This is a genomic window from Reyranella sp. (assembly GCF_004297265.1).
In the GTDB taxonomy this organism is placed as follows: Bacteria; Pseudomonadota; Alphaproteobacteria; order Reyranellales; family Reyranellaceae; genus Reyranella.
In genome coordinates, this window is sequence record NZ_SCUT01000060.1 from 1 (window position 1) to 51,307 (window position 51,307).

General features: G+C 66.5%; 55 protein-coding genes and 1 pseudogene. 28 read left to right on the forward strand and 28 right to left on the reverse strand.

Annotated features, from left to right (window positions below):
• Positions 1-114: 114 nt before the first annotated feature.
• Together EPO41_RS27255 and EPO41_RS27260 are read right to left on the reverse strand one after the other, a co-directional pair.
• Positions 115-990, reverse strand: coding sequence for a DMT family transporter (locus EPO41_RS27255; protein ID WP_296332226.1), 876 nt, complete (start codon positions 988-990; stop codon positions 115-117).
• Complete coding sequence (locus EPO41_RS27260; protein ID WP_296332229.1) at positions 971-1,375, reverse strand: RidA family protein; 405 nt, start codon at positions 1,373-1,375, stop codon at positions 971-973. Before EPO41_RS27260 ends, EPO41_RS27255 begins: the two co-directional genes overlap by 20 nt.
• A 92-nt stretch (positions 1,376-1,467) precedes the next feature.
• Here EPO41_RS27260 and EPO41_RS27265 point away from each other — a divergent pair, with 92 nt between their 5' ends.
• Complete coding sequence (locus EPO41_RS27265) at positions 1,468-2,163, forward strand: YafY family protein (RefSeq protein ID WP_296332231.1); 696 nt, start codon at positions 1,468-1,470, stop codon at positions 2,161-2,163.
• Here the strand turns inward: EPO41_RS27265 and EPO41_RS27270 are convergent.
• Complete coding sequence (locus EPO41_RS27270; RefSeq protein ID WP_296332233.1) at positions 2,160-2,690, reverse strand: chromate transporter; 531 nt, start codon at positions 2,688-2,690, stop codon at positions 2,160-2,162. The genes EPO41_RS27265 and EPO41_RS27270 overlap by 4 nt on opposite strands.
• Entirely contained in the window at positions 2,687-3,250 is a 564-nt protein-coding gene (locus tag EPO41_RS27275) for a chromate transporter (protein ID WP_296332234.1), read from the reverse strand. The genes EPO41_RS27270 and EPO41_RS27275 overlap by 4 nt, the downstream gene beginning before the upstream one ends.
• A 73-nt stretch (positions 3,251-3,323) precedes the next feature.
• On the opposite strand from EPO41_RS27275, the gene EPO41_RS27280 reads away from it, so the two are divergent.
• Both EPO41_RS27280 and EPO41_RS27285 read left to right on the forward strand, forming a co-directional pair.
• A complete protein-coding gene (locus tag EPO41_RS27280; RefSeq protein WP_296332236.1) occupies positions 3,324-4,214 on the forward strand; it encodes a TauD/TfdA family dioxygenase in 891 nt (296 codons plus the stop codon).
• A 3-nt stretch (positions 4,215-4,217) separates the two neighbouring features.
• Positions 4,218-4,955 carry an MBL fold metallo-hydrolase gene (locus tag EPO41_RS27285; protein ID WP_296332238.1) on the forward strand — a complete coding sequence of 246 codons (738 nt, stop codon included), beginning with the start codon at positions 4,218-4,220 and terminating at the stop codon, positions 4,953-4,955.
• Here the strand turns inward: EPO41_RS27285 and EPO41_RS27290 are convergent.
• Positions 4,952-5,518 carry a dihydrofolate reductase gene (locus EPO41_RS27290; RefSeq protein ID WP_296332239.1) on the reverse strand — a complete coding sequence of 189 codons (567 nt, stop codon included), beginning with the start codon at positions 5,516-5,518 and terminating at the stop codon, positions 4,952-4,954. The two genes, EPO41_RS27285 and EPO41_RS27290, sit on opposite strands and share 4 nt — an antisense overlap.
• A 126-nt stretch (positions 5,519-5,644) precedes the next feature.
• Positions 5,645-6,220 (reverse strand): fasciclin domain-containing protein, encoded by a 576-nt coding sequence (locus EPO41_RS27295; RefSeq protein ID WP_296332241.1) that lies wholly within the window; start codon positions 6,218-6,220, stop codon positions 5,645-5,647.
• A 200-nt stretch (positions 6,221-6,420) separates the two neighbouring features.
• Between EPO41_RS27295 and EPO41_RS27300 the strand changes: the two genes are divergently transcribed.
• The gene (locus EPO41_RS27300) at positions 6,421-7,509 is read left to right on the forward strand and encodes a mandelate racemase/muconate lactonizing enzyme family protein (protein ID WP_296332243.1); all 1,089 of its coding nucleotides are present in this window, start codon (positions 6,421-6,423) and stop codon (positions 7,507-7,509) included.
• Between the two features lie 27 nt (positions 7,510-7,536).
• Here the strand turns inward: EPO41_RS27300 and EPO41_RS27305 are convergent, their stop codons facing one another.
• Complete coding sequence (locus EPO41_RS27305) at positions 7,537-8,424, reverse strand: alpha/beta fold hydrolase (protein WP_296332245.1); 888 nt, start codon at positions 8,422-8,424, stop codon at positions 7,537-7,539.
• Between the two features lie 74 nt (positions 8,425-8,498).
• Here EPO41_RS27305 and EPO41_RS27310 point away from each other — a divergent pair, with 74 nt between their 5' ends.
• Both EPO41_RS27310 and EPO41_RS27315 read left to right on the forward strand, forming a co-directional pair.
• A complete protein-coding gene (locus tag EPO41_RS27310) occupies positions 8,499-9,119 on the forward strand; it encodes a TetR/AcrR family transcriptional regulator C-terminal domain-containing protein (protein ID WP_296332247.1) in 621 nt (206 codons plus the stop codon).
• A 42-nt stretch (positions 9,120-9,161) separates the two neighbouring features.
• Positions 9,162-10,547, forward strand: a complete 1,386-nt coding sequence (locus tag EPO41_RS27315) for an amidase (RefSeq protein ID WP_296332248.1) — start codon at positions 9,162-9,164, stop codon at positions 10,545-10,547.
• A gap of 3 nt (positions 10,548-10,550) precedes the next feature.
• On the opposite strand, the gene EPO41_RS27320 is transcribed toward EPO41_RS27315, so the two are convergent.
• Positions 10,551-11,555, reverse strand: a complete 1,005-nt coding sequence (locus EPO41_RS27320) for a tripartite tricarboxylate transporter substrate binding protein (protein WP_296332250.1) — start codon at positions 11,553-11,555, stop codon at positions 10,551-10,553.
• Between the two features lie 182 nt (positions 11,556-11,737).
• Here EPO41_RS27320 and EPO41_RS27325 point away from each other — a divergent pair, with 182 nt between their 5' ends.
• The 3 genes from EPO41_RS27325 to EPO41_RS27335 all read left to right on the forward strand — a co-directional run bounded on the left by EPO41_RS27325 (position 11,738) and on the right by EPO41_RS27335 (position 15,692).
• On the forward strand, positions 11,738-13,831 hold the full coding sequence (locus tag EPO41_RS27325) for a 3-hydroxyacyl-CoA dehydrogenase NAD-binding domain-containing protein (RefSeq protein WP_296332251.1): 2,094 nt from the start codon (positions 11,738-11,740) through the stop codon (positions 13,829-13,831).
• A gap of 108 nt (positions 13,832-13,939) precedes the next feature.
• Positions 13,940-15,130, forward strand: coding sequence for an acetyl-CoA C-acyltransferase (locus EPO41_RS27330; protein ID WP_296332252.1), 1,191 nt, complete (start codon positions 13,940-13,942; stop codon positions 15,128-15,130).
• 88 nt (positions 15,131-15,218) lie between these two features.
• On the forward strand, positions 15,219-15,692 hold the full coding sequence (locus EPO41_RS27335; protein ID WP_296332253.1) for a hypothetical protein: 474 nt from the start codon (positions 15,219-15,221) through the stop codon (positions 15,690-15,692).
• A 108-nt stretch (positions 15,693-15,800) separates the two neighbouring features.
• On the opposite strand, the gene EPO41_RS27340 is transcribed toward EPO41_RS27335, so the two are convergent.
• Genes EPO41_RS27340 through EPO41_RS27360 form a run of 5 tightly spaced genes read right to left on the reverse strand, consistent with a single transcriptional unit; the run spans position 15,801 to position 19,884 of the window.
• A complete protein-coding gene (locus EPO41_RS27340) occupies positions 15,801-16,919 on the reverse strand; it encodes an alanine racemase (RefSeq protein WP_296332254.1) in 1,119 nt (372 codons plus the stop codon).
• Between the two features lie 21 nt (positions 16,920-16,940).
• Positions 16,941-17,747 carry an amino acid ABC transporter ATP-binding protein gene (locus EPO41_RS27345; protein ID WP_296332255.1) on the reverse strand — a complete coding sequence of 269 codons (807 nt, stop codon included), beginning with the start codon at positions 17,745-17,747 and terminating at the stop codon, positions 16,941-16,943.
• Positions 17,740-18,372 carry an amino acid ABC transporter permease gene (locus EPO41_RS27350; RefSeq protein WP_296332256.1) on the reverse strand — a complete coding sequence of 211 codons (633 nt, stop codon included), beginning with the start codon at positions 18,370-18,372 and terminating at the stop codon, positions 17,740-17,742. The genes EPO41_RS27345 and EPO41_RS27350 overlap by 8 nt, the downstream gene beginning before the upstream one ends.
• 10 nt (positions 18,373-18,382) lie before the next feature.
• Positions 18,383-19,033 carry an amino acid ABC transporter permease gene (locus tag EPO41_RS27355; protein ID WP_296332258.1) on the reverse strand — a complete coding sequence of 217 codons (651 nt, stop codon included), beginning with the start codon at positions 19,031-19,033 and terminating at the stop codon, positions 18,383-18,385.
• Between the two features lie 38 nt (positions 19,034-19,071).
• On the reverse strand, positions 19,072-19,884 hold the full coding sequence (locus tag EPO41_RS27360) for a transporter substrate-binding domain-containing protein (protein ID WP_296332260.1): 813 nt from the start codon (positions 19,882-19,884) through the stop codon (positions 19,072-19,074).
• 190 nt (positions 19,885-20,074) lie between these two features.
• Here EPO41_RS27360 and EPO41_RS27365 point away from each other — a divergent pair, with 190 nt between their 5' ends.
• Positions 20,075-20,965, forward strand: a complete 891-nt coding sequence (locus EPO41_RS27365) for a LysR family transcriptional regulator (protein WP_296332262.1) — start codon at positions 20,075-20,077, stop codon at positions 20,963-20,965.
• A 25-nt stretch (positions 20,966-20,990) separates the two neighbouring features.
• Here EPO41_RS27365 and EPO41_RS27370 read toward each other — a convergent pair whose 3' ends face one another.
• Together EPO41_RS27370 and EPO41_RS27375 are read right to left on the reverse strand one after the other, a co-directional pair.
• Entirely contained in the window at positions 20,991-21,785 is a 795-nt protein-coding gene (locus EPO41_RS27370; RefSeq protein ID WP_296332264.1) for a ZIP family metal transporter, read from the reverse strand.
• Between the two features lie 89 nt (positions 21,786-21,874).
• The gene (locus EPO41_RS27375) at positions 21,875-23,044 is read right to left on the reverse strand and encodes an alpha-hydroxy acid oxidase (protein ID WP_296332266.1); all 1,170 of its coding nucleotides are present in this window, start codon (positions 23,042-23,044) and stop codon (positions 21,875-21,877) included.
• 159 nt (positions 23,045-23,203) lie between these two features.
• Here EPO41_RS27375 and EPO41_RS27380 point away from each other — a divergent pair, with 159 nt between their 5' ends.
• From EPO41_RS27380 to EPO41_RS27395, 4 genes are all read left to right on the forward strand, one after another.
• Positions 23,204-24,208: a 2-oxoglutarate and iron-dependent oxygenase domain-containing protein gene (locus EPO41_RS27380; RefSeq protein WP_296332269.1), complete on the forward strand. Its 1,005-nt coding sequence runs from the start codon at positions 23,204-23,206 to the stop codon at positions 24,206-24,208.
• A gap of 80 nt (positions 24,209-24,288) precedes the next feature.
• Positions 24,289-25,086 carry a phytanoyl-CoA dioxygenase family protein gene (locus EPO41_RS27385; RefSeq protein ID WP_296332271.1) on the forward strand — a complete coding sequence of 266 codons (798 nt, stop codon included), beginning with the start codon at positions 24,289-24,291 and terminating at the stop codon, positions 25,084-25,086.
• A 44-nt stretch (positions 25,087-25,130) separates the two neighbouring features.
• Positions 25,131-27,017 (forward strand): acyltransferase family protein, encoded by a 1,887-nt coding sequence (locus tag EPO41_RS27390; RefSeq protein WP_296332273.1) that lies wholly within the window; start codon positions 25,131-25,133, stop codon positions 27,015-27,017.
• Entirely contained in the window at positions 26,998-27,945 is a 948-nt protein-coding gene (locus EPO41_RS27395) for a glutathione S-transferase family protein (protein WP_296332275.1), read from the forward strand. Before EPO41_RS27390 ends, EPO41_RS27395 begins: the two co-directional genes overlap by 20 nt.
• Here the strand turns inward: EPO41_RS27395 and EPO41_RS27400 are convergent.
• The 9 genes from EPO41_RS27400 to EPO41_RS27440 are packed head-to-tail and all read right to left on the reverse strand — an operon-like array spanning position 27,942 to position 36,136.
• Positions 27,942-29,063 carry an FAD-dependent oxidoreductase gene (locus EPO41_RS27400; protein ID WP_296332277.1) on the reverse strand — a complete coding sequence of 374 codons (1,122 nt, stop codon included), beginning with the start codon at positions 29,061-29,063 and terminating at the stop codon, positions 27,942-27,944. The two genes, EPO41_RS27395 and EPO41_RS27400, sit on opposite strands and share 4 nt — an antisense overlap.
• Position 29,064: 1 nt before the next feature.
• Positions 29,065-30,474 (reverse strand): FAD-dependent oxidoreductase, encoded by a 1,410-nt coding sequence (locus EPO41_RS27405; protein ID WP_296332279.1) that lies wholly within the window; start codon positions 30,472-30,474, stop codon positions 29,065-29,067.
• A complete protein-coding gene (locus tag EPO41_RS27410; protein WP_296332281.1) occupies positions 30,471-30,764 on the reverse strand; it encodes a (2Fe-2S)-binding protein in 294 nt (97 codons plus the stop codon). Before EPO41_RS27410 ends, EPO41_RS27405 begins: the two co-directional genes overlap by 4 nt.
• Complete coding sequence (locus tag EPO41_RS27415) at positions 30,745-31,884, reverse strand: FAD-dependent oxidoreductase (RefSeq protein ID WP_296332283.1); 1,140 nt, start codon at positions 31,882-31,884, stop codon at positions 30,745-30,747. Before EPO41_RS27415 ends, EPO41_RS27410 begins: the two co-directional genes overlap by 20 nt.
• A complete protein-coding gene (locus tag EPO41_RS27420) occupies positions 31,874-32,683 on the reverse strand; it encodes an ABC transporter permease (protein ID WP_296332285.1) in 810 nt (269 codons plus the stop codon). The genes EPO41_RS27415 and EPO41_RS27420 overlap by 11 nt, the downstream gene beginning before the upstream one ends.
• Positions 32,680-33,531 (reverse strand): ABC transporter permease, encoded by an 852-nt coding sequence (locus EPO41_RS27425; RefSeq protein ID WP_296332287.1) that lies wholly within the window; start codon positions 33,529-33,531, stop codon positions 32,680-32,682. Before EPO41_RS27425 ends, EPO41_RS27420 begins: the two co-directional genes overlap by 4 nt.
• Positions 33,528-34,454, reverse strand: a complete 927-nt coding sequence (locus tag EPO41_RS27430; protein ID WP_296332289.1) for an ABC transporter ATP-binding protein — start codon at positions 34,452-34,454, stop codon at positions 33,528-33,530. Before EPO41_RS27430 ends, EPO41_RS27425 begins: the two co-directional genes overlap by 4 nt.
• On the reverse strand, positions 34,455-35,081 hold the full coding sequence (locus EPO41_RS27435) for a histidine phosphatase family protein (RefSeq protein ID WP_296332292.1): 627 nt from the start codon (positions 35,079-35,081) through the stop codon (positions 34,455-34,457).
• A gap of 17 nt (positions 35,082-35,098) precedes the next feature.
• Positions 35,099-36,136: an ABC transporter substrate-binding protein gene (locus EPO41_RS27440; protein WP_296332295.1), complete on the reverse strand. Its 1,038-nt coding sequence runs from the start codon at positions 36,134-36,136 to the stop codon at positions 35,099-35,101.
• Between the two features lie 106 nt (positions 36,137-36,242).
• On the opposite strand from EPO41_RS27440, the gene EPO41_RS27445 reads away from it, so the two are divergent.
• Entirely contained in the window at positions 36,243-37,157 is a 915-nt protein-coding gene (locus EPO41_RS27445; protein WP_296332297.1) for a LysR substrate-binding domain-containing protein, read from the forward strand.
• Here the strand turns inward: EPO41_RS27445 and EPO41_RS27450 are convergent.
• The gene (locus tag EPO41_RS27450) at positions 37,154-37,567 is read right to left on the reverse strand and encodes a cupin domain-containing protein (RefSeq protein WP_296332298.1); all 414 of its coding nucleotides are present in this window, start codon (positions 37,565-37,567) and stop codon (positions 37,154-37,156) included. The two genes, EPO41_RS27445 and EPO41_RS27450, sit on opposite strands and share 4 nt — an antisense overlap.
• A gap of 101 nt (positions 37,568-37,668) precedes the next feature.
• Here EPO41_RS27450 and EPO41_RS27455 point away from each other — a divergent pair, with 101 nt between their 5' ends.
• Complete coding sequence (locus tag EPO41_RS27455; protein WP_296332301.1) at positions 37,669-38,556, forward strand: LysR family transcriptional regulator; 888 nt, start codon at positions 37,669-37,671, stop codon at positions 38,554-38,556.
• On the opposite strand, the gene EPO41_RS27460 is transcribed toward EPO41_RS27455, so the two are convergent.
• Positions 38,545-39,462, reverse strand: a complete 918-nt coding sequence (locus tag EPO41_RS27460; protein WP_296332304.1) for an SAM-dependent methyltransferase — start codon at positions 39,460-39,462, stop codon at positions 38,545-38,547. The two genes, EPO41_RS27455 and EPO41_RS27460, sit on opposite strands and share 12 nt — an antisense overlap.
• A 113-nt stretch (positions 39,463-39,575) precedes the next feature.
• Here EPO41_RS27460 and EPO41_RS27465 point away from each other — a divergent pair, with 113 nt between their 5' ends.
• A complete protein-coding gene (locus tag EPO41_RS27465; protein ID WP_296332306.1) occupies positions 39,576-40,157 on the forward strand; it encodes a hypothetical protein in 582 nt (193 codons plus the stop codon).
• 35 nt (positions 40,158-40,192) lie between these two features.
• On the opposite strand, the gene EPO41_RS27470 is transcribed toward EPO41_RS27465, so the two are convergent.
• Complete coding sequence (locus EPO41_RS27470; protein ID WP_296332308.1) at positions 40,193-42,019, reverse strand: serine/threonine-protein kinase; 1,827 nt, start codon at positions 42,017-42,019, stop codon at positions 40,193-40,195.
• A gap of 86 nt (positions 42,020-42,105) precedes the next feature.
• Here EPO41_RS27470 and EPO41_RS27475 point away from each other — a divergent pair, with 86 nt between their 5' ends.
• From EPO41_RS27475 to EPO41_RS27485, 3 genes are read left to right on the forward strand one after another with little or no spacing between them, the layout of a single operon-like run.
• On the forward strand, positions 42,106-42,252 hold the full coding sequence (locus EPO41_RS27475; RefSeq protein ID WP_296332310.1) for a hypothetical protein: 147 nt from the start codon (positions 42,106-42,108) through the stop codon (positions 42,250-42,252).
• A 48-nt stretch (positions 42,253-42,300) separates the two neighbouring features.
• Positions 42,301-44,643 carry a xanthine dehydrogenase family protein molybdopterin-binding subunit gene (locus EPO41_RS27480; protein WP_296332312.1) on the forward strand — a complete coding sequence of 781 codons (2,343 nt, stop codon included), beginning with the start codon at positions 42,301-42,303 and terminating at the stop codon, positions 44,641-44,643.
• A gap of 5 nt (positions 44,644-44,648) precedes the next feature.
• On the forward strand, positions 44,649-44,912 hold the full coding sequence (locus tag EPO41_RS27485; protein ID WP_296332314.1) for a hypothetical protein: 264 nt from the start codon (positions 44,649-44,651) through the stop codon (positions 44,910-44,912).
• A 6-nt stretch (positions 44,913-44,918) separates the two neighbouring features.
• Here the strand turns inward: EPO41_RS27485 and EPO41_RS27490 are convergent, their stop codons facing one another.
• On the reverse strand, positions 44,919-45,266 hold the full coding sequence (locus EPO41_RS27490; RefSeq protein ID WP_296332316.1) for a hypothetical protein: 348 nt from the start codon (positions 45,264-45,266) through the stop codon (positions 44,919-44,921).
• Positions 45,267-45,500: 234 nt separating this feature from the next.
• Here EPO41_RS27490 and EPO41_RS27495 point away from each other — a divergent pair, with 234 nt between their 5' ends.
• The 8 genes and pseudogenes from EPO41_RS27495 to EPO41_RS27530 all read left to right on the forward strand — a co-directional run.
• Positions 45,501-46,361: a hypothetical protein gene (locus tag EPO41_RS27495; protein ID WP_296332318.1), complete on the forward strand. Its 861-nt coding sequence runs from the start codon at positions 45,501-45,503 to the stop codon at positions 46,359-46,361.
• Positions 46,362-46,371: 10 nt separating this feature from the next.
• Positions 46,372-47,481: a hypothetical protein gene (locus tag EPO41_RS27500; RefSeq protein WP_296332320.1), complete on the forward strand. Its 1,110-nt coding sequence runs from the start codon at positions 46,372-46,374 to the stop codon at positions 47,479-47,481.
• Between the two features lie 78 nt (positions 47,482-47,559).
• Positions 47,560-48,042 (forward strand): SRPBCC family protein, encoded by a 483-nt coding sequence (locus EPO41_RS27505; protein WP_296332322.1) that lies wholly within the window; start codon positions 47,560-47,562, stop codon positions 48,040-48,042.
• Between the two features lie 60 nt (positions 48,043-48,102).
• The gene (locus EPO41_RS27510; RefSeq protein WP_296332324.1) at positions 48,103-48,381 is read left to right on the forward strand and encodes a hypothetical protein; all 279 of its coding nucleotides are present in this window, start codon (positions 48,103-48,105) and stop codon (positions 48,379-48,381) included.
• Positions 48,382-48,718: 337 nt separating this feature from the next.
• Positions 48,719-49,225 carry a hypothetical protein gene (locus EPO41_RS27515; protein WP_296332326.1) on the forward strand — a complete coding sequence of 169 codons (507 nt, stop codon included), beginning with the start codon at positions 48,719-48,721 and terminating at the stop codon, positions 49,223-49,225.
• A 275-nt stretch (positions 49,226-49,500) separates the two neighbouring features.
• The gene (grrA, locus tag EPO41_RS27520) at positions 49,501-49,863 is read left to right on the forward strand and encodes a GrrA/OscA1 family cyclophane-containing rSAM-modified RiPP (RefSeq protein ID WP_296332328.1); all 363 of its coding nucleotides are present in this window, start codon (positions 49,501-49,503) and stop codon (positions 49,861-49,863) included.
• 2 nt (positions 49,864-49,865) lie between these two features.
• Positions 49,866-51,059 (forward strand): cyclophane-forming radical SAM/SPASM peptide maturase GrrM/OscB, encoded by a 1,194-nt coding sequence (gene grrM / locus EPO41_RS27525; protein WP_296332330.1) that lies wholly within the window; start codon positions 49,866-49,868, stop codon positions 51,057-51,059.
• 23 nt (positions 51,060-51,082) lie between these two features.
• A pseudogene (locus tag EPO41_RS27530) lies at positions 51,083-51,307 on the forward strand (hypothetical protein); the annotation flags it as partial.

Genomic DNA, 51,307 nt, shown 5'->3' on the forward strand with positions numbered 1-51,307 from the left:
GTCGGCCAGCGCCACCGCATGGTCGTCGGACAGGAGGGTTCTCTTTGCTTTGGACATTTGAATAACTGTTCAAATGTAAGCACGCCGACAACACCCGTCAACCCATACGAATCGTTATGTTATTTCCTCCCGTGGACGTCGAATTGCGATGTCGCAAATCACCGCCGCAACGACGATCGCGCCTCCCGCGAGGGTCGTCCAGCCCGGCGTCTCGCCGAAGGCCAGCCAGACCCAGAGCGTGCCGAGCGGGGTCTGCAGCACCCCGATCAGGGCGCCGCGCGTCGCGGACACCAGCGGCGTGCCCAGCGCCAGCAACAGCAGGCCGAGCCCGAACTGGCTCGCACCGAACATCGCGAGCAGGAGGAATTCCTCCGGGCTCACTGAGAACGGCCGCGCGAACGGCAGCACGATCAGTGCACACAGGAAGGCCGAGAGCCCGACCGCAGGCAGCATGCTGATCCCGGGATGGCGCCGGATCAGCACCAGCACGACCGACATCAGCACGACCATGCCGAAGGCCAGAAGGTTGCCCGGCAGCCGTCCATCCGACGCCGCAGCTCCCGTCATCACCGCCACACCGAGCAGGGCCGCCACCGTGGCGACCAGCGTCACCCGGTCCTCGCGCTCGCCGATCACCAGCCAAGCGATGCCCGCCGTCACGAAGGGGATCGTGGCGTCGATCACCAGCACGTCGGCCACCGTCGACAGGCGCAGCGCGTTCAGGAAGCACACGGTCGCCAACGCCGAGCACAGCGCGATCAGGAGACCGTCGCGGCCGATGGCACGCACCGCCGGCACGATCCGCCCCTGCTCCCGCCACTTCAGCATGGCAACGAGGAACAGCCCGCCGAAGACGCCGCGCCAGAACAACATCGTCCAGGCGTCGAGGTCAATCAGCCGCGTGTAGAAGCCGGCGCTCGAATAGGCGACGGCCGAGGCCGCGAGCAGCGCCGTGCCGACGATCGCTTGCCTAGTTCGCGAGGGCGACACAGTCGATCTCGAGATCGAAAGGACCGAACCAGCCCGCCGTGCAGACGAAGACGCGCGCGGGCTTGTGGTCTCCGAAATACTCGGCATAGACCGCATTGATGGTCGCGAAGTAGGCCGGGTTCGAGCAGTAGACGTTGCACTTCACGATTCGGTCGAGGGCCGAGCCCGCGGCCTCCAGGCACGATTTCAGGTGATCGAGCACGCGCCTTGCCTGCGCATCGATCGGCAGGATGTCGTAGGCACCCGTCTCGGGGTTCACCGGCGGAAGGCCGGAGACGTAGACCCAGTCGCCGGCCCGCACGACCGGCGAGGTCGGCACGGTGTTGCGTTGGGCGAACCTGGCCAGCGCCGGCACGTGCGGCATGGTCATCTCGATTCGGGACATCGATATCTCCTCGGAAGTTGGAGTCCCGACCCTAGCGACCACCTACTGACAACGTTGTGTCAGCAGTGAAATCGGCCCATAAAATGGGCTTCATGCGCCGCTCCGACCGCCTGTTCGACATCATCCAGCATCTGCGCACGGCGACCGGGCCGGTCACCGCGGCCGCCCTGGCGGCGGAGCTCGAAGTGACGCCGCGCACCGTCTATCGCGACATCGCTACCCTCCAGGCGCGGCGTGTGCCGATCGATGGCGCGGCCGGGATCGGCTATGTGCTGCGCAAGAGCTTCGACCTGCCGCCGCTGATGTTCACCGCCGATGAGGTCGAGGCCATCGCCATCGGCGCGCGCCTCGTCCGGCGTCTGCGCGACGCCAAGCTTCAGGAGGCGGCGGACAGTGTCTTTTCCAAAGTTACGGTCGTGCTCCCTGAAGCCCTGCGCCGCCAGCTCGGTTCGACGCCGTTCTTTGTCTCGCCCGGAGAGACGGCCGAGCCGCGAGGCGTCGATCTCGCCGACGTGCGTGCCGCCATCCGCGACAGCCGCAAGCTGCACATCGCCTACGCCGACGAGAAGGGCCGGCGCACCAACCGCACCGTCTGGCCGATCGCCATGGCCTACTATGTCGACGTCACCTTGGTCGGCGCCTGGTGCGAGCTGCGGGGCGGCTACCGCAACTTCCGAGTCGAACGCATCCAGTCGTCGAAAGTGCTCGACGAGCATTTCGACCAGGACAATGGCCGCCTGTTCCGCGAATGGTCGGAGCTGCCGAAGGTACGGCCGACGCTTACCTAGAAGACGTGCAGCGCCGCGACGTTGACGATGGCGCCACTGGCCAGCGCCCAGAGCGGATTGCGCCGGGTCGTATAGACGAAGGCCGTCGTGCCGAGGCTGATCAGGACGGTGACGACATCGCGATCCACGGTGCGCATCATTGAGATGCCGGACGCCAGCATCATGCCGAGCGCGACCGGGATCAGCCCATCGCGCAGCACCGCGACGGCTGGATGATGCGACCAGCGCGTGAGGGCGCGGCCGGCAAAATAGGCCAGCGCGCTCGAGGGAATCAGCAGAGCGAGCGTCGCCACCAGCAGGCCCGATAGGCCCGCGACCTGCCAGCCGATCAGGCTGACGAAGATCACATTGGGACCGGGCGAGGCATTAGCAATGGCGAAGGCGCTCGCGAACGCCTGGTCGGTCATCCAGCCGTGGATCTCGACGACCTGGCGGTGGATCTCGGGCAGCAACGCGTTCACGCCGCCGATCGAGACCAGCGACAGGAGGGCGAAGGTTCGCGCCAGCTCGGCCAGCACGCCGGTCATTTGCGGCGCTCCCACCAGATCGCCGTGATGGCGGTGGGCACGAGAACGAGGACCACGGGAACCAGCGGCCAGCGCAACAGGCCGATCGCGACAAAGCCCGCGGCGCCGATGGCGTAGGAGAAGGGAGTCGGGCGGATGTTGCGGATCATCTTGAGCGCGGTGCCCAGGACGAGGCCGGCCGAGGCCGCCGCGGCGCCGATCAGGGCGGCCCGCACCTCAGGGACCATGGCGACGCGATCGTAGACCACGGCGAGCGCGGTCACGATCACCAGCGGCATCGCCATCTGCCCCAGCAGGCAGAGAAGAACGCCGATCAGGCCCTGGTTGCGGTCGCCGAGGATGACGGCGGCGTTGATGGTATTGGGTCCGGGCAGCACCTGTCCGACGCCGAGAAGCTCGGCGAACTCCCGGTCGGTGAGCCAGCGCTTTTCCTCGACGATGATATGGCGGGCCCACGGCGCCACGCCACCAAAGCCCAGCAGGCCAATCTTGAGGAAGCCGAGGAACAGTTCCGCCTTGCCGATGTTGCGGCGCGGCATAGCCGAGAGGTCATGCTGCATTGCGAGCCAGGATAGCAAATTTCGGTCGACGCGCCTCGCCGACCGTTCCCAAGCGCGCTAGCCTCACGGCACTATGACAAAGTCCATCTGCCCCATCGATCCGCAGAACCGTCCGTTCTTCGCCGGCGAAGTGTCGGGCATCGACCTCACGCATCGGCTGAGCGACGAGGAGGTCGCCTTCATCCACGACGGGATGAACCAGTATGGCGTGCTGGTGTTCCGCGATCAGAAGCTCGACGACGAAAGCCAGCTCGCCTTCAGCAAACAGCTAGGTCCGCTCGAACAGGCGACGGGAGACATCATGCCGCCGGAGGAACGGCGCATGAGCATGGACCTCAACGACATCTCGAACCTCGATCGCAACGGCAACGTGCTGGCGCGCGACGATCGCCGCCGCCTGTTCAGCCTGGGCAACCAGCTCTGGCATTCCGACAGTTCGTTCAAGGACGTGCCGGCGCTCTACTCTCTCCTGTCGGCGCGCACGATCCCGTCGGCCGGAGGCAACACCGAATTCGCCGATATGCGCGCCGCCTACGATGCGCTCAGTGAGGCGGAGAAGCGCGAAGTGCAGGACCTCATCTGCCTGCACAGCCAGATCTTCTCCCGCGGCATGCTGGGCTTCGAGGACTTCACCGAGGCCGAGCGCGTGAAATGGGCGCCGGTGCGCCAGCGCCTGGTGCGCCGCCATCCGGGCTCCGGCCGCCTGTCGCTCTATCTCGCGAGCCATGCGGGCGGCATCGAGGGCTGGCCGGTGCCGGAGGCGCGCGCCTTCCTGCGCGACTTGACCGAGCACGCCACGCAGCGCCAGTTCGTCTATGCCCATGTCTGGCGGCCGTTCGACCTGGTGATGTGGGACAACCGGGCCACGATGCACCGCGCCCGCCGCTTCAATTCAACCGAGGTGCGCGACATGCGCCGCACCACGCTCACCAACATCGTCTCCAGCCTGGAGCAAGCACCGTAGAAGATGCGTTTGCAGTTCCTCGGATCCGGCGATGCCTTCGGCAGCGGCGGACGGTTCAATACGTGTTTCCATGTCGAGCGTGCCCAGCACGGCAATCTGCTGGTGGATTGCGGCGCCTCGTCCATGGTCGCCATCCGCAAGTGGGAGGTCGAGCCGAATGCGATTTCGACCGTCCTGGTGAGCCACCTGCACGGCGACCATTTCGCCGGCCTGCCCTTTTTCCTGCTCGATGCGCAGCTGGTCAGCCGGCGCACGGCGCCGCTCCTGCTGGCCGGACCTCCGGGTTTCCACGACCGGCTGATGACCGTCATGGAAGCGATGTTCGCGGGCTCGACCAAGGTCCCGCGCAAGTTCGCGCTGGAAATCCGTGAGCTGGCACTGCACGAGCGGGTCGAGATGAACGGCCTCGCCGTCACGCCCTATCTGATGAAGCACTATAGCGGAGCGCCCTCCTACGCTCTCAGGATAGAGACCGAAGGCAAGGTGCTGACCTATTCAGGCGACACCGAATGGGTGGAGGAGCTGGTCCCGGCGGGCCGCGACGCCGACCTCTTCATCTGCGAGGCCTACTTCTTCGACAAGGTGATGAAGTATCACATCGACTACAGGACGCTCGTCGATCACCTGCCGCAGATCGGCGCCAGGCGCACCATCGTCACCCACATGAGCGCCGAGCTTCTCAGCCGGGGTTCAGAGATCGCGCTCGAAGCCGCGCATGACGGGCTGGTGGTGGAGTTCTAGCCCTTCGGCACCCACTCCTCGAGCCGCGTGTTGGTCGCGGGGTCGAGCATGCGGGTCGCGCGCAGGACCATGCCGTGCCTGGCGAAGACTTCCTCCGGTGTCGCATTCCTGCCGACGCCCGGAAAGACCGGCCGGCCTCGCGGCACGCTGGCATCCGTGCGCGTCAGGAAGAAGGTATCGTATCCGATGTTGAGGAACAGGCCGAACACGTCGGTGCCGCCGACCACGGCCAGCGTTCCATCGTCGAGATCGAGCTTCATCCACGCCTCCTCGAACGGCGCCGAGGCCGGATTCCAAAGGATGGCGTTGGCATTTTCGGGATCAGGGACCACCCGCTCGACCCGGCGCGTGAGGATGATGCGCCGTCGCGCCGCTTCCTTCGGACCACCTTCCGCGGAGTGACGGCCGTTGGCGACCGCTGCCGCCCGGTCGACCGAATCCTGATAGAATTTGTGGTCGGCGGGGATTTTCAGGTTCTCCGGAAAGGATCCGTCCGAAGCCGCGATCATGCCCTCGGTGGAAATGATCGCGAACCCCTCGATTCGCGGTCGCCTGATGGTCATGGACTGCCCCTGAAAGCACCTGATGGGCCTGATAACGAACGACCCGGCCAATCGATGCGGAGCATCCTAGCGCAAACGTGAGCAGCGGGGAAAAGTCCCCCGCCGCCATTACCGAAGCAACAGAGCTCAGCCCTTGGGCAGAAGGACCGTATCGATGACGTGGATCACGCCGTTCGACTGCCTCACATCGGCGATCGTCACCGTGGCAACATTGCCGTTCTCGTCGGTGAGCGTGATCTTGTCGCCCATCATCTTCGCCTGCAGGACGCAGCCGCCCACCGTCTTGACCGGGTGCGCCCCCTTGTCGTCCGCGATCATCTTGGCGATCGCCGGCGACATCGCGTTCGCGGCTACCACGTGGCACGTCAGGATCTTGGTGAGCTTGGCCTTGTTTTCGGGCTTCACCAGCATCTCGACCGTGCCGGGCGGCAGCTTGGCGAAAGCAGCATCGGTTGGCGCGAAGACCGTGAACGGTCCCGTCCCCTGCAACGTCTCGACGAGGTCCGCGGCCTTCACGGCCGCCACGAGCGTCGTATGATCCTTCGAGCTGGCGGCGTTCTCGACGATGTTTTTGTTGGGATACATCGCCGCGCCACCGACCATCGGATTGGCCGGTGTCGATGCGGCGGTCTGGGCAATGGCCGGCGTGACGGCCAGCAGGCACAGGGACGCAGCTGCGATCAGCGTGTGACGCTTGAGCATGTGTTCTCTCCAGTTGAGGATTGACTCGTCGTTCCAGACCGACGGCGGCGCGCTCGTCACCGGTCAAAAGAGGCCGCGGGTGTTGCAGCCTCTTCACCCTGTGCTACGCCGTGTTTCCAAGGCCGGTTCATCGCGTCGCGCACACAGTTTTGTGACGTGGCCGCTGTGGGACCCGGTGATCCAAAGGGAGCGGGACAGGCATGCGCGTCACGGATCTCAGGACTACCCTTGTCGAGGTGCCGCTCGACCGGCCGACGCGCAATTCGAGCGGCGTCAGCAACGACCGCATCGGCGCCGTGCTGATCTTCGTCGACACCGACCTCGGCGTCACCGGCGAGAGTTTTCTGTTCACCCTGGGCGGCCGCCGCATCGAGGTACTGCGCGCGATGGTCGAGAGCCTGAAGCCCGCTCTGGTCGGAGAAGACATCCGCTATGCCGAGCGCTTCTGGGAGCGGATGTGGCGGGAACTCTACTTCCTCGGCCACAAGGGCGTGACGATCTTCGGCCTCGCCGGTGTCGACACCGCTTTGTGGGACGCCAAGGGCAAGGCACTGGGACAGTCGGTCACCCACATGCTGGGCGCCGCGCACGACCGCATCCCGGTCTATTCCAGCGCCGGCCTGTGGCTGTCGGCGACGCCCGACGAGCTGGCGAAGGAAGCCGCCGGCTACGTGGCCGAAGGCTTCCGCGGCGTGAAGATGCGCGTCGGCAAGAAACACCTCGAGGAAGACGTCGAGCGGGTCGCAGCCGTGCGCAAGGCGATCGGGCCCCGCGTGTCGCTGATGTGCGATGCCAGCCGCGGCTTCACGGCCGAGCATGCGATCCGCCTCGGCCGCAGGCTGGAGGAGTTCGACCTCACCTGGTTCGAGGAGCCGGTCGCGCCCTACGACCATCGCGGGTCGGCCAAGGTCGCGGCGGCGCTCGATACGCCGATCGCCAGCGGCGAGACCGAGGCGACGCGCTATGGTTTCCGCGAGATGCTGGCGCATGGCGCCGCCGACATCTGGATGGCCGATCTCGCCCGCGTCGGCGGGGTCAGCGAGTTCGTGAAGGTAGCGCATCTCGCGGCGGCGCACGACATCGCCATCTCCAACCATCTCTTCACGCAGCAGAGCATCGGTCTCCTCGGCGCCTTCGCCAACGCGACCTGGCTGGAATACATGCCCTGGACCTCGAAGCTCTATCGCGAGTCGATTGCGGTCGAGGATGGCTGCATCGCGGTGCCCGATCGCCCCGGCCTCGGCTTCACCTTCGATCCCGACGCGATCGAGCGCTATCGGGTGCGGTGAGCGCGCGCGCCAAAGTCGTTCCGCGCTTCATCGGCCAGGATCGAGGTGCCGTGTGAGAAACGCGATCTGGTCGCCGACGATGCGATCGATGAAGGGTGGATGATAGACCTCGAAATGGTCCGTCGGGTAGCGGATTGCTTCGCCGCGAGGCGCCTTGCGCGCGACCTCGAGCGCGATCGCCGGGTCCATCAGGTCCTCGCAGTCGCTGACGCAGACCAGCAGCGGGCAGCGCACGCGGGACGCCTGCGACGCGGCATCGTAGAACAGCATGCCGATCGCGGCCCCTGCCGGAACGCGGCCGTCGAAAGCGACGCCCTCGGGCACCACCGACATCCAGCCTTCGTAAGCACCGGGCCGGTTGACGAAGGCGAGTTCGCCCGGCCGGCCGACGATCTGCACGTAGCGCCGGCCGAGTCCCAACGCGGCGCGCACCAGATCGGACATGATCGGCACCGTGAATCGCATCAGATGGCCGAGGCCGGACGCCAGCGCGGGCGCACGACCCTTGAGGATGGGACACTGCACCACCGCCGCCGCGATGCCGGGCCGGCGCGCGGCCGTGGCCACGACATGGCTGGCGCCGAACGAGGTGCCCCACAGCGCGATGCGCGCCGGGTCGAGCTCGGGCCGGCTGCGGATAAAGCGGAGTGCGGCGTCGATGTCCTCGAAGTAGCGGCCGAGGTCCATAAGCTGGCGCGGCGAGCCGCCGGACTCGCCGAGATGACGGAAGTCGAAGGCCACGACGGCGAAGCCCGCCGCCGAGAAGCGCCGCTCGTACTGATCGAGCATCATCGAGTGGGTGGCGCCGCCACCGTGGATCAGCAGTACCACCGCATGCGGCCCCTCGCCTGACGGCAGGGTAAGCCAGGCGGCGCAATCCTCGGCGCCGGAGCGGAACGACGTACGGATGGTCATGGCCTTCTCCTTTTAGTACAGTGTACGTGTTGAATCGGAAGTAATACGTACACTGTACGTTGTCAAGGAGTGCCATGCCCCCAAAAGCCAAGTTCACGCGCGCCCAGCTTCAGCAGGCGGCGCTCACGATCGTCGACCGTGACGGCCTGGCCGCCCTCTCCATGCGGTCGCTCGCTGGCGCACTCGGAACCGGGCCGATGACGCTCTATAATTACGTAAAGGATCGCGACGACCTCGACGCGCTGGTGGTCGAGGCGGTGATGGGAGAGGTCCGGCTGCCGCGTGAGCGCGGCGACTGGCGCGCCGATGTGACGGCGATCGTCGAGGCGACGTGGCGCAGCGTGCGCCGTCATCCCAACGTGATCCCGCTGGTCCTGACACGAAGAACCCTGCACGAAACGACGCTGGTCTGGGCCGAGGCGTTGCTGCGCGCGCTGGCGAAGAGCGGACGCTCCGGCACCGATCTCCTGGTCGCTTTCCGCACCGTCTCAGGCTTCGTGATGGGCTTCGCGCAAGCCCAGCTCGCCGATCCACTGGCGCCCGACGAGGACCGCGAGGATATTGCACGTGCCCAAGCTCTGCCGGCAGACCGCTTTCCACGGCTGATCGAGATCGCCGACGCGGCTGCGAAGCTCGGTGCCGACAGGGAGTTCCGCGCCGGTCTCGACATCGTCATGGCAGGCCTCGCGCGCTGAGGTGCTATGGTTCGCGACCATCACCCGGAGAATCGTAAGTTCATGACCGCGTACAGTGATTTCAAGCCGCTCACCTTCCACGACGCCACGAAGCGCTTCGCCGATGGCAGCGACACGCCCCGTGCCTATCTTGAACGCTGCCTCGAGACGGTCGCGGCGCGCGAACCGGTGGTGAACGCTTTCACCGCGATCAACGAGGCCGGCGCCCGTGAAGCGGCCGATGCCAGCGCAGCGCGCTGGAAGGAAGGCAAGCCGCTTTCTTCCATCGACGGGATGCCGCTGGCCATCAAGGACCTGCTCGAGACGAAGGACATGCCCACGCAGATGGGCTGCGAGGCCTTCAAGGGCAATTTTCCCAAGCGCGACAACGCCGCCGTCTGGGCATTGCGCCAGGCTGGCGCCGTGATCCTCGCCAAGGCGGTGACGGCGGAACTCGGCGGCTCGCATCCCGGCGCCACCACCAATCCGTTCGATGCGACGCGCACGCCGGGCGGCTCCTCCTCCGGGTCGGCCGCCGCCGTGGGCGCCAACATGGTGCCGGCCGCCATCGGCACGCAGGTCGGCGGCTCGATCATCCGGCCCGCCGCGTATTGCGGGAACTATGCGCTGAAGCCGACCCAGGGCGGCATCAACCGCGGCGAGCGGCAGGCGACCAGCCAGAGCACGCACGGCCCGCACGCGAATTCGCTGCAGGACATGTGGCAGGTCGCCATCGAGATCGCCCGGCGCGCCGGCGGCGATCGCGGCGAGGTCGGCCTGATGGGCCCTTCGACGCTGCCCGTCGCCGTGAAGCCAAATCGTCTGGTCGTGCTGGAGACCGAGGGTTGGGCGGAACTGGATGATGCGACCAAGACCGCGTTCGACGGTGTGCTGAAGCAGCTCCGCGACGCGGGCGTCGAGCTGATCCGGCGCATGGACCATCCCTGGGTCGAGACGCTGGAACAGTCGATCGCCAACGGCCGCGCCGTCTGCGGCGGCGTGACGGGCTGGGAGAATCGCTGGGGCCAGCGTGGCATCGTCGACAACAATCCGGCCGGCGTCAGCGAACGCGCCAAGGCGACCTTGGCCAAGGCCGAGAAAATGACCCTCGACGATTATCGCATGGCCCTGCTGGCGCGCGAGAACGCCCAGCGCATGCATGCGACGATGGCGCCGCTCGCCGACGCGGCGATCACGCTCGCCTGCCCGGGCCCCGCGCCGCTCTGGTCGGGCGATGTGCCCGGCCAGCCGCTGGCGCCGCGGCCGACCGGCGACTTCGTATTCAATGCGCCGAGCTCGATGCTGTTCGCGCCGGTTGTCACCGTGCCGCTGATGAGCGTCGGCGGCATGCCGGTCGGCCTGCAGCTGATGGGCCAGAAGCACGAGGACGCCCGCATGACCGGCCTCGCGCGCTGGTTCGACGAGACCCTGACGCGGGTCTCGGCCTGATCGTCAGACCGGCTGGATGCCCAGCGCGACGATGCGCGGGATGAGCGTCTTCTTCAGACGCTCATAGTCGGCCATGACTTCCTCGTGTGGCATCGGCTTCTCCACGAGGGCGAAGCTGTCCATCATCTTCTTGCCAGGCTCGGAGTCGGCGGCGGCAACCCACAGATCGGACATCCTCTTGATGATGTCCTTGGGCGTTGCGGCCGGCGCCGCCAGCGCCAGCCATCCCGACACGGTGAAAGCATCGTCGGTGAAGCCCTGCTCCAGCGAGGTCGGGACGTCGGGAAATATGCGGGCGCGCACCTTCGAAGGCGCCGCGATGCCGCGGACATCGCCCTTCACGACCAGCGCGTTCATTGCCTGCGGGCTGCCCATGGCGGCCTGCAGCTGGCCCGCACCCATGTCCTGCCACATCGGCGCCTCGCCCTTGTAGGTCACGACCTCGATCGTCAGGCCGTACTTCTCGTTGAGGGTCTGCGCAAAGATGTGGGCCGAGGATCCCAGTGCCCACGAACCGAAGTTGACCTTGTTCTTCTTGGCGTACTCGATGAACGACTTGAGATCCTTGACCTCGGCCGGCAGCGACTTGTGCACGACGACCGGCAGCACGCCCGAGGAGGTGCCCGAGACGACGGTGAGATCCTTGTCGGGATCGAAGCCCAGCGTCTTGAACATCACCCTGTTCTGGATGAGCGTGCTCGAGACCGAGTGCAGGAACGTGTAGCCGTCGGCCGGCGCGCGGGCGACCAGCGCCGCGCCGATGTTGCCGCTGGCGCCGGGCTTGTTGTCGACGATCACCTGCTGGCCCGTGGCCTGGCTGACAGACTGGCCGAACGCGCGCGCGATGCCGTCGGTGAGACCGCCGGCGGGAAAGTTGACGACGATGGTGATCGGCTTGTTGGGCCACGCGGCTCCCTGCGCACGCACGATCGACGGCGCGGCGACGATCAGGCCGGCGCCGGCACCGGCCCGCAACAGGCCGCGACGGGTGGTCGTTACTTTGCTCATTTTTCTCATGGCCTCCCAATTTCGTTTTTAGGGGGCGATGCATAGCGGCTGACATTGCGAGCGGCTAGGCTGTGTATCTGCACCTATCTCCGCACGGCGAAACACAAGGTCGCTGGGCGGCGCAGGCAGAGATTGCTAAGACCACCCGTCCAGAACGGCATTCACCAGGGAAGAGATCGTCCATGTCCGACGCTGTCATACGCTCCAAAGAGGGGCGCATCGGAATCCTCACCGTCAACAATCCACCGGTGAACGCGCTGGCCGCGGCGGTACGCGCCGGCATCAAGGAAGGCGTCGAGGCATTCGGCCAGGATTCAGGCGTCGATGCCATCGTGCTGATCGGCGGCGGCCGCACCTTCATCGCCGGCGCCGACATCCGCGAGTTCGGCAAGCCGCCGTCGGGGCCCAACCTGAACGACGTCATTGCGACCATGGAGAACTCGCCCAAGCTGATCGTGGCCGCGCTGCACGGCACGCCACTGGGCGGCGGCCTCGAGACGGCTCTGGGCGCGCACTATCGTGTCTCTCTGCCGACGACGCGCATGGGCCTGCCCGAGGTGTATCTCGGCCTGCTGCCCGGCGCCGGCGGCACGCAGCGCCTGCCCCGCCTGACCGGCGCGAAGTACGCGCTCGACGCCATCCTGTCCGGCCGACATATCCCTGCCCCCGAGGCCAAGAGCAAGGGCATCGTCGACGCCATCGTCGAAGGCGACCTGCTGAAGGGCGCCGTCGCCCATACCGAGATGCTGCTCGCGCAGAAGGCGCCGCTGCGCCGCGTCCGCGACCTCTCCGTGACGCTCGAGTCGCCGGGGCTGTTCGCCGAGACCGAGAAGGCGATCGCCCGCAAGGCGCGCGGCTTCAAGGCGCCGTGGAACATCATCAAGTGCGTGCAGGCCGCCGTCGAGCTGCCGTTCGACGAAGGCATGAAGCGCGAGCGCGAGCTGTTCACAGAGCTGCTCACCTCCAGCGAGTCGGCCGCGCAGCGCTACTACTTCTTCGCCGAGCGCGAGGCCGCCAAGGTCAAAGACGTGCCGGCCGACACGCCGCAGCGCGAGATCAAGAGCGGCGGCATCATCGGCGCCGGCACGATGGGCGGCGGCATCGCCATGAACTTCGCCAATGCCGGCGTGCCCGTCACCCTGCTGGAAACCAGCCAGGAAGCGCTGGACCGCGGCCTCAAGACCATCCGCACCAACTACGAGAACACGGCCAAGCGCGGCGGCATGAAGGCCGAGGACGTCGAGAAGCGCATGGCGCTGATCAAGCCGACGCTGAACTACGACGATCTCAAGGACGCCGACGTCATCATCGAGGCGGTGTTCGAGACGATGGAGGTCAAGGAAACGGTCTTCAAGAAGCTCGACGAGGTCGCCAAGCCGGGCGCCATCCTGGCCACCAACACCTCGGGCCTCGACGTCAACCAGATCGCCTCCTACACCAAGCGGCCCGGCGACGTGATCGGCATGCACTTCTTCTCGCCAGCCAATGTCATGAAGCTGCTGGAGAACGTGCGCGGCAAGGCGACCGAGAAGGACGTCATCGCCACCGTCATGTCGTTCTCCAAGAAGATCGGCAAGATCCCGGTCCTCGTGGGCGTCTGCGAAGGCTTCGTCGGAAATCGCATGCTCCGCATGAGGGGCATCCAGTCGGCCTACATGATGGAGGAAGGCGCCCTTCCCCAGCAGATCGACAAGGTGGTCTACGACTACGGCTTCCCGATGGGCCCCTTCGCGATGAGCGACCTCGCCGGCAACGACGTGGGCTGGCGCATCCGCCAGGGCAAGAAGGAAAAGGAAAAGCGCAACGTGCGCTACACCGGCTACGTCGCCGACGCGATCTGCGAACTGGGCCGCTTCGGCCAGAAGACCGGCGCGGGCTACTACAAGTACAATCTGCCCGACCGCACGCCGATCCCCGACCCCGAGGTCGAGAAGATCATCGAGGAGACCTCGAAGAAGCTCGGCATCACGCGACGCGCCATCTCCGACCAGGAGATCCTGGAGCGCGCGCTGTATCCGATGGTGAACGAGGGCGCCAAGATCCTCGAGGAGGGCATGGCCCAGCGCTCGCTCGACATCGACGTGATCTGGGTCAATGGCTACGGCTGGCCGGTCTATCGCGGCGGCCCGATGTGGTGGGCCGACAATGTCGTCGGCCTCAAGACCATCCACGACGCGCTGCTGAAGTACCGCGATGCGTCCGGCGACCCGTTCTGGGAGCCTGCGCCCCTGCTCAAGAAGCTGGTGCAGGAAGGCAAGAAGTTCTCTAGCGTCTGACGTCAATTCGTCGCCCATCCCCTCCCGGCCTCCCCCGTCAGACGGGGGAGGTGCCCGAAGGGCGGACGGGGAAAGCGACAACAAGGTTCTATCTGGAAGGAAACTCAAATGGCTGATGCAGTAATCGTCTCCACCGCCCGCACGCCGATCGGCAAGGCATTCCGCGGCATCTTCAACGACACGCACGGCGCCGACATGGGCGCGCACGTGATCAAGCACGCCGCCGAGCGCGCCAAGGTCGAACTGGCCGAAGTCGAGGACGTGATCCTGGGCTGCGCGGCGCCGGAAGGCACCACGGGCTCCAATGTCGCCCGCGTCTCCGCCATCCGCGCCGGCGCGCCGGTCAGCGTCTCGGGCGTGACCGTCAACCGCTTCTGCTCCTCGGGCCTGCAGACCATCTCGATGGCGGCCCAGCGCGTGCTGGTCGACAAGGTGCCGGTGATGATCGCCGGCGGCCTCGAATCGGTGTCGCTGGTCCAGGGCCCTCCGGGCGGCAACAAGAACCGCTTGGTGAACCCGTGGGTGCAGGAGCACGTGCCGGGCATCTACCACGCCATGATCACGACGGCGGACACGGTCGCCGCGCGCTACGGCATCAGCCGCGAGGCGCAGGACGAGTACTCGCTGCAGAGCCAGCTGCGCACCGCGGCAGGCCAGCAGGCCGGCAAGTTCGACGACGAGATCGTGCCGATGGAGACCACGATGCTGGTCACCGACAAGAACACCAACGAGACCACCAAGAAGACGGTGAAGCTCACGAAGGACGAGGGCAACCGTCCCGAGACGACGCTCGAGGGCCTGGCCAAGCTCCAGCCCGTCGCCGGTCCCGACAAGTGGATCACCGCCGGCAATGCCAGCCAGCTCTCGGACGGCGCCTCGGCCGCGGTCATCATGAGCGATGCCGAAGCCGCCAAGCGCGGCCTGAAGCCGCTCGGCATCTACAAGGGCCTGGTCGTGGCCGGCTGCGAGCCGGACGAAATGGGCATCGGTCCGGTCTACGCGATCCCGAAGCTGCTGAAGCGGTTCGGACTCAAGATGGACGACATCGACCTGTGGGAGCTGAACGAGGCCTTCGCGGTGCAGGTCCTCTACTGCCGCGACAAGCTCGGCATCCCCAACGAGAAGCTGAACGTCAACGGCGGCTCGATCTCGATCGGCCATCCGTTCGGCATGACCGGCGCGCGCTGCACCGGCCACGCCCTGATCGAGGGCCGTCGCCGCAAGGCCAAGAACGTCGTCGTGACCATGTGCATCGGCGGCGGCATGGGCGCCGCCGGCCTGTTCGAGGTCGTGCAGTAACTGCACTCGCCTTCCCTCTCCTACGCCTCTCCCCCACTCGGGGGAGAGGTTGGGTGAGGGGGTTGCGCACTTCGTGGTACGCTCCGGGATGGCCGGGCGGAAATACACGATCGACGATATAAATATTGTTGGCGATCCACTTACGGTAATTCGCAAGCTTTACAGCCGCGACGGAATGGAAGCGCCGGGAGCGTCATTCTGCGCAGCTGCTCTTGTACAGCAGCTTCTATTGATGGCTGCGACACCCGCCCAAGTCGACCAGCGTAACACTTGGATTTTCATCTCTTCAGACCGAGATTGGCTGAAGGCTGAGGATGGCAGCGTATCCAAACGCCCGTTTCTCCATATCGAGCCGCTTTTGCAAGCCGGTTCAAATTCGCATCGGATGGAAGTCCTTCTAACTGTTTTTGCGACCGCCGTTGTGACGGCCGGCACAGACGGCACGGAATGGATTGTCGGCGACCAGGGACGCCATCCATTGCCGGCCGGCGTGACCATCGAAGAATTCCAAAGGGGATGTGGTCGAGTGGTCGCCTTTATTTTTGCCGAGGGCGTCTCTTAGGCGAGGGCTCTTCGTACCCCCTCACCCCAGCGTGACGCCGAGGAACATCATCACCACGAGGCCGATCGTCAGCTGGTCCCGCCGTAACGCCGCAGAGCGCCGGCCAACCTACCGTAAGTAGTGGCGCCGCACGGACTTTCCGATGGCGCCGTAAAGGTCGGAAACACCGACCTTCCATTGCACCGCCAGCTCCTCGAGGCCGATCTCGTCGTTGCCCTGGCGGCCGAGAAAAACCACCTCGTCGCCGATCGCGGCTTCGGGTACGTCGGTCAGGTCGACGCGCAGCAGCTCCGAATGCGTCGGCCCCAGGAGGCGCACGCGCCGGCCGTGCAGCAGCGCCGTCGCGTTCTCCGGGATCTTGCGCGGATAACCGTCGGACCAGCCATACGGCACGAGGCCGATCTTCATGCCCGGCCGGCGCGGCAGGAACGGTGCGGGCATGACGTCGCCGATATCGTCGAGCGACTTCACCATCACGAGATGGCTGCGCAGACCCACCAGGGCGTGGCGCCAGACCCGCTCGCGCCCGGGGACCGCGGGAAAGCTCTGGCCAATGGCGAGCCGTCCCGGATCGACGGCGTTCAGGTCGGCGTCGGGATGGCTGAGGATGATGGCCGAACTCGAGACCATGCGGACGGGAACGTCGATACCGGCGGCTTCGATACGCTTCAGCGCGTCGATGCAGGAATTGACCTGCGCGTCGGTATAGACGGGATCGACCGGACCATAGGACGCCATCGGATGCCCGTAGGCGCCGGCCAGTTCGAGCGTGTTGCTGTCGGCGATGGCGCGCGCCACCGCGGGCGCGTGATGGGGCAAGGCACCGGCCCGAAATCCGCCGCCGTCGAGCTTCAGGAACACCTTGAGCGACTTGGCATGCGACGACCAGGCGGCCACGTCCTCGAGCGTCGAGAGCGTCGGCATGAGATTGTGCGCCTCCAGCGCCGGCGCCGTATCGGGCAGGCAGGTCGGATAGAGCAGGATCGGCAGGCGGACGCCCGCCTGGCGCGCCGCCATCGCACGATCGAGGTTGCCGAAGGCGGCACCGGCCGCGCCCGCCTGCTCTGCGGTGCGGGCCACCTCGATGTCGCCGCAGCCGCTGGCATCGCCCTTGACGCAGACGAACACGCCGACCTTGGGGCCGACCATGTCGCCCAGCGTGGCGAGATTGTGCCTGATGGCCGAGAGGTCGATCTCGCACCAGGTGGGGCGTTGGGCGTGCATCATGGGGTTCCTGAAGAGGGCTTTCTAAATACGGTGCGCCGCCTGGTAGCGGCCGAGAAAGGAACGCAGGCGGTCGCTCTTGGGGCTGCCGAACAGGTCGGCGGGCGATGCGAGTTCGACAATCTCGCCCGCCGCCATGAAGGCCACGCGGCTCGAAACCTCGCGGGCGAATTGCATCTCGTGCGTGACGATCATCATGGTCATGCCGTCGGCGGCGAGCGATTGCACGACGTCCAGAACCTCGCCCACCAGTTCCGGATCGAGCGCCGAGGTGACCTCGTCGAGCAGGATGAGATGAGGCTCCATCGCCAGCGTGCGCGCGATGGCGACGCGCTGCTGCTGACCACCCGAGAGTGCCGCCGGATATTGCGCCGCCTTTTCGGAGAGGCCCACGCGCTCGAGCAGCGCCATCGCCTTCTCCCGCGCCTGCCTGAGCGGCAGGCCGCGCACCTTGATCGGCGCCACCGTCAGATTGTCGAGCACAGTGAGATGCGGAAAGAGATTGTAGCTCTGGAACACCATGCCGACGCGGGCGCGCATCGCGGCGACCTCGCGGTCGGGACGCGCCGTGCGACGGCCGTCGGCGCCGATGCGGATGCCGACCGTTTCGCCCTCGATGCTGATCGCGCCGCTGTCGTAGGTCTCGAGGAAGTTGACGCAGCGCAGGAGCGTGGTCTTGCCGCAGCCGCTCGGCCCGATCAGGGTCACGACCTCGCCCTTGCCGACGGTGAGCGACACCTCCTTCAGGACCCGGTTGGCGCCGAACGACTTGCCAACCCGGTCTATGACGACGAGAGACTCGGGGAGAAGCTCAGGAAGAGGCTCAGGCATGCGAATGGCGCTCCACGTAGCTCGCCAGCCGCGCCAGCGGAAAGCAGATCAGGTAGTAGCCGGCGGCGACACCGAGATAGGCAGGCATGAGTTCGCCCGTGCGCTCGCCGATTTCGCGGCCGGTCGAGAAAAGCTCCCATCCGCCGATGGCGCTGATCAGGGACGTATTCTTCACGACGGAAAGCGAGGTGTTGAGAAACGGCGCCACGCAGAGCCGTCGCGCCTGCGGCAGGATTACGATGCCGAAGTTCTGCAGGCTCCGGAAGCCGACGCTGCGGCCCGCGTCCCATTGCGTCCGGGGCACCGCCATGAGGGCGCCGCGGAACACTTCGCCCATGTAGGCGGCGAAATAGAAGCCCATCACCACGATGGCGGCGGCATAAACTGGGAGCGTGACGCCGAGATAAGGCAGGCTGAAATAGCAGCCGATCAGCAGAACCAGCAGCGGAATGCCGCGCGTGATCAGGGCGTATCCCGCCGCCAGCACACGCAGGGGCGGCCAGGCGTAAAGCCGGGTGAGCGCCAGGCCCATGCCGAGCACCGAGCTCAACAGGATCACGGCGGCGGCAAGCATCACGGTCACGCTGGCGCCCCAGGCCATGTAGGTGAGAACGGTGAGCTTCATGGGGGCGGCTTCAGGTACGGACCGGGAAGCGCCAGGCCAGCAGCTTCATCCCGCCCAACAGGACGGCCGCCATCGCCAGATAGAGCGCCGCCATCATGAAGAAGGTCTCGTAGGGCGCGGCGCTGCGATCGAGCAGCAGCTTGCCGGCCTGCGTCAGCTCGGTCACCGAAATGGTCGAAGCGATGGAGCTGTCCTTCAAGATCACAACGGCCTGGTTGCCGAGCACCGGCAGGACGCGGCGCAGCGCCTGCGGCAGCACGATGTCGAACAGCGCCCGGCGCGGCATCATGCCGAGCGACAGGGCAGCCTCGGTCTGGGTGCGCTTCACCGACTCGATGCCCGCACGGTAGATCTCCCCGGCATAGGCGCTGTTCTGCAGGACCAGCGCGATCACGCCGCAGGCGAATGCTTCCGGGAAAAGTCCGATCTCGGGCAGGCCGAAATACAGGATGAAGATCTGGACGAGGACCGGCGTGTTTCGCATCACGTCGATGTAGGCGATCGTCACGCCACGCATCGCCGCGAACCGGCTGCGTCGGCCGGCGACCACGATGAGGCCGCCAATCGCCGCGCCGACCAACGCGAGGGCCGTCAGCGCCACGGTGATCTCCAGTCCTTCCAGCAGGACCGGAAGAATGCGCAGGAGGAAAGCGGTGTCCATTGAACGCGTGTGCGCGATCGGTCAGCGGGTCGGCGGAATCACTTCGCCGAGTAGAAGCGGGCCGGCGGCGGCTCGGCACCGAACCACTTGCGATAGAGCGCCTGGTATTCGTCGTAGCGCGAGCCATGCGTGTATTCGCCGACGATCGTGTCGAGACAGAGCCAGAGCTGGAAGTCTCCGGGCTTCATGAACAGTGCATTGCCGTTCAGGCTGCCGAGCTGGCCGGGCAGCTTGACCCAGGCCCCGTTGGAACGGGCGACCTGGAATTCGGCCGCGGCCGAATCGGCCTGCACGGCGCCCACGCGCCGGCTCTTCAGTGCCTGGAAGGCCGCGCTATCGGTATCGAAGTACATCGCCTTGGCCTTGGGCGCATAGCGCTTGGCGCGATCGATCATCGCAGCGGTGTTGGTGGCGCCGAACACGACGTCCGCGCTGTCGAGCTCCTCGATCTTCTTGATGGGCGAATCCTTCGGCACGACGACGAACGTGGTCGAATCCATGTAGGGCCGTGTGAAGGCCAGCCGCACCGCGCGATCGGGATAGATGGTGGCCGATGCGATGCCGAAGTCGACGCGTCCGGAAAGCACCGCCGGGAAACGCCCGGCCGCGTTCACGACGACGAACTCGATCTTGTCGGGGCTGCCCAGGATCGACTTGGCGAGCAGGCGGGCGAATTCGATCTCGAAGCCGGTATGGGTGCCGCTCTCGTCGATGAAACCGGTGGGCATCGTGCTGTTGCTCACCGCCACGATCAGCTTGTCGCGCTTCAGGATGGCGTCGAGGCGCGATTCCTCGGCCTGGGCGGCGCCCAGCCCGGCGACCAGGGCCACGAAACCCAGAACAAGCGACAAGCAAAGCGAAGCGCGATGCTCGAAGCGCACCCAGCTTAGCAGCGAGCGGCAAACTTCCATAATTCACTCCCCCAACGCAGAGAATAGCCCCTGAAAGAGAGTTCAACATGTTGCGGCGTGACGGCAAAGCGCGTTAATCCCATGCTGAGCATCGCCACTTGCGATACTGGCCACATTTCAGGGATCGCCGATGCTGCGGGAGTTCCAGACCTTCCTCGCGGTGTGCCGCTGGGGCACGTTCACCGCCGCCGCCCGACATCTCGGCATGACGCAGTCGGCGGTCAGCGATCACGTCCAGCGGCTCGAAGACTTCACCGGCGTACAACTCTTCCACCGCACCGGCCGATCGGCGACGCTGAACGCTGCGGGCGAGGCGCTGCGGCCACTTGCCGAGGAAGCGTTGCAGATCACCGATCGCATGCGAACGGGCCATGGCGCGGGCCAGCTCCGCGGCAGCCTGCGGGTGGGCACGATCACCTCGGTCCACAACAGTCTGATGGCCCGCGCGCTCGTCGCCTTTCGGCGGGCCCACCCCGCGGTCACGATCCGGCTCATTCGCCGCGAGGGCCCGATGGCGGGCGATGTCGAGCGCGAGGAGTTCGACCTGGCCGCCTCCGTCCTGCCCAACCTGCCGTTGCTGCGCACGATCCGCTGGATCCCGCTATTCCGCAAACCGTTCGTGCTGATTGCACCCGCTGCGACACGTGCCGGCGACTGGCGCGAGGCAATGGCGATGCACACCTTCATGGGCTACGACCTGTCGTGGAGTGCGGGCGTACAGATCGACGACTTCCTGTCGCGCATGGGCGTGTCCCTTCGCGACGCGATCTGGGTCGACTATCTCGACACGATGATCACCCTGGTTGCGAGCGGCGTGGGCGTCGCCATCATCCCGCGAACGGCACTGGGGGAGTTCGCCGGGCTGGTGCGCGAATTCGAGTTCGGTGCCGATACGTTCTATCGGGAAGTCGGCCTCCTGCGCCGCGCCCGGCCGCCCAACGGCGGCGCAATCGCCGACGCCTTCATCGAGACGCTGCGCGACGAGGTACAGCGCGAGGCGTTCGCCGAACCTCTGCGCTGACCGGCGGAGGCGGACTTGTTTTCGCCTACCCCAGCATGACGTCGAGGAACATCATCACCACCAGGCCGATCATCAGCCCGACCGTCCCATGGTTCTCGAAACCGCGGCGGTGGGTTTCAGGAATGATCTCGTCGCTGATGACGAAGATCATCGCCCCGCCCGCATAGGCGAGCCCCCAGGGCAGCAGCGACTGGGCGATGGTGACGGCGCCGGCGCCCAGCAGGCCGCCGATCGGCTCGACCAGGCCGGTGAGCAGCGCAACGAAGAAGGCCTGCCCCCTGCTGTAATTCAAGGTCAGCAGGGCAACGGCGACGGCCAACCCCTCCGGCATGTTCTGCAAGCCGATGCCGATGGCGAGCGCCGCGGCCTTCCCGAGATCGTCGCCGCCGAAGCCCACGCCGACCGCCAGCCCCTCGGGGAAGTTGTGCAGGGTGATGGCGATCACGAACAGCCAGATCCGCCGGAAGCGCGGCGCGTCGGGCCCCTGCCGGCCCATGACAAAATGTTCGTGTGGCAGGTAGCGGTGGACCAGCCAGAGACTGGCGGCACCGAACAGAATTCCGGCGATCACAAGCGTGACAGCGCCCAGCTTGGTCGCCCCCTGCTGCTGCGCAACGTCGATGCCGGGAATGATGAGTGAGAAGAACGAGGCCGCCAGCATCACCCCAGCGGCAAAGCCCAGCATGACGTCCTGTGCCTGCGCGGAGAGCTTTCGGATGAACAGGATCGGCAGTGCGCCGAGAGCGGTCGCGAGGCCCGCGCACAGGCTGGCGAGGGCGCCGGCCAGGATCGGCGACGACGAAGCGAAAGCAGACAGCATCGGGACTCCCCCTACCAGAACGAAATCCGGTCTGGCGAGAAAGCGCGACCTCGCGCCGAAGCGCAACCTGGCCTTGAGTATAAGCAGGATCAGCGCCGGTTGCGGCGCAGATCCTCCTCGTCCTTCCACATCATGAACTGCGGGCCGAGATCTGAGATCTTCGTGGCGCCGATCTGCGCCATGCTGATGTCGACCTCGCGCCGGAAGATGCCGAGCGCGGTCTTGGCGCCCTCGACGCCGCCGGCCGTCACGCCATAGAGGGTCGGCCGGCCGACGAACACGAACTTGGCGCCCAGGCACAGCGCGATGATGGCATCGAGGCCGCGGCGGACGCCGCCGTCGAACATCACCGTCATCTTGTCGCCGACGGCGTCGCGGATCGCCGGCAGCACCTCGAGCGGCGACGGCGCGAGATCGAGCTGGCGAGCGCCGTGATTGGAGACCATGACGCCGTCCACGCCCAGCGAGTGGGCGCGGATCGCGTCGTCGGGATGCATGATCCCCTTCAGGACAAAGTTGCCCTTCCACAGTTCGCGGAAACGCTCGACGTGCTTCCAGGTCATCGGCGCGCGGTTCTGGTAGGCGACCATGTCGGCTACCTTGTCAGCTGTTGCGTCGGGACCGGCATACTTGGCCCAGTTGTCGAAATAGGGCGTGCCGTGGCGGAACCACTGCATCATCCAGGCCGGGTGCAGCAGCGCCTCGAACTTGGTCTTCCAGGTGAGCTTGAGCGGGCGCGACCAGCCGTTGCGCGTGTTGCGCTCGCGGTTGGAGCCCTCAGGCACGTCGACCGTGAAGACCAGCGTCCGCAGGCCGGCATCGGCCGAGCGCTTGATCATGTCCTCCGAGACGGCCTGGTCCTTGGCGGAATAGAGCTGGTACCAGCCATGGTCGGGCGCCAGCCTGCCGAGATCCTCGATCGAGCCGGTGCTGGAACCGGACATGATGAACGGCACGTTGGCGTCGCGCGCCGCCTCGGCCAGCATCAGGTCGGCGCCATGCCGGAACAGGCCCGCAAGGCCGGTCGGCGCAATGCCGATGGGGCTCGAATAGGTGCGGCCGAACAGGGTAGTGGATTGGTCGCGCACCGAGACGTCGACGAGGTAGCGCGGCACGATGCGCGCCTTGCGGAAGGCCTGCTCGTTGGTGACGAGGCCCACCTCGTCGTCGGTCCCGCCCTCGATGAAGTCGTAGGCGATCTTTGGCAGCCGCTTCTTCGCGAGCTTGCGCAGATCATCGATGTTCACCACGCCGTCCATCGTCTCACTCCTCGATCCGTCGGCAGCCGCTGTTCATTGGCAACAGTTTGACCCGCTTTCGCGACTCCGGCCAGAGCCGCGTTCCGCCCCGCGTCCAGCGACCGGCCGTCCCGCTGGCATGCCGCTTGCTGCTCGCCGGGAAAACGGACGAGGCGTCGGATGACAAGCTTTGCCTTCCCCATCATCGATCTCGGCCCATGGTTCGACGGCGGCCCGTCCGGCCGCCAGGCCGTCGCCAACCGGGTTCGTATCGCCTGCGAGTCCATCGGCTTCTTCGCCATCGTCGGACACCGGGTACCCGACGGAGCGATCGATGCGATGCGATCGACATCGCGGGATTTCTTCGACCTGCCGACGCCCCGTAAGATGGAGGTGGCGCGCCCCCGGCCCGAGCAGAACCGTGCCTATCATGCCGAGGGGACCGAGACCCTGGCGCGCCTGGCCGGCAACGACACCCCACCCGACTATAAGGAGGTGTTCGCGATCGGACCGCTCGACGTCCCTGGGGACGATCCCTGGTACCACGCCGCGCCCGGCGCCTACCCGAACTACGCGCCCAACCTGTGGCCATCGGACCTTCCCACCTTCGAGCCCGCCTGGCGGACCTACTGGTCGGCGATGGAGGGCCTGCAAGACACGATCAGCCGGATCTTCGCCCTGTCGCTCGGCCTGCCGGAGGACTGGTTCGGGGGTGCCCTCGCGCGCCATTGCAGCATGCTGCGGGCGCTCAATTATCCCGCCCAGCGCCAGCTTCCCCGCCCGGGACAGCTCCGCGCAGGCGAGCATACCGACCTCGGCATGATGACCATCCTCAAGAACGAGGCCGCCGATGGCGGGCTCGAAGTGCGCGACCTCGACGGCAGGTGGCACGAGGCGCCGCCGGTCGAGGATGGGTTCATCGTCAACATCGGCGACCTCCTGATGCGCTGGTCGAACGACCGCTTCCGATCGACCCTGCATCGCGTGGCCAACCCCCGCTCGGGCGGCGGAGCCCGGCGCCTGTCCATCGCCTATTTCGTGGCGCCGGCCTACGATGCGCTGATCGAATGCCTGCCGGGCTGCGCCACGCCGGACCGCCCGGCGAAATACCCTTCGGTGACCGTCGCGGCCTATCGCAACGCCCGCTTCGCCCGCACGGCGGCGCCCATCGTCACCGCCGCCTGAGACGCACAAAAAGCCCTACTCGGTACCTGACCCTTGCGTTAGCGTCGGCACAACGCCGAAGAGCAGAAAAGGGAGGTGTCATGGAGTTGACGGACCAGCAGATCGAGCAATTCGATCGCGACGGCTTCCTCGTGTTCCCCGACCTGTTCGATCGCAACGAAGTGGCGGTCCTCCGGCGCGAGGTCGCCCGGCTCTCCGGCATCGAGAGTGAAGAGGTCGTCCGCGAGCATACCGGCGGCGTCCGCACCATCTTCCGCGTCCACGAGGACGACGGCGCGACCCGTTCGAAGCCCTTCCACGCGCTGGTCCGAACCCCGCGCCTGTTGCGGCCGGTGCAGCAGGTCTTGAAGGACGATGGCGTCTACGTCTATCACACCAAGATCAACACCAAGCCGGCCATCGAAGGCACGGTCTGGCAGTGGCATCAGGATTACGGCTCGTGGATGCGTGACGGCTGCCGCCGGCCCGACATGGCGACCTTCAACCTGATGATGACCGACACGACGGAGATGGGCGGCGCGCTCTACCTCATCCCAGGCAGCCACAGGATCGGCCGCATCGAGCCGGTCTACGACGAATCGACCTCCTACAAGTTCTGGGCGATGCCCAAGCAGCGCATGATCGAGATCCTGAAGAGCTCACCCGAGCCCGTCGCCGTCACCGGCCGGGCCGGAACCTGCGTGCTGTTCCATTGCAACGTGCTGCACGCCTCGGGCCACAATCTCTCGGCCGACGACCGCTGGCACATCTACGTCTCCTGCAACACGGTCGCGAACAAGCCGCAGCTCGGCGACAATCCCCGGCCGGACTGGGTCGTGTCGCGCAACTGGCATCCCCTTCCCCTCGAAACCGACGACGGTGTACTGAAGGTCGCGTGAGACCCAAGCTGCAGCAAGGTTCCGGCGAGCCGGAAAGCCATTAGTTGATTCGCCGGTATTTGCCCGAGATCGACACGCTCCGCGCCGTCGCGGTGATGCTGGTCGTTCTCTTCCACGCCTACCCGAGCCTGGTGCCCAACGGCTTCCTGGGCGTGGACATCTTCTTCGTCATCTCTGGATATGTGATCTCGCGCGCCTATCTGTTCCCGATTCTCGAGCGCCGAGCGAGCCTGGCGGATTTCTACTCCGCGCGCTTCCGCCGCCTGGCACCGGCGCTGTTCCTGACGGTGGGCGCCACGACCGCCGCTTCCTTTGTCCTCCTGATGCCGCGCGAACTCTCCAACCTCGCGCGTTCGCTGCTCGCCCAGCCGTTCTACGTCCAGAACATCTACTACTGGAACGAAGGCGACTATTTCGCCTATCCGCTCCAGAAACCGCTGCTGCACACCTGGAGCCTGGCAGTCGAGGAGCAATTCTACCTGCTCTTCGGCGCCATGTTCCTGGTCGCCGGCGGACGACGCCGGCTCTTCTGGACATTGCTGATCGGCGCGCCCTGCCTGTCGTTGCTCTTCTACTTTGCCTTCGATGCGACAGGGCTTTCTCCGCGAACCGCCTTCTATCTGCTGCCGGGACGGCTCTGGCAGCTCGGCCTCGGCATCCTGGCCTTCTGCATCGTGCGGAAGTATCGGGAGGGGCCCGAGCGTTCGCAGCCCCTCCTCTCGCTCCTCGCCGTCGGCCTGATCTGCATCGTGCCGCTCGTGCCCATGGGGAAGGTAAAGATTGCGCCGACGGCGCAGACCCTGGCGGCCTGCGGCGCGACCGCCTGGGCGCTCGCGCTCATCGAGCTCAACACCGGCCATCTCGCCCTCCTGCGCCTGCGGGCCGTCCGCTACATCGGCAAGATTTCCTACCCTCTCTATCTCTGGCACTGGCCTCCCCTGTCGATCGGGTCGATCGTCCTCGATCGCCCGCTGAACGCCTTCGAGGCGACCCTGGCGATGCTCCTCGCCTTCGTGCTCGCGAGCCTGACCTATCACCTGGTCGAAACACCGATCCGCTCGCGCCGGGTGTTCGCCGACCGGCGCGCCCTCTTCCGCGCCTTCTGCACCGTCTCGATCGCCACGCTCGCGGTCGCCACGACCATCCTGCTCACCAACGGCGCTACCTTCCGCTATCCGGAGCGGATAGCCGTCCTGTTCACCGCGCATCAGGATGGCGTATCGGGCCGGTGCCCGATCATCGATCAGGTCCTCCGCCCGATGGCCAGTCTTTGCCTCGTGAACGCGGTCAAGACCGGGCCGGGTATCCTCGTACTCGGAGACTCGCACGCCGACCAGTATCGCGACGTGCTCGCCACCATGGGCGACGCCTACGGCGTGCCGGTCTATTACGCGCGCAAGGGCCGCAACCACATCGGCCGGTTCGGCCCGGGCGAATGGAGCAGCCTGGGCGAACTCAGGACGCTACTGGACGAGGCGAAGGCGCGCGGCGTCACGACCATCATCTCGCTGTCGAGCTGGGGTGCGTACGACCGGATTGCGACATTCGAGCGGAACACGGCCCAGATCCTCGCCGAAGGCTTCCGCATCACCTTCTTCGAGCGCACGCCGATGTCCAAGACATTCGATCCGTCCTATCGGGCGAAGGTCGCGCTCGAAGACCGTACCGCCTCGACCGCGACCTTCCCCCAGGACGCCTATCGCTTGCGGAACAGCGACCTCCGGAAATTTTTCGCAGGCCTCGCCCAGCGCTATCCGCAATCCATCGCCATCCTCTCGCCCGAACCCCTGTTGTGCGCGAACGGCGCCTGTGCGGCCGACACGGATGGACGGCCGAACTATTTCGACGACAATCACGTGACCCAGATTGCCGCAAGACGCATCGCCCCCCTCTTCAAGGAAACGTTCGCCCGTGTTGCCGCAAATCGTTGAGTCCGCGAACTCTCTCATTCTCCACCAGTACGACTTCTCGAACTTCGCCGAGAAGGCCCGCCTGATGATGGGCTTCAAGGGGCTCACCTGGCGGGCTGTCGAGATTCCCCCCATCGCCCCGAAGCCCAAGCTGACGCCGCTGACCGGCGGCTATCGCCGCACGCCGGTGCTGCAGGACGGCGCCGATGTCTGGTGCGATACGAAGCTGATCGCCCGTGAGCTGGAGCGGCGCGTGCCACAGCCGACCTTCTATCCTCCGAGCACCTCGGGCGCCGCCGACGCCATCGCCTGGTGGGCCGAACAGCAGTTCATGCGGCCGACGGCGCTCTACGTGTCGGGCATCAACGCCGACCACATGCCCGAAGGGCTGCACGCCGATCGCGCGAAGCTGCACGGCCTGCCGATGCCCTCGATCGAGGCCGTGCGCAAGGCCGCCTTCCGCAACCTCCAGCTCGTACGGCCGCAGGTCCGGTGGATCGCCGACATGCTGGCGGACGGTCGGCGTTACCTGCTGGGCGACGTGCCCTGTATCGCCGACTTCGCCACATATCACGTTGTCTGGTTCTTTCGCGGCCGGCACATCGATTGCCGCGAGGTTCTCAACCCCTATCCGCGCCTCCTCGCCTGGCGCGACCGCATGGCGGAGGTCGGCCACGGGAACCGCATAGACATCGACGCCGACGAGGCCCTGGCGGAAGCATGCGCCGCGACGCCTGCAACGCCGCGTCCCTCTCAGCCCCAGGAAGGTGATCCCCGCCCCGGCCAACGCGCCCGCGTGCGCGCCTCCGACAATGCCAAGGACTGGATTGAAGGCGAGGTGCACTTCATCGACGCCGACGAGATCGCGCTCCTGCACGAGAATGACGAAGTAGGCCAGGTCGCGGTGCACTTCCCGCGGCTGGGCTACGACTGGCGGCCGATGAGTTAAGGATCCTTCGTCGAGAATCGCTCGATACGCAGCCCGTCGATCGGTGTGTTGGTCGATCCGGTCGCGATCAGTTCCGCCATCACTGCGCCCGTTCCAGGGCCTAGCTGGAAGCCGTGGGTCGAGAAGCCGAACTGGTGGAACACCCCCTCCGAGGTCGAGCTGCGGCCGACCACGGGAATGCCGTCCGGCATGTAGGCTTCGATACCGGCCCAGGCGCGCACGACGGTGGCCTCGTGCATGGCCGGGAAGAGCTCCCACACCGTACGCGCGCTGATCGCGAGCTTGTGCCAGTCGAGCACCGTTTCGTTGCTGTCGCGCCAGGGCGTCGCGAGATGGCCGCCGCCGATCACGACGGTACCGTTACCGAGCTGCTTGAATGAGAGCTTGCGGCCGCGCAGGATGACCACGGGCTGGATGAAGGCCGGCAGGCGGCTGGTCACCATCAGCATCGGCGCCACGACGGCGAGCGGCACCGGCTCGCCCAGCATTGCGGCGATCCGGTCGGCCCAGGCGCCGGCCGCGTTCACGATCTTCGGCGCTTCAAAAATGCCGGCGCTCGTCTCGACCTGCCAGGTGGCACCGTTCCTCGACAGTCCGGTAACGGTGACGCCTTCCACCACCTCCGCTCCCTTCTCGACCGCGCGGCGGCGAAAAGCCTGCGTCGTGCGGAACGGATCGGCGGCGCCGTCGCGGCGCGAGACGACGCCGCCGGGACAGCGGTCGGACACGGCGGGCACGAGGCGCCGCAGCTCGGCGGCATCGATCAACTCCTCGTGCCCGAATCCGCGAAGGTTGAGATCGTCGACCCGCTCGCGGAACCCCGCCAGTTCGGCCTCGCTCTCAGCCACCAGCACGGTGCCGTGGCTTTCAAATCCGCAATCGTCACCGACCAGCTCCTCGATGCGCTCCCAGATGTCCATCGACGAGATGGAGAGAGGGATCTCATGCAGGTCACGCGCGAGCTGGCGCACGCCGCCCGCATTCACGCCCGAGGCATGACGCCCGGCATAGTCCTTCTCGATCAGGATCGGCTTCAAGCCGCGCAAGGCGAGGTGCAGCGCGGTCGAGCAGCCGTGGATGCCGCCGCCGATGATCACGACGTCGGCCGTGCGCGTCATGCTAGCGCTCCACCGCCTTGCGCTCGGCCTCGCTGATCGGGAGCGAGGCGAGTTCGGCCAGGGTGATCGGCTTCACCGGCGGGCGCAGGCGGTAGTAGCCAACCTCGTCCGGACTGGTCTTGCGCTCGGCGGCGATCAGCTCGGTGACGGTGAGGCCGCAGAGTCTTCCCTGGCAGGGACCCATGCCGCAGCGCAGGAAGGCCTTCATCTGGTTCGGGCCTTCGCAGCCCATCTTCGCCGTGTCGCGCACCTGCTTCGCGGTGACCTCCTCGCAACGGCACGCAATCGTGTCGCCCTCGGGCATGCGGAACGAGTCGGCCGGCCGGTTCAGCCAGTCGAGAAACGCCCGCCCCATCTCCTCGCGCTGCAGCCTCTGGCGAATGGCCTGCGTGTCGGGCACGACTGCATCGGGCTTCAGCGCGCGGACCGCGGCGATCGCGGCAATCCTCCCGCGTTCGGCCGCCGCGGTGCCACCCGCGATGCCTGCTCCGTCGCCGGCCACCGCAATGCCAGGTACCGAGCTGCCGAAATCGGCGTCGAGCACCGGCACGAAGCAGAGCTGGCGGTCGTTCCAGACATGCGCCACACCCGCCGCGTTGGCGAGATTGACGTTGGGCACGACGCCCTGATGCAGCAGCAACAGATCGACGGGCAGCCGACGCGTGCCGCCGGCCCCGGAGAAGACGACCTCGCGAACCCGGTCGTTGCCCACCGCCTCCATCGTATCGACGCGATGCACCGGCACTTTGGCCCGAACCTCGCGCAACAGCGCCAGCCCCTTGGCGAAGTAAGGCGATAGGGCGAAATCGGGCAGGTGGAACATCGCCTGCAGCCAGTTGCGCCGCGGCGTGGTGTCGAGGATCGCATCGATCGTGCCGCCCGCCCGCAGCGTCTGGGCCGCCAGCAGCCAGAGCAGCGGCCCGCTGCCCGCCATGACGGTGCGGCCGTCCACGACGAGGCCCTGCGCCTTCAGCGCGGTCTGGGCCGCGCCTGCGGTCATGACACCCGGCAGGGTCCAGCCCGGAATCGGGAACGGCCGCTCCTGCGAGCCGGTGGCGATGATGACCCGGTCGGCTTCGATCATGCGTGCTTTGCCGCCGACCGATACGCCCACGAGGCGCTGCCGGTCGAGACTCCACACCGTGGCCCCGTTGACGATCAGTGCGCCACTGGCCTTGGCTTCGTCCGCCAGGGCGGCGCCGTCCCAGTAGTCCTGGCCCAGGACCGCACGGTCGGCGACGGGCGTGGAGGTGATGGCGCGATAGATCTGGCCACCGACACCTGGATTCTCGTCGAACAACACCGTCGACACGCCCGCCCGCGCGGCCAGCGCCGCAGCCGCGAGCCCGGCCGGCCCGCCACCGATGATGACGAGTTCGTATGAAGAGGCGAGATCCGCCGCCGCAATCATCGTCCGGCCTCCCGGCGGCCGAGCTGGGTCTCGACCTTCATGCCCTCGCGCACCGGGATCAGGCAGCCCTGGCGGCTGCCGACGCCGTCGACGGTCACGAGGCAGTCGAAGCACACGCCCATCAGGCAGTAGGGTGCGCGCGGCGCGCCCGTCACAGGCGTGGTGCGGCAATGATCGATGCCGGCGGCCAGCAGCGCCGCCGCGACGGTGTCCCCCACACGGGCGGTCACCTTCCGGCCGTCGACGGTGATCGCGATGGCGGGGCCCTTCTCAGCCAGCCGCTTGAACATGGAACCTCCGGGCACTGAAAGGAGCGACGAGCGGGGCGTCGAGCGCGCCCCGCGCGATCATCGGCGCGATGGTGAGCGCGTGGTTGGCAGCCAAAGTCACGCCGGAATGGCAGCACACGGTAAAGGCGCCGGGATGGGTCTTCGACTCGTCGTAGATCGGGAAGCCGTCCCGGGTCATGACGCGGATGGCGCTCCAGGTGCGCACCACGTTCACGTTGGCGAGCAAGGGGAACTGGCGCACGGCGCGCTCGGCCTCGGTGGCGCTGACGCCGATCGTCAGGCCGCTCGGATCGACGCTCTCTTCCTTGGAATCGCCGATCATCACCGTACCCTCGTCGGTCTGGCGCAGAGTGACGACAGGATGGTTGAGAAAGGGCCGCAGCCGTTCGGTGACGACGATCTGCCCGCGCTCCGGCTTCATCGGGCAGTCGAGGCCGACCATCGGCGCGAGGCGCATGTTGGCGTTTCCCGCCGCCAGCGCCACCTTGGCGGCGCGCACCTCGCCCTGCGTCGTCGTGAGCCGGAACTCGCCGCCCTCTTTGGTGATGGACTCGACGCGATGGCTCGGCAGGTAGGTCACGCCTCGCGCATTGAGTGCGGTGTGCAGGGTGCGGAACAGGCGCAGCGAGTTCACATGGCCGTCCAGTTCGCAGAAGCTGCCGCCCACGACCTCCGGCCCGATGTCGGGCAGCATCACCTTCACCTGATCGCGGGTCAGGATCTCTGTCTTGTAGTCGACAATGCCAGGCTGGGCGTGCAGGCGCTTCAGCACATTGGCGCGGGCTTCCAGCTCCTTTTCCGACAGGCAGAGATGGAAGCCGCCCGGCCGCTGGAACGAGACGTCGAGGCCGGTCTCCTGCTTCAGCAGATCCGAGAAGCCTTGCCAGGCATTGGACGAGCGGATCGTCCAGCCGGCGTAGGGAGCGAGGCCGAGCCCCTTGCTCTGCACCCAGACCAGCGCGAAGTTGCCACGGCTCGCCCGCACCGCGCGGTCGCCCTCGTCGAGCACGACGACCCGGCAGCCCTCGCGCGACAGGCCCCAGGCCGTGGCGATGCCGACCAGCCCGCCGCCCACCACCGCGACGTCGAATTCATCACCGGCCCTTGCTTCACCGGCCATGACCGGCGCTCCTTCCGATCAGCAGGCGTTCCAATCCGAAAGCGCGATCGAGCACCAGCAGTGCCAGGACGGTGATGGCGATCACACAGGCCGACACCGAGGTCACCAGCGGATCGATATTGTCCTGGATGTAGAGGAACATGCGGACCGGCAGCGTCTCCGTGCCCGGCGCCGCGATGAACACCGTCATCGTCACCTCGTCGAACGAATTGATGAAAGCCAGCGCCCAGCCGCTCACCAGCCCGGGCAACACCAGCGGCAGGGTGATGCGCCGAAGGACGACGCTCTCGCTGGCGCCGAGCGACACGGCGGCATGCTCGATCGAACGGTCGAGCCCGACCGCCGAGGCGAGCGTCAGCCGCAGCGCGAAGGGCAGCACGACCACGATGTGCGAGAGCACGAGTCCGGCGAAGGTGCCACCCAGGCCGATCTGGGTGAAGAAGCGCAGGAAAGCGATGCCCAGCACGAGATGCGGGATCATCAAAGGCGACATGAAGAGCGCCGTCAGCGCCTCGCGCCCGCGGAAGCGATAGCGCGCGATGGCCAGCGCCGCGGGCACCGAGATGCCGACGGCGATCGCGGAGGAGATCGCGCCCAGCCACAGGCTGCGCCAGAAGGCCGAGATGAATTCCGGATACTGCGCGATGGCGTAGAACCAGCGCAACGACCAGCGGTCTGTGGGGAACGAAAGGTAGCCCTCGGGCGTGAAGGCGACGAAACAGACGACCAGGATGGGCGCCAGCATGAAGGTGACGAACAGCGCGTGGTAGGCGAGCGCGATGGGCCCGTTGCGACTCATGCGAAGACCTGCGCATAGCGTCGTTCGACCAGCCTGTTGGCACCCCAGACGATGGCGACCAGTGCCAGCAGCAGCAGCACCGCAACGGCGGCGCCCAGCGGCCAGTTGAGCGTGTTCAGGAACTCGTCGTAGGCAAGCGTCGAGGCGACCTTGAGCCGCCGGCCGCCGATGATGGCAGGGGTGGCGAAAGCGCTGGCTGCCAGCGCGAATACGATCACCGCGCCGGACAGGATACCCGGCATCACCTGCGGCAGCACGATGCGGCGAAGCACGGTGAAGGGCCCTGCGCCCAGTGCCACCGCCGCATTCTCGACCTGCGGGTCGAGCCGCTGCAGCGACGCCCACACCGCCAGCACCATGTAGGGCATCAGCACATGCGCCAGCGCGATCACCACGCCGGTCTCCGTGAACATGAAAGGCAGCGGCGCCGAGATCAGTCCCAGCCCCATCAGTGCCTTGTTGACCAGTCCCGAGTTGCCGCCGAACAGCAGCGCCCAGCCCAGGGTGCGCGCGACCACCGAGATCAGCAGCGGGCCGAGGATCACCAGCAGGAAGATTCCCCGCCACGGGCTGCGCATGCGGTTAAGGATGTAGGCTTCGGGCGCGCCGAAGACCGCCGCCAGCAGGGTCACGAAGAAGGCGATGCGGAAGGTGCGGGCGAACATCTCGTGGAAGTACGAATCGCCCAGCACTTCCTGCCAGTTCTTCAGGATGAAGACGGGCTCGATGCCCTTGTACTGGCCCCAGTCGTGGAACGAGAGCAGCACCGTCATGGCGAGCGGCACGATCACCACGCCGGCGAACAGGACCAGGGCCGGCACGCAGAGGAGATAGGGCGCCGACCTCACGCGCGGCCTTCCCAGGCGAGGTGCACGGCATCGCCCTCACCCGGCATCGCCTCGCCGCTGTTCTGGCGGATCACCGTGACGAGGCCGGACGCGGTATCGACCTGGTAGAGCCAGTGATTTCCCTGGAAGATGCGGGTGCGCACCGTGCCGGCGAGGCCGAAGGCAGCAAAGGAGATGCGCTCGGGCCGCACGCTATTGCCATCCACCAGGTTGGTCTTGCCGAGGAAGTTGGCGACGAAGGGCGTGGCCGGCCGTTCGTAGGCCTCGTGCGGCGGGCCGATCTGCTCGGCCCTGCCCTGGTTCATGACCACGATGCGGTCCGACAGCGCCATCGCCTCAGCCTGGTCGTGCGTCACCAGGATGGTCGTGGTGCCGACCGTGCGCTGGATCTGGCGCAGCTCGATCTGCATGCCCTCGCGCAGCTTGGCGTCGAGGTTGGACAGCGGCTCGTCGAGCAGCAGGATCTGCGGGCGGATCACCAGCGCCCGCGCCAGCGCCACACGCTGCTGCTGGCCGCCCGACATCTGGCGCGGAAACCGTGATGCGAAGGCGCCAAGGCCGACCAGATCCAACGTCTCCCCGACCCGCGTCCTGCGCTCGGCGGCCGCGACACCCTGCATCTCCAGCCCGAAGCCGACATTCTCCGCCACAGTCATGTGGGGGAACAGCGCATAGCTCTGGAAGACGATGCCGAGGCCGCGCCTGGCGGGCCTGATCGCCAGCAGATCCTTGCCGGCCAGACGGATGGCGCCGGAGGTCGGCTCGACGAAACCCGCGATCATCTGCAGGGTCGTGGTCTTGCCACAGCCCGACGGGCCCAGCAGTGCCACGAACTCGCCCTTCTCGACGCCGAGCGTCAGCCCATCGACGGCGTTGTGCGCACCGAACGACTTGGTGAGCCTCTCGAGTTCGAGGAACGCCATCTAGTCCGCACCATGCGAGACGATCCGCGCCGCAGTGTTGCGATGCAGCCGATAGAAGGCGTCCTGCGGCTGATCCATGTCGAGGATCTCGGCCTCGGGCACGCGTAGGAAGAGACCACGCAGCACCCGCCCTATGCCGCCGTGCGCGAACACGGCGACCGGGCGCTCGATTGCCAGTGCCGCGATATCGTCGAGTGCCGCCCGTGCGCGTGCAGCGGCCATGATGTAGTTCTCGCCGCCCGGCGGCTCGTAGGCCCAGCGATCGAGCCGCCGGGCGGCCATCGCACCGGGCCAACCCGCCTCGATCTCCGGGCCGGTCAGCCCGTCCCAATCCCCCCAGCTCATCTCGCGCAGGCGGTCGTCGAACGACCCTTCGTGATGCGCGAGGCCGGCCTCTTCTGCAGCGAGGGCCAGGGTCTCCCGCACGCGGCCGAGCGGGCTCGCCCGAACCACGACGTCCGCGGGCGCGTGACCGGCCTGCCGCAGCTCATGCGCCAGCGCACGCCCCATGGCGCGCGCCTGCGCCCGTCCCGTCTCGGTCAGCGGCGAGTCGAGAAAGCCCTGCGCCCGCTTCTCGGCGTTCCAGACGGTCTCGCCGTGGCGAAACACATAGACGGGATGATGCACGATCGGTCTCTCGGACGTCAGCGCTCGACCTCGCGGTTCCAGCGCTTGGTCCAGTCGTCGCGCGAGGCGTTGATGGCATCCCAGTCCGGCGCGATGATCAGCTTCGCGCGCTCGCCGACCGGCGCCATCTTCAGCTCCGGCATGTTGACGTCGACCTTGGTGTTGACCGGTCCGTTGCCCATTTCCTTGGCCATGCCGGTCTGCACCGGCGCCGACACCAGCAGCTTGATCATCTCGTGCGCCAGCGGATTGACGGAAGCCTTGGCGACCGGGCAGGCCGAGGCCAGCAGGATCGGTGCGCCTTCCTTCGGGTAGATGAAGTCAACCGGGAAGCCGGTGTTGGCAAGCGCCTGGACGCGGCCGGTACCCCAGACGGCGATGTTGGCCTGGCCCGACTGGAACAGTTCGGTCATCTTGCCCGGCGAGGGCTCATAGACCAGTACGTTCGGGTTGATGTCGGCCTTCATCACCTTGAAGCCCGGCTCGATGTTCTTCTCGCCGCCACCGTTCATACGGGCGAACATCATGAGCGTGTAGAGGCCGTAAGTGTTGTTGATCGGCGGGATCACCAGCTGCTTCTTGAACTTGGGATCCTTGAGGTCGTTCCACGAGGTCGGGATCGGCCACCCCTTCTCCTTGAAGACCTTGGTGTTGATCATGAACCCGGTGCCGGTCTGGCCGACCGCGACGGCCTTGTCGTCCTTGAAGAGAGCCGCGGGGTAGAGCTCGCTCTTGTCGAGGCCCTGGATGGGCGCGCAGAAGCCGAGCTGGATCGCCTGGTACATGACGCCGTCATCCATGATGGCGACATCGATTACCTGATTGCCCTTCTGGGCCTGCAGCTTGGCCAGCGTGTCGGTGGAGTTGCCGGCGACATACTCGACCTTCACCCCGTGCTTCTTCTCGAACTCGGGGAAGACCTCCTTGCGCAGGTGGCTGTCCCACACGCCGCCATAGGCTGCGACGGTGAGCGTCTTCTGCTGTGCCTGTGCGGGCAGCGCGCCCCCCAACAAAGCCAGAGCCACGATAGTGCTGAAGCCTGCCAAACGGGTCATTGCCCCCTCCGCTCGTGAGTTCCCCGCCGTCAGTGTTTTATATCGCGGCGCACGGCGTCAAATCCAATTTTGCGCCGCGCTTGATACCAAAATGTTATGAAAGGCCATGCGCAGCCTGAACCCCCGCCAGATCGAGGCTTTCCGCGCCGTGGTGCTGACCGGCGGCGTCGGCATGGCCGCGAATTTGATCAACGTCACCCAGCCCGCCGTCAGCCGGATGATCCGCGACCTGCAGCGGCAACTCGGCCTCACCCTCTTCGAGCGCCGCGGCACGGGACTGGTGCCGACCAGTGAGGCTCTGTCCCTCTATGCCGAGGTGGAGCGGGCTTTCGTGGGTCTGGATCGCATCGCCCAGATGGCCACCGAGCTGCGCACGCGGCGGGCCGGCTTCCTGCGAATCGCCGCCCTGCCCGCGCTGGCCAACGGCTTCCTGCCGCGGTTCGCGGGAAGCTATCTGGTCGAGCGCCCCAAACTCGACCTCGTCCTTTCGGGTCTGGTCTCACATGCCGTGGTCACGGCGGTCGCCCAGGGCCAGAGCGACCTGGGCTTCGCCGAAGGCTCGATCGAGCATGCTGCCGTGCGGCTCGAACGCATGCCGCCCGCCCCCTACATGGCGGTGCTGCCGCAGGACCATCCGCTCGCCCGCAAGAAGCGGCTGCGGCCGGCCGACTTCGAGGGCGAGAGCTTCATCTCGCTGGGCTACTCCTCGCTGTCGCGCTTCCGCATCGACCGCGTCTTCGCCGAGCATGGCGTCCGGCGCGTCATGCGCATCGAGACGCCGCTGTCGGAGATCGCCTGCTCGCTTGCCGGCTCGGGCGCGGGCGTGACGCTGTGCGATCCCTTCACCGCGACCGAATACGCGACCCGCGGCATTGTCGTGCGGCCCTTCGAACCGCGCATCCACTTCGAATTTGCTGCCCTTTATGCCGCGCAAGGCACGCCGCCCCCGGTGGCGCGCGAATTCATCGACAGCTTCCGCGCGCACATCACCGCCTTCCTGCGCTCCCTGCCCCGGCGCTAGCCGAATTGCACACCGTACTCGCTGGCAATCGCCACGATCTCCGCTGGCGCGAGGGAGTGTCCTGCCTCCCGGGTTGCCCGGTCGAAATGGCGGAACATCTCGGCAGCCTGCAGGCCGGGCGTGGCGACGACGAGCAACCGTACCGTCATGCTGGTATCATTGCGAAATCCGTGCAGGTCGCCACGCATGAAGGTCGCGCTTGCACCTGCCGGTACCTTGCGCTCGCCCATCTCCCCGATCAGAGTCAACTCGCCCTCGACGACCAACAGCATCTCTTCGTCGGCGTCGTGGCGATGGGGTGGCACGAAGTAGCCTGGCGGGATCGGGTGATCCGCGACGAAGGCCGCCACCGTGCCGCCATCGGCCTTCACGATCATCGGCGCGCCCAGAACATCGAGTGTCTCGTTCATCTCTTTCCTCCGCTTCGTAACGGACCAGCAATAGGCGAGCGCCGGCCGCCAGGGCAGACGGTCGTTCTGGACAGATTGTTCGGCAGGGCGAACAATGGCGCATGGAAGCCTTCACCGGCATAGAGGCCTTCGCCCGTGTGGTGGAGACCGGGAGTTTCACCGCCGCCGCCCAGGCGCTGCAGAGCGCCAAGTCTTCGGTCAGCGAGACGGTGCGCACGCTCGAGGAACGCATGGGCGTGCGCCTGCTCGACCGTACCACGCGCCGGGTGCGGCCGACGGAGGCCGGGACGGCCTTCTATCATCACTGCCGGCGGCTGCTCGACGACCTCGCGCTGGCGCGCAGCGAGGCCCAGGCCGCCCAGAAGGAACCCGCCGGAAGGCTTCGCATCGCCGCCCCCGACGGCTTCGCCGAGCGCTACATCGTACCCGGCTTGCCCGCCTTCCTCGCCGCCTATCCGACCATCGAGATCGAACTGATCGCCGGAAGCGGAGCGCTGCGCCTCGTCGACGAAGGCATCGACCTCGCCATCCGCATCGTGGAGAAGCCCGAGCCCAGCCTCGTCGTTCGCCGCATCGCGACGTCTCGCGTCTTCATCGTCGCCACCCCCGGCTATCTCGCGCAGCATGGGACGCCCCGCAAACCGCGCGACATTCTCGGCCATCGGCTGATCGGCTTCGCCCCGCTCGCCTGGCGCGACACCTGGCGCATTGGGACGGAGACCATTGCGGTCCGGCCCCGTCTTCTCGTCAATAGTTCCGAGTCGTTGCGCACGGCGGCGCTTTCGGGGCTGGGTCTCGCCGCGGTTCCGGAGTGGCTGATCGCCGATGCCCTGGCCGCCGGCCTCCTCACCCGCGTCCTTGCCATTCACGAGACTCCCACAGGCGGCATCTATGCCGTCTACCCGACCAACCGTCTTCTCACGCCGAAGATCCGCGCCTTCGTCGACCACACCGTGCGCGACCTGCGCGGTCGCGGACTATCCCGGTAGCGACTCCGTCAGCAGGAACGTGAGTTCGTGCTTGTTGTGGTGGAGGTGCAGGACGGCCGCGCCCGGGAGGGCGGCAAAGGCCCTCGCGGTTTCGTGATCGGTCTCGCCCTGGAACTTGATCGTGCAGACGAAGTTGCGGACCTGCCCGCTGGCCCGCCAGCGCTCGACCAGCCGCAACAGCCGTGCCGGGTAGCAGATCACGTCGGAAAACAGCCAGTCGACGGGACCGACACTGGAGGGGTCGAGCCCGAATGCGCTTTCGCCCCGCCATTCGACGCCCTGCATCGCCGCGACCTTGGGGTCGAGCGGCGCCTTGTCGATGGCGATGACGTGCGCACCCAACTTCGCCAGCACCCAGGTCCAGCCGCCCGGGCAGGCGCCGAGATCGAGGCAGCGCTCGCCGGGTTGCGGCCAACGGCGCAGTCGCACCAGCGCTTCCCACAATTTCAGGTAGGCGCGGCTGGGCGGCCCGACCTTGTCCTCGATCAGCTCGACCTCGCCGTTGGCGAAGGGTGAGCTGCACGATGCCGCCGCCAGCATCCGGTCGGACGCGAGCAGGGTCCATGATCCCAGCGGCGCGGTCGGGGCGACGGCGGGAAAGACCACCGGCTTCGCCGAGACGTGTGGCAGCCTTTCCTGGATGAGCGCGGCACGACGATGATGGAGTGGCGCATACATCGCCCAGTTGCGCTGGATGTCGCGTAATGACTTAGCCGCCGAACCGATCGACGCCACGGGCAGCTCGACGCACTCGCGCCAGATATTGGCAGCCCAGGCGGCATCGTGCGCCGGTGCATCGGACAGGAGCAGTCGGCCATGTTCGGCGCGGATCGCAACACCGGCGCGCGCCAGTTCCTCGCGCAACTGGTTCTCGAAGCCGTCGGCGGCAAGATATGCCGTGGTCACGCGGTCGTTTCGCAGCAGAGATTGAACATAATCAATCTCAATGTAACAGGCCGGCCATGGAAAATCCGGCAAACCTCATGCTAGCGTCGTTCAACAACGGAGGAGAGAGAGTGATGTTCAACAAACGGTTCCTCATCGCGGCAGTGCTCGCCGGGTCGATTGCGACCGCCGGCGGCGCGTTCGCGCAGAGCCAGCCGATCGTCGGCATCTCGACGGTCACCACCTATTCGGTCGACGCGACAATCACCGCCATCGATCCCTCCAAGCGCACCGTGACCTTCACCGGCCCGGCCGGCCGCTCGATCACCGCGAAGGTTAGCGACGGCGTGAAGATGGACACCAGCAAGGTCGGCGACGCCGTCTCGGCGGCGTTCGAGAACAAGCTCACCTTCGTGCTGTCCGGCCCGAACGCCGCGACGCCGCGCGACCGCGACCTGAGCGTCACGGCCGCTGCCTCTTCCGGCAACCGCGCTGCCGGCGCGATGGCCGACCAGACCGTCGCCAACTGGTGGGTCACCGGCGTCAATCCCTCGGCCGGCACCATCTCGGTCGTCAATCCGAGCGGCGGCGAGGTCCAGACCTACTCCGCAGCCACCGCGGAGGGCCGCGCGCAGCTCCCGCGCGTCAAGACCGGCGACAAGCTCACGGCCATCGACACCTCGGTGCTGGTCGTGGCGATTTCGCCTAAGAAGTAACGACCAACGACCTCGGCGGCGCCGGCCGCCGAGCGTCAGCCGCCACGACGGCCGAAGCTTCCCCGCATCGTTCCGACCTTGGTCCGCAGTTCCAGCGCGACCCGGTCACCATTCGCCCTGCCGGTCGCCGTGAAGCCGCCCATCGAACAGTCCTGGCCTTCGTAGATGCGGCCGCTGCCCGTTATGTCGCCGTTCGAGGCAACGGCAAGCGAGACGGCCGAGACGCCGCAACCCGGCTGCGTGATACGGCCGATCAGCTGGCCGCCGGCAATGCTCAATTCCGCCGTCACGACACCCGGCAGCTCGGCGAAGCCGGTGGTCGACAGGCCACCGCTATAGACGCCGTCATAGGCGCCGGCCTGTCTGGGGGCCGGTGACATCGAATTATGCGGCCGCGCAGCGGACGAAGCGACCGAGGGCACTTCCCGCAGGAGCGCCGGGACCTGCGCCGCGGTCAGATAGCCGGTCGCCGCATGCCCTTTGGCCTTCTGCCAGGCCGCGATCATCTCACGCGAACGCTCGCCGAAGGTACCGTCGGAGCCGCGCGTGTCGTAACCCAGCGAGGTGAGGACGGTCTGGATACGCTGGCGGTCGGCTGCAATGAGCTGCAGCGCCTCCTCACCCTCGCGTGCCGCAACGGCCGCTTCCGTCTCATGGATTGGCGCGGGCGCTGGCACCGCGGCAACCGTCTCGGCCGACTGCGCCTGCTGGGGCCGAGGTGGCAGCGTCTCGACGTAGTAGCCGATCGCCAACGCGAGCAGCGCTGCCGCAACGGCGCCGAGAGTCATCGGCTTCCAGCGCGAACGGGGCTGGGGCGTGAAGGCGAGCTCGGCAGGTGCGCTTGGCGGTGTCGGGGGCGTGGGCGGTGTTGGTAGTGTCGGAGGCACAGGCCGCGCCAGGGGCTGCGACATGATCATCGTCGCATTGGCATCGGCCGTCGCGCGCCCCAGCAAAGCGCGCCAGGCAGCGATCGTTTGCGGTCGCTCTTCGAAACGCACTGCCAGCCCGGCATCGATCCCGGCGAGAAGCTGCGCCGGGAAGCCGATCAACTGCAGGCTGGCGAGAGGCACATAGGTATCGGCGAGCAGGCGCTCGAAGGCACTGGGCGGCGCCTTGCCGGTGATCGCATGATGCAGTGTCGCCGCCAGCCCGTAGATGTCGGTCCACGGTCCCTGCTTGCCGGCGGCGAACTGCTCGGCAGCGGCATAGCCCGGGGTGAAGATCGCCGTCATGGTCGAGGACCGGCCGGCAACGGCCAGCCGCGCCGCTCCGAAATCGATCAGCGTCGGCAGGCCGGCCTCGTTCACCAGGATGTTGCCCGGCTTGATATCGCGATGGAGAAAGCCCGACTCGTGCACCTGCTGAAGCCCGTCCAGCAGCGGCGGCAGGAACCAGTCGATTTCGGCCGGCGACAGCGGGCCCCTCGCTTTTACCCGTTCCTCCAGCGTGTCGCCACGCACCAGCTCCATCACCATGTAGGAGGTGCCGTTGGCCTCCACGAAGTCGAAGACCTTCACGATGGAAGGAGCCTCGTGGAGATTGGCCAAGGTCCGGCCTTCCGCGACGAAGCGCTCCCGGCCCCAGGAGAAGTCCTCAGCGACTGCTGTGGAACGCGGCAGGACGGAGGCGCCGTCCTGGCGGATCGCCAGCGCGGGCGGCAGGTATTCCTTCAGGGCGACTTCACGGTCGAGCTGGGTGTCGCGGACACGGTAGATGATGCCGAACCCACCCTGCCCCAGCACCTCCAGAACCTCGTAGCGGCCAACCACGCGCCCCGGGGTCAGCGCTACATGGTCGACCGCAGCAGCGGAATCGGCCGGACCGGCAGGCTTCTCGCCCGTATCGTCGTCCTCGATGTGCATGTGCCTCCTGCCCCCACCCGGCAACGTTCGGGGAAGACCGGCGTTCCTCGAATATCCGCCTGCGGAACAGTGCAGTGAGGTCTACCGTGACACCGGGTCTCAAGATCCTCGACGAAGAACCTGCCCCCACCCTCGACGAAGCGGAAATTCGCGTGCCGACAGCAGGAACGTGGCTGGCCCTAGGCGCCGGTATCCTCGTCGTCGCGGCGGGCTTCGTCTGGACGATCCTGTAGCGAGACCACACGGGGCGGGCTAACCTCCGGACAACACGGAGGAATTTCATGGCGAAGTTCGGCATTGGTCAGTCGGTACGCCGGGTGGAGGACCCGCGTCTCCTCACCGGCGGTGGTCGTTACACGGACGACACCAGGCTCTCGACCCCGGCCGCCCGGGCCTATGTCCTGCGCTCGCCGCACGCCCACGCCGACATCAAGGGCATCGAGACGTCAGCCGCGAAAAAGGCGCCTGGGGTTCTGCTTGTCCTGACCGGCGACGACGTGAAGGCCGCGGGCTATGGCGACCTGCCCTGCCTAGTCCCGGTCACCAACCGGGACGGCACGCCCCGGGCCGAAACGCCCCGGCCGATGTTGGCTCAGGGCCGCGTTCGCCACGTCGGCGATCCGGTGGCGCTGGTGGTGGCCGAGACGCTGGAACAGGCCAAGGATGCGGCCGAACTGATCGAGATCGACTACGAAGCCCGCCCTCACACGGTCGGCACTTTCGAATCAGCTCAGCCCGGCGCCCCGCTGGTTCACGATCACATTCCGGGCAATCTCGTCTTCGACTGGGAGATGGGCGACCGGGCGCGCACCGAGGCGGCCTTTGCCAAGGCCGACCGGGTCGTGAAGCTCGAGATCGTGAATAACCGCCTGGTCGTGAATTCGATGGAGCCGCGCGGCGCCATCTGCGAATACGATCCGACGGACGACCGTTCGACCCTCTGGGTCTCCTCGCAGGGCGTCAGCGTCATCCGCCCCGTTGTCGCCGACATGATCCTGAAGATCGGCCAACCCAAGCTGCGCGTGCGCACCGGCGACGTGGGCGGCGGTTTCGGCATGAAGATCTTCGTGCACCCGGAATATCCGCTGGTCGTGTGGGCCAGCCGCGCGCTCAAGCGCACGGTGAAGTGGATTCCCGACCGGCAGGAAGCGTTCCTGTCGGATGTTCAGGGCCGCGACCACGTCTCGCTGGCCGAGATGGCGCTCGACAAGGATTGCAAGTTTCTGGCGCTGCGCGTCACGACGCATGCCGCGCTGGGCGCCTATCTCAGCCATTTCGGCGCGTTCATCCCGACCATGGCCGGCAGCGGCATGCTGGCCGGTCTCTACCAGACGCCTGCGATCTACGTGAACGTGAAGGGCGTGATGACCAACACGGTACCGACCGATGCCTACCGGGGCGCCGGCCGACCCGAGGCTGCCTATCTGCTGGAGCGCTTCGTCGACCATATCGGTCGCGAGACCGGCCTCGGACCCGTCGAGATCCGCAAGCGCAACCTCGTGAAGCCCAACCAGATTCCCTGGAATACGGCGCTGGGCGACACGTTCGATTCCGGCGACTTCGACAACGTCATGCTGAAGGGCATGGAGAAGGCCGACTGGAGCGGCTTCCCGGCCCGACGCGCCGCGTCGCTCGCGAAGGGCAAGTGGCGCGGCATCGGCATGTCGACTTATGTCGAGAAGTGCTCGGGCGGCGCACCGGAAAGCGCGATCGCCAAGTTCAACGAGGACGACACGATCACTGTCTATGTCGGCGTCCAGACCAACGGACAGGGCCACGAGACGGCGTTCACGCAGATCATGTCGGCGCGGCTCGGCGTCGATGCCGACCGCATCCGCATCGTGCAGGGCGATTCGGATTTCACGCCTGAGGGCATGACCGGCGGCAGCCGCTCCATTCCAGTCGCGGGCGCGGCTGTGCTGGGCGTCAGCGACAACATCATCGAGAAGGGCAAGCTGGTCGCCGCCTCGGCGATGGAGGCGGCGGTGGGCGACATCGAATATGCCGACGCGACCTTCCGCATCGTCGGCACGGACCGGACAATGAGCCTGTTCGACGTCGCGCGCGCCGCCAAGGACCCGAAGCATGTGCCCGAGGGTAGCAAGCCCGGCCTCGACGATGCCTTCACGCGCACGCCGCAGGCCGCGACCTTCCCCAATGGCTGTCACATCTGCGAGCTCGAGATCGATCCCGACACCGGCACGCTGGAGATCCTGAACTACTCGATCATGGACGATTTCGGCACGGCGCTGAATCCGCTGCTGCTGCAGGGCCAGGTCCATGGTGGAGTCGGCCAGGGGGTCGGCCAGGCGCTGACCGAGAAGACCATTTATGATCCCGAGTCGGGCCAGCTCATGAGCGGTTCGTTCATGGACTATGCCCTGCCTCGCGCGGACGTGGTGCCGCACGTGAAGTTCGACATGCACAACAGCCTGTGCACGACCAACCCGCTGGGCGTGAAGGGCGCAGGCGAGGCCGGCGCCATCGGCGCACCGCCCTCCGTGATCAATGCCATCGTGGACGCGATCCATCCGCACACCGGGCTCAAGCATATCGACATGCCGGTCACGGCAGCGTCTTTGTGGGCGGCCATTGACGCCCATCGAACCAGGAAAGCAGCGTAAAGAGCATGACCGACAAACCGAACGATCCCACCCTTGCCGCCGCCTTGGCCGATTCCGTGAAGGCGATCGACGCCGACTACAGCGAAGAGATGCGCGAGCTGCGCGCTCTCTTCGAAGAAGCGCGCCTGGAGGCGGAGAAAGACGAGCCGAGCGACGTCAAGCTTAAGGCACTGCTCAGGGATGCCAACGAAATGGCACGGACCTTTGCCACTCTCGATCCCGCCTGGGGCGCCGTCCAGAGGGTGGCGCGCATGTTCGGGATTCTCTGAAGGGCGTCAGTTCGCTACGCTGCGGCGGCGTTCCAGCGTACGGCGAATGTTACGCACTACCTTGTCGTCGAGATAGAATGCGCGCTCGCTGCGGTAGCTCTCGTAGCGGGCGATCTCGATGGCTCCGACGGCCGCCGCCAGACGATCGGCGTCGATCTTGCGCTCGAAGGCGCAATGAACGGCCGGACCACATTCATCCTCCACCGTCCGCACCGAATAGTGCCCGTGCGGCGGGAACGTGACGATCAGGTCGTGCAATACCCGAGCGGTTTCAACGATGGGCTGGCCGCCATCGTCTGCCTGGCCAAGAACAAGATAGGGACTGATGTCCTCCAGGGTGGTGCTATCGCTCATGACGGGTCAACGATGGTGCACCGCGATAGTTGCGGTCCCGTTCGGGCCGGTGGGCTGTGCAACCATTTACGGGCGTCGTCGTTAATCATGCAGCACGGACTGAGCCGCGGATGTACCGGTGAGTTCGGAAGGCCCGCCCGGCATTGTCGGGGCGGGTCTTTTGCGCAGACCGCGCGACATTCCGACACCTATCGTCTATGACTTCGGCAATCTGCTTCAGCCTCGGGGTCCTGCTTGCGCTCTCTCTTCGGTTCGGCTTTCGTCGCCTTCCTGCTGGTATCTACCCTCCCGGTTGAAGCGCAGGACACCGTCACGATTGGTGGCGAGAAGAAGCGGGCGTTCGGGACGGCGATCGGCTTCCGCAATGGCGACACGGCCTGTTTCGTCACGCTGAAGGACGACCGCGGCATCACCTTCGACGAGCCGGCGGACTTCGATCTCTGCGCCATGGAAAAGTCGCTGAAAGGCAAGCGCCTGGCGCTGACCTACAAGACCGCGCGCGTCATGGCGGCTTCCTGTCAGGGTAATCCGGACTGCAAGAAGAGCGACACCATCATCCTGATCGCGTCCGTCAAACCCGCGCCGCTCGCCGCGGCAGCGCCTGCCCCGACGACGGCCAAGAGCGCACAAACTTCCTTCTGTACGCCGACCGAGACGATCATATTTTCGTGCCGCACCAGCCCGGCGAAGCTCGTGTCGGTTTGCGCCTCTAAGGATGCCGCGCCCAACAAGGGTTACCTGCAATACCGAACCGGCAAACCCGATTCGGGCGAGCCGCTGGACCTCACCCTGCCGGCTGCCCAGGTGCCGCCGCCTCAGGCGGCCAGCGGCGAGTCGTTCGCCCTCGCAGGCGGTGGAGGGGCGTGGCTGCGCGTGTCGGCGAAAAACAACATTGCCTTCGTGGTCTACACCGGCATAGGAAATTGGGGCCCCCGCGGGGAGACGCATGAGAAGGCCGGCGTCACCGTCGAGCGCGACGGCAAGGCCGTCGCCAACCTCAGCTGCACAGGCAAGCCGATCAGCCTGCTCGGCCCGGACTGGTTCGCGAAGGCCGACATTACGGCCAAGGGCCAGGATTTCGACCTCCCCGACTGAATTGAATGCCATGTCGCGCCGCCTGAAGATCATTACCGTCGGCCTGGTACTCCTGCTGTCCTGCATGGTGGGGGCCCGCGCACAGGAACCCTGGCGTGCCTATGACGGGCTCGAGGCGATCGAGATCCCCTTCGCCAACGGCTCCATCTCCCCGCATCATGTGCCGGAGATCTGGCTCAGCCTGAACGGTGCAAGGCCGCGTTGGTTCGGCATGGACACGGGCTCGACCGGCATCGTCGTCTCGGCCGACCACTTCATCCCCGGGCCACATGACGTCTCGCAGGGGCCGGGACGGCTGGTCTACAACAGCAGTGGCCGCATCCTCAGCGGCGAGCACTGGATGACCGATGTCGTCATCCGCCGCGACGAGCACACGCCGGTCGCCACGGCGCGCGTGCAGGTGCTGAGGGTCAGTCGGATCACCTGCCTTGAGCAAGCGCGCGACTGCCGGCCGGAATCCGAGCCGCGCAATGTCGGCTTCATGGGAATCGGCTTCGATCGCGGTGCGGCGCAGGCAACGGCCGACGACACCTCGCCGAAGAATCCCTTCGTAAGCCTCGTTTCGCTGGCGTCCGGCCGGCCCGTGAACTCGGTGCGGCCGGGATACGCCATCACCCGGACCGGCGTGCATCTCGGCATGACGCCTGCCCTCACCCGCCACATGGCCTTCGTGAAGCTGATGCCCAAGGCTCATCGCCCCGGCGTGCCGGACTGGAACGGCGCGCCCATGACCGTCTCGGTCGACGGCATCTCCGAGCAGGGCACGATGCTGATGGATACCGGCATCAACTACATGTTCCTGTCCCCGCCGGCCGGCACGCGCCTGGAGCGGGGACGGCGTGCCCCCGAGGGCACGCGGATCGAACTCCTCATGCCCGCTCGCCTTCGCCCGCAGCCCGCCTTCTACGAGTTCACGGTCGGGCGGCGCGGCAACCCACTTCATCCCGAGCGGGTCGAGGTGGTGCACGATGCGACGGTCTTCGTGAACACCGGCCGCATGTTCCTGGAAGGCTTCGACTACCTCTACGACGCCGCCGGCGGCTATGTCGGCTACGGTTGGAACAACCGTGTCAGCCACGAATACGGCGGCGTGACGCCGGGCAGTTACGGCCCGCCGTAGAACAAAATATCGGGCTCCTGTCGGGAAGTGGCGGGTTCGTTCGTCCTTGGGGCAGAACGACCTCACAAGGAGCCTGAAATGACCGTCCCGCCGACCGGCACCCCTGAAAGCGATCGCGAACTCGTCCTCACGCGCCTGATCGACGCGCCCCCAGAGAAACTCTTTCGCTGCTGGACGGAGCCGGCACTGATGAAGCAGTGGTTCGCCCCCAAGCCCTATGAAACGCCGGTCGTCGAGACAGACGTGCGGCCCGGCGGCTCCAGCCTGATCGTGATGCGCGGCCCTGACGGGCAGGACATGCCTAACCGGGGCATCTACCTCGAGGTCGTGCCGAATGAGCGGCTGGTCTTCACCGACGCCTTCACCGAGGCATGGCAGCCCTCGGCCAAGCCGTTCATGACGGTCATCCTCACCTTCGAGAAGCGAGGCGACAAGACGGTCTACACCGCCCGTGTCCGCCACTGGACGGTGGAGGATCGCGAGGCGCACGAGAAGATGGGTTTCCACGTTGGCTGGGGAATCTGCGCCGACCAGCTCGCCACGCTGGCCGCGACTCTCTGACGTCCACGCAACGCCGAGCGTCCTCCAGCGGTTGTTTCGAAAACCCATCTGGAGGACTCGATGGTCAGCAAGACCCTCATCGCCATTGCAGCCTGCGTCGTGATCGCAGGGACTGTGCACGCCCAATCGGGCCCAGGCGCCAGCAATGGCGGCACGTCGACATCGCCGGCCCCGGCGGGCACCTCGCCGACCGTTCCCCCTTCCGCGTCCTCGACGCCGTCGAGCAGTTCGGCCATCAATCCCAGCCCCACGCCGTCGACGCCGGGCGCGCCCAGTGCAGGACAACCCGGCGTCGGCTCGGATACGACGCGGCAGGCGCCACCCGCCGGCGCCCGCTGAATACGAACAAGGCGCTGCGCACGTTGGCGACGCCCACGCGCCACGCTACCGGATCGTCATTGCCGCCGGTGGACGTTCCAGATCCGCTTGTCGTCGAAAACCCGCCGCCTCGGGCGTCTGCGACCGCCAGGACGCGGGTTGGGCAGACGAATCGACGGCGCCATGAACGTCGCTCCGAGCGAGGAGAGGAAAAACCGACTGCTCAATGTGGAAGTTCTCACATGGGAGACGCTGGCACATCCTCCCCGCTGCTTTTGCGCACGCCCGCGCGGAACTCGACCATCGGCAACCTTCTGCGTAGGTTTCGTTGAGTCCACGACAGGCCGAGGAGAACGTCATGCGTTACCAGGTCCAGGCCGCAACGTCCGCAGACGTCGCCTATGTGGCAAACCTGCTCGAGGATCAGCACGCCGCCGCCGATTGGCCGGAGAAGCAACCGTGCGACCGGCTGATCGAAGCGTGCGCCTTCAGTACGCAGATTTGGGCAGCGCGGCGCGTGAGCGACGGGGCAACCACTGCCCTTTGGGGCGTCACACCTCGGCTCGACAATCCCGAAATCGGCTATGTCTGGATGCTTCCCGTCGCCAAGTTTGACGGGGAATCGCGTGATTTCTCGATGTTGTGTCGCCTCGTTTTTGCCGAGATGCTCGACCAGTTCCCCAGACTGGAGCAGCACATAGACACCCGAGAGGACCGGATGCTCGACCTCCTGCGAGAATTGGGCTTCCAGATCGGCGCGCCGCAGCGACAACTTGGATCACCCGGCATCCTGCACCACGTGTGGCTGGAATCCGAACACCTTCGCCACCCTTCGAACCATCCAAGCGGACGGATGGTCCACTGACGCGGCCACACGAATCCGAAAAATAGAAAGCCCCGCCGCCATTTCAGGCGCGGGGCCGGGTCGAGTACGCAATTCGCCTGCCTTAGGTCACCATTACATCCGTGGCTCACCCTGGCAAACGCCTCGCGATCGCTCGACCGCTAGGACTTGACGGATATGGTCATCCAATTGCGAACTTCAAGAGGCCGCCGCTGGGTCCCGTCGATTTCGTCGCTTTTGATTTGCGAATGGATTGCAGCCCGGCCTAACCTAGCTTGCCTTCAGGGAGAGCATATGTGACCCACGATCGTCGTCCGTTGCGCGCACTCGCTCAACTGCTGCCGTCAGGTGCGCTGGGACTTTCGGTCGGCTTGGCTGCCGCCGACGCAGCAGCCACGACGGTCGGGGAGCCCGAAGGTAGCAAGCGTTCGGTCGCGCAGCGTCTCCAGGTCCTTCGCGCCGACGTCTCGAGCACCATCGAGCAATATCGCCGGGATGGCGAGCCATTCGTCGCCGTCGACCCTGAGCAGCTTCTCGCCTGGTGGGGCAATGGCGGCTGGCGCAATGGCGGTTGGCGCAATTGGGGCAATGGCTGGCACAATGGCGGCTGGGGCAACGGCGGCTGGGGCAATTGGCACAACGGTTGGCATAATTGGTAAGCATGACCGCCACGCCCGATATCGGCATGGTGGTCGTGCAGCCGACCGCCTTTTGCAACATCGCCTGCACTTACTGTTATCTGCCCGACCGCTCGAACAAGCACGTCATCGCCCAGTCGACGGTGACACGGCTGTTCGAGCAGATTTTTGCATCCGGCTGGTCCTGCCCCGAGATCACCGTGATCTGGCATGCGGGAGAGCCGCTCGTAGTGCCCGTCTCGTTTTATCGCGAGGCCTTCGCGACGATCGAGCGGATGCGGCCGGCATCGGTCCACGTAAAGCACTCCTTCCAGACCAACGGCACGCTGATCGATACCGAGTGGTGCGACCTCTTCAAGGAATGGGGCGTCGGCGTCGGCGTTAGCCTAGACGGGCCGCGAGAGCTGCACGATCTTCACCGGAAGAGCCGCAGCGGCAAGGGGACCTTCGACAAGACCATCGCCGGCATCCGCTCCTTGCGCGAAAACAACGTGGACTTCCACGTGATCTCGGTGCTGTCCCATACCAGCCTCGACCAGCCGGCAGAGCTGCTCGACTTCTATCTCACCGAAGGCATCGACCAGATCTGCTTCAACGTCGAGGAGTCCGAGGGCGATCACGTCTCGAGCCTCTTCCACGGTCCCGAATTGCGGAAGCGTTATGCCGCATTCCTGCGCAGCTTCTGGCACCTCGCCCGCCGCAGTGGTCGCGTCCGCTTCGTCCGCGAGATCGATCTTGCCCTGCCCCGCCTGTTCCGTCCCGAAGGGGTGCCCGCGCGCAACATCCAGGTCGAACCGCTGGCGATGCTGAACGTCGACAGCCACGGCAACGTCTCGAGCTTTTCGCCCGAGCTGCTCGGGCTGAAGAACAAGGACTATCGCGACTATCTCCTGGGCAACATCAATTTCCAGTCGCTCCAGGAAATCCGCGACACCTGCCTCGCTTCGGCGCTCTACCGTGACATCACCGCGGGCGTGCAGGCCTGCAGCAGATCCTGCGACTATTTCTCGGTGTGCGGTGGCGGTGCGCCGGTCAACAAGCTGTTCGAGAATGGCAGCTTCACCGGCACTGAAACCTCGTACTGTACACTGACGCAGATGGTGCCGACCGACCTGATCCTCGAAGCCTACGATCGTCTCGCGCACAGCCCGGCCATGGTGGTTCCGCAGGATGTCCCTTCCCCTTCGCCCGTCCAGAGCAGCGACGTCGCCGCTTAGCTACCGAGGAAACCATGAATAGTATGAAGCTCTTCGCCCTCACCACGCTGGTGGCTGCAGGCTCGATGCTGGCGGCCGCCCAGTCGAGTGCCCAGCAACGCCCTGCGCAAGGCGGGCCAGCATCTCAGCCGCAGGCCGCGCCGTCGACGCCGAAGGATGCCGGCCCGCCGCCGGGCGGTGGCGCGCCGGGCCCTGAAGGCACTCGTCCCTTCCCGGTCATGTTCGTCACCAGCGTCGAGCTGATCCGC

Bases quoted from the DNA above. Each gene is read 5' to 3' on its own strand.
- EPO41_RS27415 (WP_296332283.1), bottom strand. From the start codon at position 31,884: ATGGCCGGTGAAGCAAGGGCCGGTGATGAATTCGACGTCGCGGTGGTG.
- EPO41_RS27480 (WP_296332312.1), top strand. From the start codon at position 42,301: ATGGCGAAGTTCGGCATTGGTCAGTCGGTACGCCGGGTGGAGGACCCG.
- EPO41_RS27345 (WP_296332255.1), bottom strand. From the start codon at position 17,747: ATGCCTGAGCCTCTTCCTGAGCTTCTCCCCGAGTCTCTCGTCGTCATA.
- EPO41_RS27275 (WP_296332234.1), bottom strand. From the start codon at position 3,250: ATGCAGCATGACCTCTCGGCTATGCCGCGCCGCAACATCGGCAAGGCG.
- EPO41_RS27385 (WP_296332271.1), top strand. From the start codon at position 24,289: ATGGAGTTGACGGACCAGCAGATCGAGCAATTCGATCGCGACGGCTTC.
- EPO41_RS27430 (WP_296332289.1), bottom strand. From the start codon at position 34,454: ATGGCGTTCCTCGAACTCGAGAGGCTCACCAAGTCGTTCGGTGCGCAC.
- EPO41_RS27330 (WP_296332252.1), top strand. From the start codon at position 13,940: ATGGCTGATGCAGTAATCGTCTCCACCGCCCGCACGCCGATCGGCAAG.
- EPO41_RS27370 (WP_296332264.1), bottom strand. From the start codon at position 21,785: ATGCTGTCTGCTTTCGCTTCGTCGTCGCCGATCCTGGCCGGCGCCCTC.
- EPO41_RS27340 (WP_296332254.1), bottom strand. From the start codon at position 16,919: ATGATGCACGCCCAACGCCCCACCTGGTGCGAGATCGACCTCTCGGCC.
- EPO41_RS27335 (WP_296332253.1), top strand. From the start codon at position 15,219: ATGGCCGGGCGGAAATACACGATCGACGATATAAATATTGTTGGCGAT.
- EPO41_RS27375 (WP_296332266.1), bottom strand. From the start codon at position 23,044: ATGGACGGCGTGGTGAACATCGATGATCTGCGCAAGCTCGCGAAGAAG.
- EPO41_RS27260 (WP_296332229.1), bottom strand. From the start codon at position 1,375: ATGTCCCGAATCGAGATGACCATGCCGCACGTGCCGGCGCTGGCCAGG.
- EPO41_RS27450 (WP_296332298.1), bottom strand. From the start codon at position 37,567: ATGAACGAGACACTCGATGTTCTGGGCGCGCCGATGATCGTGAAGGCC.
- grrM (WP_296332330.1), top strand. From the start codon at position 49,866: ATGACCGCCACGCCCGATATCGGCATGGTGGTCGTGCAGCCGACCGCC.
- EPO41_RS27490 (WP_296332316.1), bottom strand. From the start codon at position 45,266: ATGAGCGATAGCACCACCCTGGAGGACATCAGTCCCTATCTTGTTCTT.
- EPO41_RS27350 (WP_296332256.1), bottom strand. From the start codon at position 18,372: ATGAAGCTCACCGTTCTCACCTACATGGCCTGGGGCGCCAGCGTGACC.
- EPO41_RS27300 (WP_296332243.1), top strand. From the start codon at position 6,421: ATGCGCGTCACGGATCTCAGGACTACCCTTGTCGAGGTGCCGCTCGAC.
- EPO41_RS27320 (WP_296332250.1), bottom strand. From the start codon at position 11,555: ATGAGCAAAGTAACGACCACCCGTCGCGGCCTGTTGCGGGCCGGTGCC.
- EPO41_RS27265 (WP_296332231.1), top strand. From the start codon at position 1,468: ATGCGCCGCTCCGACCGCCTGTTCGACATCATCCAGCATCTGCGCACG.
- EPO41_RS27280 (WP_296332236.1), top strand. From the start codon at position 3,324: ATGACAAAGTCCATCTGCCCCATCGATCCGCAGAACCGTCCGTTCTTC.
- EPO41_RS27510 (WP_296332324.1), top strand. From the start codon at position 48,103: ATGGTCAGCAAGACCCTCATCGCCATTGCAGCCTGCGTCGTGATCGCA.
- EPO41_RS27410 (WP_296332281.1), bottom strand. From the start codon at position 30,764: ATGTTCAAGCGGCTGGCTGAGAAGGGCCCCGCCATCGCGATCACCGTC.
- EPO41_RS27505 (WP_296332322.1), top strand. From the start codon at position 47,560: ATGACCGTCCCGCCGACCGGCACCCCTGAAAGCGATCGCGAACTCGTC.
- EPO41_RS27400 (WP_296332277.1), bottom strand. From the start codon at position 29,063: ATGACGCGCACGGCCGACGTCGTGATCATCGGCGGCGGCATCCACGGC.
- EPO41_RS27440 (WP_296332295.1), bottom strand. From the start codon at position 36,136: ATGACCCGTTTGGCAGGCTTCAGCACTATCGTGGCTCTGGCTTTGTTG.
- EPO41_RS27285 (WP_296332238.1), top strand. From the start codon at position 4,218: ATGCGTTTGCAGTTCCTCGGATCCGGCGATGCCTTCGGCAGCGGCGGA.
- EPO41_RS27270 (WP_296332233.1), bottom strand. From the start codon at position 2,690: ATGACCGGCGTGCTGGCCGAGCTGGCGCGAACCTTCGCCCTCCTGTCG.
- EPO41_RS27515 (WP_296332326.1), top strand. From the start codon at position 48,719: ATGCGTTACCAGGTCCAGGCCGCAACGTCCGCAGACGTCGCCTATGTG.
- EPO41_RS27445 (WP_296332297.1), top strand. From the start codon at position 36,243: ATGCGCAGCCTGAACCCCCGCCAGATCGAGGCTTTCCGCGCCGTGGTG.
- EPO41_RS27290 (WP_296332239.1), bottom strand. From the start codon at position 5,518: ATGACCATCAGGCGACCGCGAATCGAGGGGTTCGCGATCATTTCCACC.
- EPO41_RS27315 (WP_296332248.1), top strand. From the start codon at position 9,162: ATGACCGCGTACAGTGATTTCAAGCCGCTCACCTTCCACGACGCCACG.
- EPO41_RS27325 (WP_296332251.1), top strand. From the start codon at position 11,738: ATGTCCGACGCTGTCATACGCTCCAAAGAGGGGCGCATCGGAATCCTC.
- EPO41_RS27295 (WP_296332241.1), bottom strand. From the start codon at position 6,220: ATGCTCAAGCGTCACACGCTGATCGCAGCTGCGTCCCTGTGCCTGCTG.
- EPO41_RS27500 (WP_296332320.1), top strand. From the start codon at position 46,372: ATGTCGCGCCGCCTGAAGATCATTACCGTCGGCCTGGTACTCCTGCTG.
- EPO41_RS27405 (WP_296332279.1), bottom strand. From the start codon at position 30,474: ATGATTGCGGCGGCGGATCTCGCCTCTTCATACGAACTCGTCATCATC.
- EPO41_RS27465 (WP_296332306.1), top strand. From the start codon at position 39,576: ATGTTCAACAAACGGTTCCTCATCGCGGCAGTGCTCGCCGGGTCGATT.
- EPO41_RS27310 (WP_296332247.1), top strand. From the start codon at position 8,499: ATGCCCCCAAAAGCCAAGTTCACGCGCGCCCAGCTTCAGCAGGCGGCG.
- EPO41_RS27305 (WP_296332245.1), bottom strand. From the start codon at position 8,424: ATGACCATCCGTACGTCGTTCCGCTCCGGCGCCGAGGATTGCGCCGCC.
- EPO41_RS27485 (WP_296332314.1), top strand. From the start codon at position 44,649: ATGACCGACAAACCGAACGATCCCACCCTTGCCGCCGCCTTGGCCGAT.
- EPO41_RS27365 (WP_296332262.1), top strand. From the start codon at position 20,075: ATGCTGCGGGAGTTCCAGACCTTCCTCGCGGTGTGCCGCTGGGGCACG.
- EPO41_RS27380 (WP_296332269.1), top strand. From the start codon at position 23,204: ATGACAAGCTTTGCCTTCCCCATCATCGATCTCGGCCCATGGTTCGAC.
- EPO41_RS27470 (WP_296332308.1), bottom strand. From the start codon at position 42,019: ATGCACATCGAGGACGACGATACGGGCGAGAAGCCTGCCGGTCCGGCC.
- EPO41_RS27455 (WP_296332301.1), top strand. From the start codon at position 37,669: ATGGAAGCCTTCACCGGCATAGAGGCCTTCGCCCGTGTGGTGGAGACC.
- EPO41_RS27420 (WP_296332285.1), bottom strand. From the start codon at position 32,683: ATGAGTCGCAACGGGCCCATCGCGCTCGCCTACCACGCGCTGTTCGTC.
- EPO41_RS27355 (WP_296332258.1), bottom strand. From the start codon at position 19,033: ATGGACACCGCTTTCCTCCTGCGCATTCTTCCGGTCCTGCTGGAAGGA.